General features: G+C 62.3%; 53 protein-coding genes, 1 tRNA gene and 1 pseudogene (1 of these 55 cut by a window edge). 26 read left to right on the forward strand and 29 right to left on the reverse strand.

Annotated features, from left to right (window positions below; all coding sequences use genetic code 11):
- The 3 genes from NLN62_RS30720 to NLN62_RS30730 form a co-directional block, all read left to right on the forward strand.
- On the forward strand, nt 1-345 hold the 3' end of the coding sequence (locus tag NLN62_RS30720) for an ABC transporter substrate-binding protein (protein WP_254111311.1). 660 nt of this gene lie to the left of the window's left edge; the window shows 345 of its 1,005 coding nt (coding positions 661-1,005); the start codon falls outside the window, past its left edge; the stop codon is at nt 343-345.
- 7 nt (nt 346-352) lie between these two features.
- Nucleotides 353-2,158 carry an adenylate/guanylate cyclase domain-containing protein gene (locus NLN62_RS30725; protein ID WP_027524516.1) on the forward strand — a complete coding sequence of 602 codons (1,806 nt, stop codon included), beginning with the start codon at nt 353-355 and terminating at the stop codon, nt 2,156-2,158.
- A gap of 127 nt (nt 2,159-2,285) precedes the next feature.
- Nucleotides 2,286-3,311, forward strand: coding sequence for an aldo/keto reductase (locus NLN62_RS30730; protein ID WP_254111312.1), 1,026 nt, complete (start codon nt 2,286-2,288; stop codon nt 3,309-3,311).
- Nucleotides 3,312-3,326: 15 nt separating this feature from the next.
- Here NLN62_RS30730 and NLN62_RS30735 read toward each other — a convergent pair whose 3' ends face one another.
- The 7 genes from NLN62_RS30735 to NLN62_RS30765 form a co-directional block, all read right to left on the reverse strand.
- A complete protein-coding gene (locus NLN62_RS30735; RefSeq protein ID WP_156944456.1) occupies nt 3,327-4,187 on the reverse strand; it encodes a carbohydrate ABC transporter permease in 861 nt (286 codons plus the stop codon).
- 88 nt (nt 4,188-4,275) lie between these two features.
- Nucleotides 4,276-5,394 (reverse strand): carbohydrate ABC transporter permease, encoded by a 1,119-nt coding sequence (locus NLN62_RS30740; RefSeq protein ID WP_254111313.1) that lies wholly within the window; start codon nt 5,392-5,394, stop codon nt 4,276-4,278.
- 97 nt (nt 5,395-5,491) lie between these two features.
- Complete coding sequence (locus tag NLN62_RS30745; RefSeq protein WP_254111314.1) at nt 5,492-7,150, reverse strand: sugar ABC transporter substrate-binding protein; 1,659 nt, start codon at nt 7,148-7,150, stop codon at nt 5,492-5,494.
- 298 nt (nt 7,151-7,448) lie between these two features.
- Nucleotides 7,449-7,901, reverse strand: coding sequence for an RbsD/FucU family protein (locus NLN62_RS30750; RefSeq protein ID WP_254111315.1), 453 nt, complete (start codon nt 7,899-7,901; stop codon nt 7,449-7,451).
- Between the two features lie 145 nt (nt 7,902-8,046).
- Nucleotides 8,047-9,021 (reverse strand): substrate-binding domain-containing protein, encoded by a 975-nt coding sequence (locus NLN62_RS30755; RefSeq protein WP_027524522.1) that lies wholly within the window; start codon nt 9,019-9,021, stop codon nt 8,047-8,049.
- Nucleotides 9,008-10,345, reverse strand: coding sequence for an ABC transporter permease (locus tag NLN62_RS30760; protein ID WP_027524523.1), 1,338 nt, complete (start codon nt 10,343-10,345; stop codon nt 9,008-9,010). Before NLN62_RS30760 ends, NLN62_RS30755 begins: the two co-directional genes overlap by 14 nt.
- Nucleotides 10,345-11,976 carry a sugar ABC transporter ATP-binding protein gene (locus NLN62_RS30765; RefSeq protein WP_254111316.1) on the reverse strand — a complete coding sequence of 544 codons (1,632 nt, stop codon included), beginning with the start codon at nt 11,974-11,976 and terminating at the stop codon, nt 10,345-10,347. The genes NLN62_RS30760 and NLN62_RS30765 overlap by 1 nt, the downstream gene beginning before the upstream one ends.
- A gap of 172 nt (nt 11,977-12,148) precedes the next feature.
- On the opposite strand from NLN62_RS30765, the gene NLN62_RS30770 reads away from it, so the two are divergent.
- From NLN62_RS30770 to NLN62_RS30800, 7 genes are all read left to right on the forward strand, one after another.
- On the forward strand, nt 12,149-12,862 hold the full coding sequence (locus tag NLN62_RS30770) for a GntR family transcriptional regulator (protein ID WP_254111317.1): 714 nt from the start codon (nt 12,149-12,151) through the stop codon (nt 12,860-12,862).
- Nucleotides 12,863-12,901: 39 nt separating this feature from the next.
- The gene (gene xylB / locus NLN62_RS30775) at nt 12,902-14,347 is read left to right on the forward strand and encodes a xylulokinase (RefSeq protein WP_254111318.1); all 1,446 of its coding nucleotides are present in this window, start codon (nt 12,902-12,904) and stop codon (nt 14,345-14,347) included.
- A 140-nt stretch (nt 14,348-14,487) separates the two neighbouring features.
- Entirely contained in the window at nt 14,488-16,011 is a 1,524-nt protein-coding gene (locus NLN62_RS30780; protein WP_027524526.1) for a sugar ABC transporter ATP-binding protein, read from the forward strand.
- Nucleotides 16,004-17,044 carry a ribose ABC transporter permease gene (locus NLN62_RS30785; protein WP_027524527.1) on the forward strand — a complete coding sequence of 347 codons (1,041 nt, stop codon included), beginning with the start codon at nt 16,004-16,006 and terminating at the stop codon, nt 17,042-17,044. The genes NLN62_RS30780 and NLN62_RS30785 overlap by 8 nt, the downstream gene beginning before the upstream one ends.
- A gap of 98 nt (nt 17,045-17,142) precedes the next feature.
- A complete protein-coding gene (locus NLN62_RS30790) occupies nt 17,143-18,090 on the forward strand; it encodes an ABC transporter substrate-binding protein (RefSeq protein ID WP_027524528.1) in 948 nt (315 codons plus the stop codon).
- Between the two features lie 163 nt (nt 18,091-18,253).
- A complete protein-coding gene (locus NLN62_RS30795) occupies nt 18,254-19,102 on the forward strand; it encodes an SDR family oxidoreductase (protein WP_027524529.1) in 849 nt (282 codons plus the stop codon).
- 79 nt (nt 19,103-19,181) lie between these two features.
- Nucleotides 19,182-20,495, forward strand: a complete 1,314-nt coding sequence (locus NLN62_RS30800) for a solute carrier family 23 protein (protein ID WP_051389845.1) — start codon at nt 19,182-19,184, stop codon at nt 20,493-20,495.
- A gap of 29 nt (nt 20,496-20,524) precedes the next feature.
- Here the strand turns inward: NLN62_RS30800 and NLN62_RS30805 are convergent, their stop codons facing one another.
- Nucleotides 20,525-20,764 carry a hypothetical protein gene (locus NLN62_RS30805; RefSeq protein ID WP_156944454.1) on the reverse strand — a complete coding sequence of 80 codons (240 nt, stop codon included), beginning with the start codon at nt 20,762-20,764 and terminating at the stop codon, nt 20,525-20,527.
- A 21-nt stretch (nt 20,765-20,785) separates the two neighbouring features.
- A complete protein-coding gene (locus NLN62_RS30810; RefSeq protein WP_254111319.1) occupies nt 20,786-20,965 on the reverse strand; it encodes a hypothetical protein in 180 nt (59 codons plus the stop codon).
- Between NLN62_RS30810 and NLN62_RS30815 the strand changes: the two genes are divergently transcribed.
- Complete coding sequence (locus tag NLN62_RS30815; RefSeq protein ID WP_254111320.1) at nt 20,964-22,058, forward strand: hypothetical protein; 1,095 nt, start codon at nt 20,964-20,966, stop codon at nt 22,056-22,058. The two genes, NLN62_RS30810 and NLN62_RS30815, sit on opposite strands and share 2 nt — an antisense overlap.
- A gap of 6 nt (nt 22,059-22,064) precedes the next feature.
- Here NLN62_RS30815 and NLN62_RS30820 read toward each other — a convergent pair whose 3' ends face one another.
- Complete coding sequence (locus NLN62_RS30820; protein ID WP_254111321.1) at nt 22,065-22,736, reverse strand: histidine phosphatase family protein; 672 nt, start codon at nt 22,734-22,736, stop codon at nt 22,065-22,067.
- A gap of 502 nt (nt 22,737-23,238) precedes the next feature.
- On the opposite strand from NLN62_RS30820, the gene NLN62_RS30825 reads away from it, so the two are divergent.
- The 4 genes from NLN62_RS30825 (at nt 23,239) to NLN62_RS30840 (ending at nt 27,058) form a co-directional block, all read left to right on the forward strand.
- Nucleotides 23,239-24,801: a 2-isopropylmalate synthase gene (locus NLN62_RS30825; RefSeq protein WP_027524534.1), complete on the forward strand. Its 1,563-nt coding sequence runs from the start codon at nt 23,239-23,241 to the stop codon at nt 24,799-24,801.
- A 203-nt stretch (nt 24,802-25,004) separates the two neighbouring features.
- Complete coding sequence (locus tag NLN62_RS30830) at nt 25,005-26,006, forward strand: TRAP transporter substrate-binding protein (RefSeq protein ID WP_254111322.1); 1,002 nt, start codon at nt 25,005-25,007, stop codon at nt 26,004-26,006.
- Between the two features lie 231 nt (nt 26,007-26,237).
- Nucleotides 26,238-26,819: a Spy/CpxP family protein refolding chaperone gene (locus tag NLN62_RS30835; protein ID WP_254111323.1), complete on the forward strand. Its 582-nt coding sequence runs from the start codon at nt 26,238-26,240 to the stop codon at nt 26,817-26,819.
- Between the two features lie 163 nt (nt 26,820-26,982).
- A tRNA-Lys gene (locus tag NLN62_RS30840) sits at nt 26,983-27,058 on the forward strand.
- Between the two features lie 57 nt (nt 27,059-27,115).
- On the opposite strand, the gene NLN62_RS30845 is transcribed toward NLN62_RS30840, so the two are convergent.
- Together NLN62_RS30845 and NLN62_RS30850 are read right to left on the reverse strand one after the other, a co-directional pair.
- The gene (locus NLN62_RS30845) at nt 27,116-27,817 is read right to left on the reverse strand and encodes a hypothetical protein (protein WP_254111324.1); all 702 of its coding nucleotides are present in this window, start codon (nt 27,815-27,817) and stop codon (nt 27,116-27,118) included.
- 156 nt (nt 27,818-27,973) lie between these two features.
- Nucleotides 27,974-28,333: a hypothetical protein gene (locus NLN62_RS30850; protein ID WP_051389847.1), complete on the reverse strand. Its 360-nt coding sequence runs from the start codon at nt 28,331-28,333 to the stop codon at nt 27,974-27,976.
- Between the two features lie 262 nt (nt 28,334-28,595).
- On the opposite strand from NLN62_RS30850, the pseudogene NLN62_RS53625 reads away from it, so the two are divergent.
- The 3 genes and pseudogenes from NLN62_RS53625 to NLN62_RS30860 form a co-directional block, all read left to right on the forward strand.
- Nucleotides 28,596-28,745, forward strand: a pseudogene (locus tag NLN62_RS53625) (LuxR C-terminal-related transcriptional regulator); the annotation flags it as partial.
- A gap of 764 nt (nt 28,746-29,509) precedes the next feature.
- Nucleotides 29,510-29,746, forward strand: coding sequence for a hypothetical protein (locus NLN62_RS30855; RefSeq protein ID WP_027524537.1), 237 nt, complete (start codon nt 29,510-29,512; stop codon nt 29,744-29,746).
- A 33-nt stretch (nt 29,747-29,779) separates the two neighbouring features.
- Nucleotides 29,780-33,166, forward strand: a complete 3,387-nt coding sequence (locus tag NLN62_RS30860; RefSeq protein ID WP_254111325.1) for an adenylate/guanylate cyclase domain-containing protein — start codon at nt 29,780-29,782, stop codon at nt 33,164-33,166.
- Between the two features lie 204 nt (nt 33,167-33,370).
- Here NLN62_RS30860 and NLN62_RS30865 read toward each other — a convergent pair whose 3' ends face one another.
- Together NLN62_RS30865 and NLN62_RS30870 are read right to left on the reverse strand one after the other, a co-directional pair.
- The gene (locus NLN62_RS30865; RefSeq protein ID WP_254111326.1) at nt 33,371-35,209 is read right to left on the reverse strand and encodes an enoyl-CoA hydratase-related protein; all 1,839 of its coding nucleotides are present in this window, start codon (nt 35,207-35,209) and stop codon (nt 33,371-33,373) included.
- Nucleotides 35,210-35,499: 290 nt separating this feature from the next.
- Nucleotides 35,500-35,742, reverse strand: coding sequence for an FAD-binding protein (locus tag NLN62_RS30870; RefSeq protein WP_084801953.1), 243 nt, complete (start codon nt 35,740-35,742; stop codon nt 35,500-35,502).
- 434 nt (nt 35,743-36,176) lie between these two features.
- On the opposite strand from NLN62_RS30870, the gene NLN62_RS53630 reads away from it, so the two are divergent.
- Nucleotides 36,177-36,446: a DUF1127 domain-containing protein gene (locus NLN62_RS53630; protein WP_371933140.1), complete on the forward strand. Its 270-nt coding sequence runs from the start codon at nt 36,177-36,179 to the stop codon at nt 36,444-36,446.
- Nucleotides 36,447-36,508: 62 nt separating this feature from the next.
- Here the strand turns inward: NLN62_RS53630 and NLN62_RS30875 are convergent, their stop codons facing one another.
- From NLN62_RS30875 to NLN62_RS30885, 3 genes are all read right to left on the reverse strand, one after another.
- The gene (locus tag NLN62_RS30875; RefSeq protein ID WP_371933042.1) at nt 36,509-36,637 is read right to left on the reverse strand and encodes a recombinase family protein; all 129 of its coding nucleotides are present in this window, start codon (nt 36,635-36,637) and stop codon (nt 36,509-36,511) included.
- A gap of 135 nt (nt 36,638-36,772) precedes the next feature.
- The gene (locus NLN62_RS30880; RefSeq protein WP_035665038.1) at nt 36,773-37,519 is read right to left on the reverse strand and encodes a ceramidase domain-containing protein; all 747 of its coding nucleotides are present in this window, start codon (nt 37,517-37,519) and stop codon (nt 36,773-36,775) included.
- Nucleotides 37,519-37,758, reverse strand: a complete 240-nt coding sequence (locus NLN62_RS30885) for a hypothetical protein (protein ID WP_156944893.1) — start codon at nt 37,756-37,758, stop codon at nt 37,519-37,521. Before NLN62_RS30885 ends, NLN62_RS30880 begins: the two co-directional genes overlap by 1 nt.
- A gap of 100 nt (nt 37,759-37,858) precedes the next feature.
- Here NLN62_RS30885 and NLN62_RS30890 point away from each other — a divergent pair, with 100 nt between their 5' ends.
- A complete protein-coding gene (locus tag NLN62_RS30890) occupies nt 37,859-38,068 on the forward strand; it encodes an aldehyde dehydrogenase family protein (RefSeq protein ID WP_027527873.1) in 210 nt (69 codons plus the stop codon).
- Between the two features lie 600 nt (nt 38,069-38,668).
- Here the strand turns inward: NLN62_RS30890 and poxB are convergent.
- Genes poxB through NLN62_RS30910 form a run of 4 tightly spaced genes read right to left on the reverse strand, consistent with a single transcriptional unit; the run spans nt 38,669 to nt 43,670 of the window.
- Nucleotides 38,669-40,402, reverse strand: a complete 1,734-nt coding sequence (gene poxB, locus NLN62_RS30895; protein ID WP_254111327.1) for a ubiquinone-dependent pyruvate dehydrogenase — start codon at nt 40,400-40,402, stop codon at nt 38,669-38,671.
- Between the two features lie 8 nt (nt 40,403-40,410).
- Entirely contained in the window at nt 40,411-41,730 is a 1,320-nt protein-coding gene (locus NLN62_RS30900) for an acetyl-CoA hydrolase/transferase family protein (RefSeq protein WP_027527871.1), read from the reverse strand.
- Between the two features lie 21 nt (nt 41,731-41,751).
- Complete coding sequence (locus tag NLN62_RS30905) at nt 41,752-42,798, reverse strand: MaoC/PaaZ C-terminal domain-containing protein (protein WP_254111328.1); 1,047 nt, start codon at nt 42,796-42,798, stop codon at nt 41,752-41,754.
- A 26-nt stretch (nt 42,799-42,824) separates the two neighbouring features.
- Nucleotides 42,825-43,670: a CoA ester lyase gene (locus NLN62_RS30910; protein ID WP_254111329.1), complete on the reverse strand. Its 846-nt coding sequence runs from the start codon at nt 43,668-43,670 to the stop codon at nt 42,825-42,827.
- Between the two features lie 108 nt (nt 43,671-43,778).
- Here NLN62_RS30910 and NLN62_RS30915 point away from each other — a divergent pair, with 108 nt between their 5' ends.
- Nucleotides 43,779-44,543: a GntR family transcriptional regulator gene (locus NLN62_RS30915; protein ID WP_254111330.1), complete on the forward strand. Its 765-nt coding sequence runs from the start codon at nt 43,779-43,781 to the stop codon at nt 44,541-44,543.
- Between the two features lie 117 nt (nt 44,544-44,660).
- Here NLN62_RS30915 and NLN62_RS30920 read toward each other — a convergent pair whose 3' ends face one another.
- A complete protein-coding gene (locus tag NLN62_RS30920) occupies nt 44,661-45,533 on the reverse strand; it encodes a tripartite tricarboxylate transporter substrate binding protein (RefSeq protein WP_254111331.1) in 873 nt (290 codons plus the stop codon).
- 1,060 nt (nt 45,534-46,593) lie between these two features.
- Here NLN62_RS30920 and NLN62_RS30925 point away from each other — a divergent pair.
- Entirely contained in the window at nt 46,594-46,746 is a 153-nt protein-coding gene (locus NLN62_RS30925; RefSeq protein WP_156944892.1) for a hypothetical protein, read from the forward strand.
- Nucleotides 46,747-46,805: 59 nt separating this feature from the next.
- On the opposite strand, the gene NLN62_RS30930 is transcribed toward NLN62_RS30925, so the two are convergent.
- The 4 genes from NLN62_RS30930 to NLN62_RS30945 all read right to left on the reverse strand — a co-directional run bounded on the left by NLN62_RS30930 (nt 46,806) and on the right by NLN62_RS30945 (nt 49,777).
- Entirely contained in the window at nt 46,806-47,930 is a 1,125-nt protein-coding gene (locus NLN62_RS30930; protein ID WP_254111332.1) for an FUSC family protein, read from the reverse strand.
- Nucleotides 47,927-48,898 carry an HlyD family secretion protein gene (locus NLN62_RS30935; RefSeq protein ID WP_254113758.1) on the reverse strand — a complete coding sequence of 324 codons (972 nt, stop codon included), beginning with the start codon at nt 48,896-48,898 and terminating at the stop codon, nt 47,927-47,929. Before NLN62_RS30935 ends, NLN62_RS30930 begins: the two co-directional genes overlap by 4 nt.
- A 338-nt stretch (nt 48,899-49,236) precedes the next feature.
- Nucleotides 49,237-49,449 carry a hypothetical protein gene (locus NLN62_RS30940; RefSeq protein ID WP_254111333.1) on the reverse strand — a complete coding sequence of 71 codons (213 nt, stop codon included), beginning with the start codon at nt 49,447-49,449 and terminating at the stop codon, nt 49,237-49,239.
- A 40-nt stretch (nt 49,450-49,489) separates the two neighbouring features.
- The gene (locus tag NLN62_RS30945; RefSeq protein ID WP_027528055.1) at nt 49,490-49,777 is read right to left on the reverse strand and encodes an usg protein; all 288 of its coding nucleotides are present in this window, start codon (nt 49,775-49,777) and stop codon (nt 49,490-49,492) included.
- 334 nt (nt 49,778-50,111) lie between these two features.
- On the opposite strand from NLN62_RS30945, the gene NLN62_RS30950 reads away from it, so the two are divergent.
- The 3 genes from NLN62_RS30950 to NLN62_RS30960 all read left to right on the forward strand — a co-directional run bounded on the left by NLN62_RS30950 (nt 50,112) and on the right by NLN62_RS30960 (nt 52,655).
- Nucleotides 50,112-50,288: a hypothetical protein gene (locus NLN62_RS30950; RefSeq protein ID WP_254111334.1), complete on the forward strand. Its 177-nt coding sequence runs from the start codon at nt 50,112-50,114 to the stop codon at nt 50,286-50,288.
- Nucleotides 50,289-51,324: 1,036 nt separating this feature from the next.
- Nucleotides 51,325-51,765 (forward strand): hypothetical protein, encoded by a 441-nt coding sequence (locus tag NLN62_RS30955; RefSeq protein ID WP_254111335.1) that lies wholly within the window; start codon nt 51,325-51,327, stop codon nt 51,763-51,765.
- Nucleotides 51,766-52,163: 398 nt separating this feature from the next.
- Nucleotides 52,164-52,655, forward strand: coding sequence for a hypothetical protein (locus NLN62_RS30960; RefSeq protein WP_254111336.1), 492 nt, complete (start codon nt 52,164-52,166; stop codon nt 52,653-52,655).
- Here the strand turns inward: NLN62_RS30960 and NLN62_RS53635 are convergent.
- Nucleotides 52,603-52,812 carry a hypothetical protein gene (locus NLN62_RS53635; protein ID WP_371933043.1) on the reverse strand — a complete coding sequence of 70 codons (210 nt, stop codon included), beginning with the start codon at nt 52,810-52,812 and terminating at the stop codon, nt 52,603-52,605. The two genes, NLN62_RS30960 and NLN62_RS53635, sit on opposite strands and share 53 nt — an antisense overlap.
- 114 nt (nt 52,813-52,926) lie before the next feature.
- Nucleotides 52,927-53,283: an Mth938-like domain-containing protein gene (locus tag NLN62_RS30965; RefSeq protein WP_027528059.1), complete on the reverse strand. Its 357-nt coding sequence runs from the start codon at nt 53,281-53,283 to the stop codon at nt 52,927-52,929.
- A 652-nt stretch (nt 53,284-53,935) separates the two neighbouring features.
- On the opposite strand from NLN62_RS30965, the gene NLN62_RS30970 reads away from it, so the two are divergent.
- Entirely contained in the window at nt 53,936-54,229 is a 294-nt protein-coding gene (locus NLN62_RS30970) for a GYD domain-containing protein (RefSeq protein WP_027528060.1), read from the forward strand.
- A gap of 175 nt (nt 54,230-54,404) precedes the next feature.
- Here the strand turns inward: NLN62_RS30970 and NLN62_RS30975 are convergent, their stop codons facing one another.
- A complete protein-coding gene (locus NLN62_RS30975) occupies nt 54,405-54,614 on the reverse strand; it encodes a hypothetical protein (RefSeq protein ID WP_254111337.1) in 210 nt (69 codons plus the stop codon).

The following is a 54,614-nucleotide window of genomic DNA, read 5'->3' on the forward strand; positions in this document are numbered from 1 at the left end:
GACTCGGACGCCGACGCGATGCTCGTGTTTCCCGATGTCGTGACGATGGTCGATCGGACGAAACTCGCGGAGTTCGCGCTGGCGCATCGGCTCCCTTCGATGTTCGGCTGGTCCGAGTACTGCGAGGCCGGCGGACTTTTGAGTTACGGCGCCAACCAGCGCGCGACCTATCGGTGGCTTGCGAACTACGCCGACCGGATCCTGCGCGGCGAAGATCCTGCCGTTCTTCCCGTCATCCGGCCTGAAAAATTCGAACTGGTGATCAATCTGAAGACGGCTCGGCTCCTGGGCGTAGAGCTGGATACATCTTCAATCCTGTTTCGCGCCAACAAGGTGATTTCCTGAGATCGATATGCCAGAATTCGTTGCGCAATCGTCATTGACTGCCCGTGGTGACGCGAAGCGGCCGCGTCGCTCCCTGTTTTTCAAGTACTTTGCGACCCTGTTCGTGGCAGCCGTCGTGCCTCTCATTCTTGGTGCGGTGATCGAAGCATCGTTCGGCTATCGCGATCAGCGCCGCCATATCAGCGAGGTTCTCCAGTCCGAGGCTCGCGGTGCGGCGGGCAGGATAGAGGCCTTCACCGATGAAATAAGCGATCAGCTGGGCTGGGTCGTGCAGTTTCCGTGGGCACAGGGAGACGACGACCGGCACAGGGTCGATGCGTTGCGTCTCCTGCAGCAGGTGCCCGCAATCGTCTCCGTTTCGCTGCTCGACGAGACGGGGACCGAACGCGTTTTCGTGTCCAGGCTACGTCTAAACAGGACCGGCCGCGGCATCGACCTGTCCGCGGATCCCGCAGTGATCGGCGCGCGTGCCAACAAGGTCTGGTATGGTCCCGTTCAATATCAGCACGAGTCCGAGCCATATATGAGGATCGCGGTCACCGGAAACCTTCCGGCCGCCGGGATTGCCATTGCCGAGGTCAACCTGAAGCTGATTTGGGATGTCATAGCAGCAATAAGGATCGGTCAGACCGGCTATGCCATGATCGTCGACGATTCCGGGCAGCTGATCGCCCATCCAGACATCAGCCTGGTCCTGCGCGGCCGTACCGGTTCCATCGATTTTGGCCGGATCAAATATCTTGTCGGCACCACGAGTCGTGGTGCCGTCATCACGGGGGACAAAGGCAATCCTGTCGTCGCGCTCTCGGTGCATGCAGCCGATATCGGCTGGACGGTGATCGCGATGCAGCCGATCGTGGAGGCGTTCGCACCGATCCGCGCGGCATTGTGGCGCTCGTCACTTCTGATTGCGCTCGGCGTGCTGATCGCGATCGCGCTGGCTTACTGGCGAGCGCACCGGATGTCCGGTCCGATCAAGCAATTGGAGGAGGGGGTCGAGCGGATCGGTACCGGACATTTCGATCACCGCATTGGGATTTCCAGCCGCGACGAGTTGGAGCAATTGGCGATCCGCTTCAACGAGATGGCGTCGGAGCTGGCGATCTCGCAGCAGAAAACCGTCCGCATCGACCGGCTAAAGCAATTCCTTGCACCCCAGGTCGCCGAACTCGTCGAACATTCCGCCGAACTGCTCGAAGCGCAGCGGCGTGAAGTCGTCGTGGTTTTCGGTGATTTGCGCGGCTTCACGGCATTCTCCGCGCGCGCCGAACCGGACGCCATCATGGCGGTCCTGCGCGAATACTATGCGGCGGTGGGAGCCGTTACGACCCGCTATGAGGCCACGCTGATCCGCTTTGCCGGAGACGGCGTGATGCTGCTCGTCAACGCGCCGGTTGCCTGCGACAAGCCCGCGAACCACGCCGTTCAGCTCGCGATCGATCTACAGGTCGCAGTGCAGTCGATTGCCGGGAAATGGTGCGCCGCAGGTCACGCGATCGGCTTCGGCGTCGGTATCGCAATGGGAACGGCGACGGTCGGAACCGTTGGCTATGAGGGGCGGCTCGACTACACCGCCCTCGGCAATGTCGTCAACCTGGCGTCCCGGCTGTGTGGCCTGGCAAAGGATGCGCAAATCCTGACCGACAGGGTGGTCGCAGAAAAAGTGAAGGACGCTGTCCCCCTTGTCTCGATCGGGAAGCACGTCATCAAGGGTTACGATCAGCCCTTGGAGATGTTTGCTGTCGCACAGGGCAACTTGCCCCTGACACGCCCGGATTCCGGGCTGCGCCGGCTGGAAATCGAAACTTTGTGAGCTGGGAGTCTGCGGCATGGCGCGCGCTCGTGCGCGTTGACACGCGGCGACAAAGACATACGCTGCGCGCGGATGAAAATGAGACCGCGTGCGAGAGCCGCGCGGAAAAAAGAGAGCAACATTCATCATGGTTTCACAATCACAACTGCCGCGCCGCAAACTAGGCCGGACCGGACTTGAGGTCTCTGTCCTCGGCTTCGGGACCGCCCCGCTCGGCGACCTTTTCCTCAGGCTTGACGACCAGACCGCGATTGCCGCCGCGGAGCGGGCGTTCGAACTCGGCGTCAATCTGCTCGACACCTCGCCGCTCTATGGCTACGGCCTGTCGGAGCACCGCTGCGGCACCGCACTGCGGCGCGTGGCCCGCGAGGACGTCGTCCTCTGCACCAAGGTCGGACGCTGGATGGACGCGTTTCATCGACCAGAGAACCGGTCGGGCTTCGTCGGCGGCCAGCCCCACAGCGCCGTGGTCGACTATTCCTATGACGGCACGATGCGCTCGGTGGAGCAGTCGCTGCTGCGGCTCGGCACCGACCGGATCGACCTATTGCTGATCCACGACGTCGACGTCTGGACGCATGGCGCAGCAGCGATCGAGGACCGGTTTCGTGAGGCGATGTCCGGCGCCTATGTGGCGCTCGACAAGCTTCGCTCGGAGGGCGTGGTCGCAGGCATCGGGGTCGGCGTGAACGAAGCCGACATGTGCGTGCGCTTTGCCAAGGCCGGCACGTTCGACGTGATGCTGCTGGCTGGCCGCTATTCGCTGCTCGAGCAACCGGCGCTGAAGGAATTCTTGCCGCTGGCGCTTGAGCAGGGCATCGCCGTGCTGCTCGGCGGTGTCTTTAATTCGGGCATTCTCGCTACCGGTGCCGTCAAGGGCGCCAAGTACAACTATCAGGACGCGCCACCGGAGATCATGGCGAAGGTCGCCGAGATCCAGCGCGTCTGCGAGGCCCATCGCGTCGCGCTGCCGACGGCCGCCGTGCACTTCGCGCTCGGCCATCCTGCCGTGGCGAGCGTGGTGCTGGGGGCGCATAGTCCAGAGGAGGTCGAGCGCAACGTGGCAGCGCTCACCACCAAGGTGCCGAGCGCGCTCTGGGCCGATCTGAAGGCCGCGCGCCTGCTCGATGCGGATGCGCCCGTGCCCGCGTAAGCGCGTCGATCGGCGCTATTTTCCGGCGCCCGTCGTCAGGCCGCTGACGATGTAGCGCTCGAGGAAGATGCCGACCACGACGAGCGGCGCGATCGCCGCTGTCGACAGCGCCGCCATCGACCACCAGTTGATGCCCTGTGAGCCGGTCTGGCTCGCCACCATCACCGGCAGCGTCTTCGCGTCGGTGCTGGTGAGGAGGGCGGCAAAGAAATATTCGTTCCAGCATAACACCAGCGAGAGGATGAACGCGGCGACCATGCCGGGCACCGCGAGTGGAAGGATGATGCGCAGGAACGCGCCCCAGGTCGACAGGCCGTCCACGAAGGCTGCCTCATCGAGCTCGATCGGAATCGCGTTGAACTGGTCGCGCATGATCCAGATGACGATCGGCAGCACCGTCAGCGTGTAGAGCAGGATCAGGCCAAACGTGGTGTCGAGCAGCGCCAGGGCCTTGTAGAGCACGAGGAAGGGCAGGGCGAGCACGACCGGCGGCAGGATGAGTTGCGACATGAAGAAGAACAGGATGTCGTCATTACGCATCCAGGCGAATTTGTAGCGGAAGCGGCTGAGACCATAGGCCGCGAGCGAGCCGAGGATCAGTGCCAGGATCGACGCGCCGACCGAGGTGATGATGCTGTTGACGAAGCGGTTCATGAATTCGGAACGCGCGGTCGAGGTCCCGAACAGCGTATCTGGCGAGAGGCCGAGCGAGCGCCAGCCTTTCCAGTCCGGCTGGAAATCGACCCAGGGGATCAGGTGCGCCTGAGTCACATCGACCGCCGATTTGAACGACGTCGTGACGGTCCAGTAGATCGGAAACAGGCAGATGAAGGTCCAGAGCAGCAATGCGGCGTAAATCAGCGCGCGGCCCAGCATTCGCCTGGCGCGCGGCGCGGCGGGACGCTTTCGGATGGGATTCGGTGCCACGGTCGAAATAGCCAAGCGATCAAACTCCTTTTCCGACCTATACGACCTTCTGCGTCCAGCGCTTCGAGGCGCGCAACATCAGCGTCAGCAGCACGATGATCAGCAGCAGGTAGACCATGGCGAGCGCCGTGCCGTATCCGACGTTCGAGCGGTCGCGGTAGACGCGGTAGATGAAGCTCGACACCGTGTCGGTGGCGCCGCCCGGGCCGCCGGCCGTCACGTTGATCACGATGTCGGCGAGCTTCAGCTTGAAGATGATACGGATGATCAGGACCGTGATGCTGACCGGCAGCATGATCGGAAAGGTCACGTGCCAGAATGATTGCCAGCCATTCGCGCCGTCGACCTTGGCCGCTTCCTGCACCTCCTTCGGCATCGCTTGCAGGCCTGCGAGCAGGATGATCATGATGAAGGGGATCGAAACCCAGGCGTCCATCGCCTGGATGCTGAAGCGCGCCATCCACGGCGAGGCGAAGAATGCCGGATTGTCCCAGCCGAGATAGCGCGCCAGCGTCGCCGCCGGGCCGAAGCGATATTCCAGCAGCGACTTGCCGATCATCCAGCTCACGGCGACGGGGCTGAGCATCATCGGCAGCAGGAAGACCACCCGGAAGAATTTTCGCGCCCGGATCTCGGCGCTAAGCAGCAGCGCCAGTCCGAACGCGATCGCGTATTCGCCGAGCACCGCGACGGTGTAGAAAACCATGTTGCCGAGCGCGTTCCAGTAATAGGTGTCGTTCAGCATTCCCTTCAGATTATCGAAGCCGGAAAAGCGCGGGCCCTCGATCGAGCTGAGATTCCAGTCGAGCGAGGCGATGTAGAGGCCGAAGATCGTTGGGAAGATCACGACTGCGACGGTGAAGAACACCGCCGGCAGCAAAAATAGCGCACGATGGCCACGCTCGCCGCGGGTCAAAATCTGTCCGGCGCCAAATGCCACGGCCCAGACGAGATAGGCGATGAGGATCGGCCGCCAATCGGAAAATCCGGCGGTCATTGTGCCGGTCGTGTGCAAGACCTGAATGAGGACGACAAGCAGGAAGCCGAGCGAGGCCAGCAGAACAAGCGCGCGGCCGGCGGCCTTCCTGCTGCCAGGGGCGCGCTTCGTCGCCGGCTGGTGGTGCGCATCGTCGCTAACGGGTGCGGAATTCTGCATCGAGATGAGTCGCATTCAGTGCCGGTTCTGTCGCCGGGCAAGTTTTCGGCTGGCGCCGGGGGCGCCAGCCGAGGGTAGATGATCTCGCGTAAGCGCGCTACACGCCGAGCGAGGCCTTATAGAGCCCGATCTGCCGTTCGCGGCCGATCTGGTCGGTCAGCTTCTCCCAGGCGGCGGCGATGTTGTTCGCCCCGGTTTGCGCGTCGACCTTGCCGGCGAAAATCTTCGTCAGCTCGTCCTCCGCGATGCTGTAGTACTGGAAGATGCCGGGGATGCGCGGCTCGACAGCCCGGTTGGGGTGGTTATAGGAGGCGAGCTGCGAGTTCAGGTAGGAGGTGATGTACTTCTTGTCATAACCCGCTGCGACCCACTCATCATACTGGAAGTGGCTGGTGCGGTGAGCCTGGAAGCCCGACGGGTACAGCACCATCCAGAATGAGAGGTCCTTGCCGCCGAGATGCGCGGCCGCGCTCCAGGCGGCCTTGTGCTTCTTCTCGTCGCCATTGACGCGGGCCATCACATAGATGCCCCAGCCGAGATAGGCGCAGTTCGGCGCATGGCTCGGACCGCTCGGCAACTTGTCCCATTGCCCGGTCTTGGAATTATAGACGTCCTCCGAGCCCGGCAGGATGTCGAAGCCGACGACGTCGCCGATGACCGAGGTGTCGCTCGCCTTTGCCACCTGGCCGATGTCGCCCCACCACGGGATCATCGAGCCGATGCCAGCCAGGAACTGCTGGAAGCCCGTGGTGTTGGGATCGGCGTTGAGCTGATCGGCCGGCTCGGACGGTAGCGCGTCGATCACGTCCTGGATGGCGCGCACCCAGGCCGGGTTGTTGATGCGCGGCTTCATAGTGTCGATGTCGAACAGCCAGGCCTTGTCGTCGGGATGCTTGGCATACGCGGAGGCGCGGCTGCCGAGGAAATAGAAGCCGAAGCCGCCCCAGGGCTTTGGCGCATCGAGATAGCCGTAGACGTTCTGGTTCTTGAACTTCTTTCCTTTGAGGAATTTCGTCACCGCCTGGACCTGCTGCCAGGTTTTCGGCACGCCCCATTCGGTCGTGTTGCCGGCATCCTTCCAGGCTTTTGCAAGCGTTGCGTCCGAGAACACGTCGGTGCGGTAGTTGAAGTTGTGGCAATCGCCGTCGATGGTGACGCGATAGGTCTTGCCGTTCCAGGTGCCGACCGGCGGCTTCAAATAGTCGACATAGTCGTCGATATCGATCTGCTTCTTGACCCAGTCCGGCATCTCCGACGCCAGGCCCTTGCCGCAGACGTCGCCTTCGAACGGCGCGCCCATCTCCAGGATGTCGAAATCGACCGTGCCGGTCGCGATCGCCTGTTGGAGCCGCGGGTTGTAGTCGGCCTGGGCGAGATCGATCCAGGAGATTTTTGCGCCCGTATAGGCCTCCCACGGCTTGAGGAAGCCGCGGAACAGGAGGTTATGCAGGTTCTGATTATTCAATCCCATGAAGGAAAGCTCGACGCCCTTGAACTCGCCTTCCTTGATGCTCGCCTTGGTCGGGCCGAGGCAGAGCTCGCCGACCTTCTGCCAGTCGGCGTCGGTCGGCGCGCCCTTGCCCACGCCTGGAATTTGCCCAATCTGCGCGCGAAGATTGTTTTGTGCGAGCGCAATCTCCGAGAACGTGCCGAGCGCTCCACTCGTGCCCAATGCCGCGGCGCTTGCCGCACCCTTCAGCACCGTACGCCGGTTCGGACGGAGTGCGGAAAGCCAATCATAATCTTGCTGTTTCATCGCGATACCCTCCCTTATTGACTTTCTTGATGTGAAGTCTGAGTAGCCGAAGCACATCGAGGACGTGACGTTCGTGCACTTCGGTGTCGTCGTGATGGGTGACTGAGGCCGCTTTCGAGTATGCAACGGCGCCCATCAATGTCAACGAAAGCACGCGGAGTTGAAGCCGCCTGCCGCCGATCAGAAATGGCGAAGAAAATTTTCGCGATGCCGCGCTGCAAGATGAATGTTCGCGCGCGACATCATCTCGACGTCACATTTATGCCGAACGTGCCACGCAGCCCCTGGCCTCGTTAACTCAAGCCTCGGGCGGGATGACGCCTTTCTTGAAGATGAAGCAGCCATAGAAGCGCAGCTCCCCGGTCTGGATCACGCAATAGGATTTCTTCGCAAGCTCATAGAAGGCGAAGCGCTCGACCGAGCCCATTGGGCAGGATCGCCCCTCTGCCGCGTCGATTTCCGCCTGCACCTCGCGTTGCACAGGCGGGATCTCGTTGGGCTGGCCGACGATTTCCATGCGCGAGGCCGGTCTGTCGACAAAGCTGTCGAGTGGCAGCACCGACAGGATCGCGCGCGCGGCGCGGGCAGCGGTGACATTGTCGATGCGAATGAGCTTGCCCAGCACGGTCTGGCGCGCCACGGCATCGGCCGGAAAATTGGTATCGCAGAGCACGAGGTCGTCGCCGTGCCCCATGGACCTCAGCGCGTAAAGAACATCGGCATTCAGAAGCGGGTCGATCGATTTCAGCATGCAACGCCTCCCGGGACGCGGATCAGTTTCTTAGGCTGACGACTATCCAACGTCACGGCGCCGCCGTCCATATCGACGTCAAAGTCCGCAGTCCGGTTCAATTCGGCTTGAACCGGACTCGGTTGGTTCGCTTAAGGCCCGCCGGTCAGAGCAGCCCGTTTTTCTTCAGGATCTCCGGAGCATTCTCCTTGGTGATCAGCATGGTCGGCAACGTGATGACCGGTTGCAGCTTCTCGCCCTTGAGCAGCTTGACCGCCTGCCGCAGACCCTCGGCACCGGGCGTCGCATAGAGGAACGTCGCCGTGAGCTGACCTTTGGAGACCCAGGTGACGCCTTCGTCAGGTAGCCCGTCGATGCCTATGATGAACTTGATGTCCTTGTCGCGGCCGGCGTCCTTCGCGGCGAGATAGGCGCCATAGGCCATCGGATCGTTGTGGCCATAGACCAGGTCGATCTTTTCGTTGTTGCGCAGGGCGGTCGTCATGATGTTGTAGGCCTTGTCCTGCTTCCAGTCGCCCGACTGGTTGTTGAGCAGGTACTTGATGCCCGGCTCCTTGTCGGTGTGGGCATGGAAGCCGTCGTGCCGGTCATGCGCCGGCTGGGTGCCCATGCCGCCCCAGATTTCGACGACGTTGCCGGCCGCCTTGCCGGGACCGCCGAGCAGCTTGACCGCATGCTCGCCGGCCGCCTTGCCGATCGCGACATTATCGCCGCCGATGAACTGGGTGATGCGCTTGGTGTCGACGTTGCGGTCGAGCACGATCACCGGAATCTTGGCGTCGATCGCCTTCTCGACGACGCCGGTCAGTCCCGCCGACTCCTTGGGCGAGATCAGGAGCACGTTGACCTGCTGCACGATGAGGTTTTCGCAGTCGGCGACCTGCTTCTCGGTCTTGTCCTGGCCGTCGGTGATGACGAGGTCGACGTCCGGCTGGTTCTTCGCTTCGGCCTGGATGTCCTTGTTGAACTGCACGCGCCACGGCTCGAGCGTGGTGCACTGGCTGAAGCCGACCTTCCACTTGCCTGCGGCCTTGGCCGGGCTCCAGCCGGCCGGCAGATACACGGTCATGGCCGCGCCGGCCACGGTGGTCGACAGTTTCAAGAAATCACGACGCTTCATCGAGGTCCTCCCTTTGTTTTGATTGCGCCTTGGCGGCGTTTGGCAGCCGGTAGGCTTCGGCTGTTTTCGGATCGGCGTTGGCTTCCCGCGACCGGTTGAACCGCCATCGCGAGATGAGCTGACCGAGATTCTGCTCCTGCACCAGCACGGTGCAGACGATGATCAGGCCCTTCATCAGGAGCTGGACGTTGGAGTCGATGTTCTGAAGCTGAAGAATGTCCGACAGCAGCCCGAAGATCAGGACGCCGACGAAGGTGCCGGCGAGGCCGCCGCGCCCGCCCATCAGGCTGGTGCCACCGATCACCACCGCCGCGATCGCATCGAGCTCGAGGCCGGCGCCGGCATCGGGCTTGCCTTGTCGATATTGTGCGACGAACAGCACGCCGGCGATCCCCGCCAAAAGTCCGGAAAGAAGATAAGCCGTGAGCTGGACCTGGGCGACCTTGATGCCCGAGAGCTTGGCAGCCTCGACGTTGCCGCCGATCGCATAAGCATAGCGGCCGAACGTCGTGAAACGCAGGATCGCGCCGAACAGGACGATCGCCGCCAGGAAGAAGACGCTCGGCACCGGCAGCACGCCCCAGAGCATGGAGCGCAGCAGCTCGAAGGCCTCGGTGGCATTGGTGCCGGTATAGACCGGCACAACGGCGTTGTCCGACCCGGCCGTCAACCGCGCGATGCCCAGTGCGCTGACCATCATCGCGAGCGTCACGATGAAGGGCTGCATCCGGCCGGTGACGATCAGGAGCCCGTTGATGGCCCCGAGCAGAAGCGCGAGGCAGGGCGCTACCAGAAGCACGCCGAGCACGCCGAACTTGACCGGCACCTGGCTCGCCGTCCACCACCCAATTGCAATGGCGACGATGAAGCCGAGCAGCGCGGGAATGCCGACGCTGCGCCAGCGCGACAGCGCGATGTCACGGCGCCGCCCGGCGCCGACATCGCGGCCGCGCGCAAGCCCTGCGAAGATGAAGCGTGCGGCCAGCGCCGCGGCCACACCACAGACCAGCACCGCCGCCGGCACGCCCAGCGCCGAGGCAGCCGTCCAGCCGGGCTTGGTGAGCAGCATCGCGCAGATCACGGTCGAGAAGCCCATGACGGAGCCGACCGACAGGTCGATGCCGCCAAGCAGGATGACCATGGTCATGCCGGTCGCGACCAGCCCCGTGATCGAGACCTGACGGAGCACGTCAGTCAGGTTGCCGTAGGACAGGAAGATGTTGTTGCCGGACGAAGTGTGCGGTGAGGTGAGGGCGCCGATCAGGCAGATCAGCAGCAATCCCCAATAGAGTTTGGTTTGCGAGAGGAGTCTAAGTGCCTTCATCATGCTTCTTCCTGCGACCACGTCGCCATGCCGGGTGCGGCAAGACGCATCACCGCCTCCTGCGTTGCGCTCTCGCGCGTCAAGAGGCCGGTCTGCCGTCCCTCGCACATCACGAGAATCCGATCGGACAGCAGCAGGAGCTCCGGCATTTCCGACGTCACCACGATGATGCCGAGACCCTTTGCGGCGAGATCGAAGATCAGGCGATAGATCTCCTGCTTGGCGCCGATGTCGATGCCGCGGGTCGGCTCGTCGAGCAGGAGAATGCGCGGCTCGGTGGCAAGCCACTTGCCGATCACGACCTTCTGCTGGTTGCCGCCCGACAGCGCTGCGGCCGCTTGTCCGATGCCGGTGCAGCGGACCGAGAGCCGACCGACCATCTCGCGGGCCAATGCACGCTCGCGCGCGAAAGCGCGCAGGCCGAATTGCGAGAGCGCCCCGATGGACGGCAGCGCGATGTTGTCGCAGATCGAGGCGGCGAGATGCAGGCCGCGCTCCTTGCGGTCTTCGCTGACGAGCGCGAGGCCAAGGCGATAGGCATCGGCCGGCGCGTTGATGTCGGCTATCTCACCGTCGATCGCAATGGTGCCGCCGCGCCAGCCACGGGCGACGCCGAAGATCGATTCCAGGATCTCGGTCCGCCCGGAGCCGAGCAGGCCGCCGATACCCAAAATCTCTCCGCGCCTGAGCTCGAAGCTGACGCCGTGCAACATCCGGCGCCATCCGTGCGGACTGAGCGTGTCGAGCGTCAGGTCTTTAACGGACAGGATGACCGTGCCATCCGCCGCTGCCGCACCGCGGTCGCTTGCGGCCATGTCGCGGCCGACCATCGCCGCGATGATCGCGCCGCGTGACAATTCGCCGATCGGCGCCGTAACCACCCGTCTGCCGTCGCGCAGCACGGTGACGCGGTCGGCGAGTTCGAGCACCTCCTCGATGCGGTGCGAGGTGTAGACGATCGCGACGCCTTCGGCTGCGAGCTGTCGCACGATCTTGAACAGCGTTTCGCATTCCGACGACGACAGCGCCGAGGTGGGCTCGTCCATGATGAGGATACGGGCATCGAGCGACAGCGCCTTGGCAATTTCCACCAGCTGCTGCTCGCCGACGCGCAAGTCGGCAACGCGACTCTCCGCGTCGAGCCTCACGCCCAGCCGCGCCAGCAGGCGCCCGGCCGCCTTGACCATGCGGCGACGATCGATCAGCAGGCCCGCGATCAGCGGCTCGCGACCAAGAAAGATGTTGTCGGCCACGCTCAGCTCGGGAACGAGATTGAGCTCCTGGTGGATGATCGCGACGCCGGCTTCCTCGGCGGCGCGCACGCCGGCGAACAACACCGCCTGGCCTTCGACCTGAATGACACCGTCATAGCTCGTGTGCACGCCGGCGAGGATCTTCATCAAGGTGCTCTTGCCGGCGCCGTTCTCGCCCATCAGTGCGTGCACTTCGCCGGGGCATAGATCGAAGTCGACGTTGTGGAGAGCCTTTACGCCGGCGAAGGATTTTGAGACCTGTTCGGCGGAGAGAGCGACGTGACCGCTCGGCGCACTTGCACGGGCGCCAAGCTCGATCACGCGGGAGGACGCGCGTGATTCATCCTGCGCTCCGAGAGCACCGACGCGTGCTTCCATTGCTGCTCCTCCCAGCCCCGGCTCTTCAGTCTCTGACGGACATCGAGCCGCAGGGTGATGCTTGTTATTTTGCTGATATGCTAGTTATATCAGATGCGCCTCGTCAAGCCTTCGTCCGCGCTATTGGACTTCGCCAACCGAAAAAGTGAAAATCAGCCGGGGGATTCACAGGATGCATTCAATCGGCGGGTTCAGGGGCGGAACCGTTGCAGCGCGAGGGCACAGGGCAGGCGGGTCGAAAGTCGACCAGGCCTATCTCGCACTGAAACGAGCCATCGTGTCGGGACAGCTCGCGCCGGAAACGCCGATCGACAAGACCGAGTGGTGCGCCACCTTCGAGGTGTCGCGGCTCTCGATCACCACCGCAATCAACCGGCTCGCCTTTGAAGGTCTCGTCGTGGTCGAGCCGCAGCGCGGCTCCTATGTCGCGCGGATTCACCTCGAGGATGTGCGGCAATGGATGCTGATGCGACGCGCGTTGGAGGTGGAAGTCGTCGGGGTCTGTGCCGCCGACATGTCGGGCGAGGCGATCGCGGTGCTTGGTCAGAATCTCGCCTATCAAAAAGCCGCCATCGCCAGTGGAGATCTTGAAGGCTTCCATGAGCTCGATACCAGGTTTCACCGCCAGATGACGGAAACCCTCAACCTTGCGCGCGTCGGCGAGGTGCTTGATCCGATCCGCACTCATCTCGAGCGGGTGCGGCGGACCCTGCTGCCCGAACCTGGGCGGCCCGAGGGGACGTTCCGCGAGCACGAAGCCATCTATCACGCGATTGCCACCCGTAAGCCGGACCAGGCCAGGCGCGAAATGGCAGATCATCTTGACCGCGTCTCGCGCGAGTTGCAGTCCTTTGTCGCCAAGCACCCCGGCTTCTTCGACGAGTAGAGGCCTTCATCGGCCGTCATCGCTTCAGGCGAAAGCATCATGTATCTCGGCATCGATCTCGGCACCTCCGCGGTCAAGACCGTCCTCGTCGACGACACCCAGCACGTGATCGCGAGCGCGAGCAGGTCGCTTGCGACTGCCTCGCCACGTCCCGGTTTTTCCGAGCAGGATCCGCGGCAATGGATCGAGGCGGCGTTTACAACCCTGGACGAGCTGAAAGCGGATCATCCGCGCGAGCTGGCCGGGGTCGAGGGCATCGGACTGTCCGGCCAGATGCACGGCGCGACGCTGCTGGACGCTGAGCTCAAGCCGCTCCACCCCTGCATTCTCTGGAATGATGGCCGCTCTGCGGCCGAGTGCCGCCTGCTCGAAGAGCGCTGGCCGGCCTTGCGCACCACGACCGGCAACAAGGCGATGCCCGGCTTCACTGCGCCGAAGCTTTTGTGGATCGCGGCGCACGAGCCCGAGATCTTTGCCGCGACCAAACTCGTGCTGCTACCGAAGGCCTATTTGCGGCTGATCCTGACGGGCGAGGCGATCGAGGATGTCTCAGACGCCTCGGGATCGCTATGGCTCGACGTCGCGCGGCGCGACTGGTCGGATGAGGGCCTTGCCGCGACCGGCCTGACGCGCGCGCACATGCCGCGGCTGGTCGAAGGCTGTGCGCCGTCGGCGCGGCTGACGCGCGAACTCGGCGAGCGCTGGGGCATGGTGAAACGGCCGATGATTGCGGGTGGCGCCGGCGACAACCCGGCCGGTGCCGTCGGCATCGGAGCGATCCGCCCGGGAACCGCGTTCATCTCGCTGGGGACATCAGGCGCGCTGTTGACGCCCACGGACAGGATTGCCGCGAACCCGGATCGCGTCGTGCACACCTTCGCACATGCGATCCCGGCAATGTGGATTCAAGCCGGCGCGATCCTGTCGGCCGCGTCCTGCCTCGCCTGGTTCGCGCGGCTGCTTGGCGCCCCGGAAGCCGAATTGCTGGCGCCGCTCGGTGCGCGCCCGCAAGCGCCTTCGCCTGTCAGCTTCCTGCCTTATCTTGCCGGTGAGCGGACGCCGCATGACGACCCGAATGTGCGCGGCATGCTCGATGGTCTGAGCCACGGCACCGATCGCAAGGCGATCGTGCAGGCCGTGCTCGAAGGCGTCGCGTTTGCGCTGGCCGATTGCCGCGACGCACTCGCGGCCGCCGGCCTTGCCGTCGCGGAGGCCGATGCGATCGGCGGCGGGTCGCGGTCCACCTTCTGGCTCGCGGTGCTGGCGAACGTGCTGAACATGCCGATCCACCGCTTTGCAGCAGGCGAGACCGGCGCCGCGTTCGGTGCGGCGAGATTGGGGCGCCTTGCTGTCACCGGCGAGGCGGTCGCGGCCGTCTGTACGCCGCCGCAGCGCGTCGAGACTTTTGAACCCGAGCGGGCGCTCGCCCATGCCTACGCCGAACGCCTGCCCGCATGGCGCGAACTGTACCGGCCGCGCCATTAGCGTCGTGCGTTCCGCATGTGCAGCTCTTCGATATTGTCGGTTCGGTATTGCCCTGCGCCGCCGCCTTTTGTTTAATGGTCGAACCGCGCTGACAACGAAAGAGACGCGGGTGGGAAACGCATTGTGCGCCGGGAGGCACGATGAACGATCCGATCCTCGAGATGCGCGGGGTCTCCAAATCCTTCTTCGGCATCAAGGCGCTGCGCGCCGTTGACCTCACCGTCTATGCCGGCGAGGTCCACGCGCTGATGGGCGAGAACGGCGCCGGTAAGTCGACCCTGATGAAAATTTTATCGGGCGCCTACCGGCCCGATCCCGGTGGCGAAATCCGCATCGAGGGCAAGCCGGTACGGATCGAAGGTCCGCTCGGCGGCCGCGCCGCCGGCATCTCGATCATCTATCAGGAACTATCTTTAGCCCCCAACTTGAGCGTCGCGGAGAATATTTATCTCGGCCGCGAGGTCTCGCGTTCGGGATTCCTCGCGCGCGGCGACATGCGCGTCGGTGTCGGCCCGATCCTGGAGCGGCTGGGCGCCGACTTCACCCCGTCGACGCTGGTGGCACATCTTTCCATGGGCCAGCGCCAGCTGGTCGAGATCGCCCGTGCGCTGCACGCGCGTTCCAAAATCCTGATCATGGATGAGCCGACCACCGCGCTGTCGGCCGGCGAGAGCGAGCGGCTGTTCGCATTGGTCCGGCAACTGCGCGCCGAAGGGCTTGCCATCATCTATATCTCGCATCGTATGGACGAGGTTTACGCGCTCGGCGATCGCGTCACGGTGCTGCGTGATGGACGCCTAGTCGGCTCGCTCGACAAGTCCGACATCCGCGCCGACAGCATCGTCCGCATGATGGTCGGGCGCGACGTCTCGTCGTTCTACAAGAAGGACCACGATCCCGAGGCTGGAAAGGGGCATCCGGTGCTCACCGCAACCGATATGTCCGACGGGCAGCGCGTAAAGGGCTGCTCGCTGACCGTGCATGCGGGCGAGGTCGTGGGACTGGCCGGCCTGATCGGCGCAGGCCGCACCGAACTTGCACATCTGATCATCGGCGCTGCGCCGAAGATTTCCGGCCGTGTCGAGCTCGAAGGCTGCCCAATCGACATCCGCACGCCCGGCGAGGCGCTCGAGGTCGGCATCGCCTATCTCACCGAGGACCGCAAGGCGCTCGGCCTGTTCCTGGACATGTCGTGCCAGGATAACATCAACCTTGCCGTGCTTGGGCGCGATGCGAAGCTCGGCTGGTTCCTCGATCGCGACAAGGCGCGTGAGCGCGCCGACAGGGCTTTCGCAGGGTTAAGCATCCGTGCCGCCAACGCCGGCGTCCCCGCAGGCGGACTGTCCGGCGGTAACCAGCAGAAGGTGCTGCTCTCGCGGCTGCTTGCAATCGGACCGAAAGTCCTGATCCTTGACGAGCCGACGCGCGGCGTCGACGTCGGGGCCAAGTCCGAAATCTATTCGATCATCGACAATCTCGCCAAGGCTGGCACGGCGATCCTCATCATCTCGTCCGATCTGCCCGAGATTATCGGCATCTGCGACCGCGTCATCGTGATGCGCCTGGGGCACGTCGAGGGCGAGATCAGGCGAACCGCGACACAGCCGCTGACCGAGGAGGATATCATGGCACTTGCCACGGGGATGGAGCACCTCGATGCCTGATCAGGGATCTTCACCAGCAAAGGCGGCCACGGCAAACGGGCTTGCCGCTGCCCAGGAGACGAAACGCCAGCGGGTCAGGCTCCTGATCCAGGCGGCCGGCATGCTGCCGGTGCTGCTGCTCCTGTGCGCCGGCTTTCATTACCTGTCGGACGGCCGTTTCTTTACCGGCCAGAATCTCGGCATCGTTCTGCAGCAGGCTGCCGTCAACACCGTGCTCGCGGCGGGCATGACCTTCGTCATCCTCACCGGCGGCATCGACCTGTCGGTCGGCTCGATCCTGGCGGCGTCCGCGATGGCCGGATTGACGCTGTCAAAGCTGCCCGAGCTCGGGGCGCTGTGGCTGCCGGCTGCCGTCCTCACCGGCCTCGGTTTCGGTGTCGTCAATGGCGCGCTGATCGCGCTGCTGCGGCTGCCGCCCTTCATCGTCACGCTCGGCTCGCTCACCGCCGTGCGCGGCCTGGCGCGCCTGCTCGGCGCCGACACCACCGTGTTCAACCCTTCCATTCCCTATGCCTTCATCGGCAACGGCTCACTCACCCTCATTCCTGGCGTGATCTCGATTCCCTGGCTGTCGGTGATTGCGCTGCTCGTGATCCTCGTTTCCTGGCTGGTGCTGCGCCGGACCGTGCTCGGCGTGCACATCTACGCGGTCGGCGGCAATGAAAGCGCAGCGCGGCTCGCCGGCATCAAGGTCTGGGCGGTGCTGATCTTCGTCTATGGCGTGTCAGGACTGTTTGCAGGCCTCGGCGGCGCGATGCAGGCGGCGCGACTCTACGCGGCAAACGGATTGCAGCTCGGACAAAGCTACGAGCTCGATGCGATCACCGCAGTGATCCTCGGCGGCACGTCCTTCGTCGGCGGTATCGGCTCGATCTGGGGAACACTGGTCGGCGCGCTGATCATTGCTGTGCTGTCGAACGGCCTGATCCTGGTCGGCGTATCCGACATCTGGCAATACGTCATCAAGGGGCTGGTGATCATCGGCGCGGTCGCGCTCGATCGTTACCGCCTGCAAGGCTCGGCGCGCACCTGACGATCGGTGCGCGAAGGTACAGCCACTCGCGCTGTGGCACTCCGTTGCGGCAACTGGTCAGCCGCGCGGGACATCAAGTCAGACCAGGGAGGAAGCCAATGTTGAAGACGATCTCGCTTACCAGCGCCGCCGTGGCGCTTGCCCTGAGCTCCGCGCCGCTGCAGGCGAAGGAGCTCAAATCCATCGGCGTCTCGCTCGGTTCACTCGGCAACCCGTTCTTCGTCGCGCTGTCGAAGGGCGCCGAGTTCGAGGCCAAGAAAACCAATCCCAACGTGAAGGTCACGACCGTCGGCTTCGAATACGATCTCGGCAAGCAGGTGACCCAGATCGACAACTTCATCGCCGCCGGCGTCGACCTGATCCTCCTGAATCCCGGCGATCCCAAGGCTATCGGCCCTGCGATCAAGAAGGCGCAGGCCGCGGGCATCATCGTCGTCGCGGTCGACACCGCCGCCGAGGGCGCCGATGCCACGGTGACCACGAACAACGTCCAGGCCGGCGAGATCTCCTGCCAGTACATCGTCGACAAGCTCGGCGGCAAAGGCGAGGTGATCATCGAGAACGGCCCGCAGGTCTCCGCGGTGATCGATCGCGTGAACGGCTGCAAGAGCGTGTTCGGCAAGAACCCCGGTATCAAGGTCCTGTCCAGCGACCAGGACGGCAAGGGCTCGCGCGAAGGTGGCCTCACGGTGGCGCAGGGCTACCTGACCCGCTTCCCGAAGATCGATGCCATCTTCGCCATCAACGATCCGCAGGCGATCGGCACTGATCTGGCCGCGCGCCAGCAGAGCCGCTCCGGCATCGTCATCACCGCCGTCGACGGCGCCCCCGACATCGAGGCCGCGCTGAAAGACCCGCAGTCGCCGCAGATTCAGGCCTCGGCCTCGCAGGATCCGTTCTTCATGGCGCGCCGCGCCGTGCAGGTCGGCGTCGGCATCCTGGGCGGGCAGAAGCCCGCCTCGACCGTCGAGTTGCTGCCGTCGAAGCTCGTGACGCGCGACAACGTCGCCGACTACAAGGGCTGGACGTCGGATCGCACACAGTAGCGGTGGCGGCCGCCATCTGAGCATGATCCGGAAGATCATGCTCAACAACAACCAATGTCTCCAGCGCCGCCTCTTGCAGGCGGCGCTGGAACGCTGCATGACGGTCGGCGTTTGTGATCGACGGCCTTGCGCCGCTCGGTGAACTTTTCTGGATGCGCCGCCCATGACTCAAACTGAGACTCAAACTGATCGTTCGCCTCACTTCGCATCCCGCCTCGTCGGGAGATACGCGCTCGTGACCGGAGCGTCGCAAGGCATCGGGCGCGCGATCGCCGTCCGTTTCGCGCAGGAAGGGGCAACCGTCGCCATCAACTATCTGGAGCACCGTGCGGATGCGGAGAACACGCTTGCGCAGGCGCAGGCGGCCTCGCGCGAGCGCGGCCATGGCGAGCGGGATCATGTTGTCGTTCAGGCCAATGTCGCCGTCGAGGCGGACATCGCGCGGATGTTCGACACGCTGCTGTCGCGCTGGCCGCGGCTCGATTGCCTCGTCAACAATGCCGGCTTCCAGAAGCAATCGCCGAGCGAAGCACTCGATATCGAGGCCTATCGGCGCATCATCGACGTCAATCTCAACGGCGCGGTGCTCTGCGCGCAGAAGGCGCTGGCGCATTTCCTCGCGCGCGGCGGCGGTGGCACCATCGTCAATTGCTCGAGCGTACACCAGATTGTACCGAAGCCGGGCTATCTCGCTTATTCGATCAGCAAGGGCGGCATGGCGAACCTGACGCGCACGCTGGCGCTCGAATTCGCCGGCCGCGGCATTCGCGTCAACGCGGTAGGGCCGGGCGCGATCGACACGCCGATCAACGCGGCCTGGACCGGCGACGCAAAAAAGCGCGCCGCGGTAGAGGATCACATTCCGCTCGGGCGTGTCGGAACGGTCGAAGAGATCGCCGCGGTGTTCGCCTTTCTCGCCTCCGACGAGTCGAGCTATATCACCGGCCAGACCATCTACGCCTGCGGCGGCATCACGCTGTTCGGCGAATTCCGCGACAACTGGGCGAGCTAGAGCTTCCGACGTCTGCTACACTCCGCCTCAATGCGAAACGCGCGCACGCACGTGACAAGCGGCAAACGGGAGGGGGAACATGTCAGCGACCATGGGCTCCGATGAGCAAGGAAGGGGCTATTTTCCACCCTGGAAGCTGAAGACCTCGGGCGTCATCCTGCCCGAGGAGCGGCTGCCGTGGGGCCAGACCATCATTGCCAGCCTCCAGCATGGCGTCGCGATGTCGGGGGCAACCATCATCGCGCCGCTGCTGATGGGGTTCGATCCCAATCTCGCGCTGTTCTTTTCCGGCGTCGGCACGCTGATCTTCTTTACGGTCGTTGCCGGACGCGTGCCGAGCTATCTCGGCTCCAGCTTCGCCTTCATCGCCGTCGTCATTGCGGCGACCGGCTATTCCGGGCAGGGGCCGAATCCCAATATCGAGGTCGCGCTCGGCGGCATCGTCGGCGCCGGCGTGCTCTACGGCATCATCGCGCTGATCGTGATGTGGGCCGGCGTCGGCTGGGTCGAGCGGTTGATGCCGCCGGTCGTCACCGGTGCCGTCGTTGCCGCGATCGGCCTCAATCTCGCGCCGGTGGCCGTGAAGGCCGTGAGCGCGAGCGCATTCGACACCTGGGTCGGACTGTTGACCGTTCTGATCATCGGCCTGACCGCGGTGGCGGCTCCGGGATTGTGGCGCCGGCTGCCGATCATCGTCGGCGCCATCGGCGGCTATCTCCTTTATCTCCTGCTCGCCAATGGCTTCGGTCTGGGCAAGCCGATCGATTTCACCCAGCTTTCGGCCGCGCCATGGATCGGGCTGCCAAAATTCACCACGCCGACCTTCCATGGCGACGCGATCTTCCTGATCGCGCCGGTCGCGATCATTCTTGTTGCCGAGAATCTCGGCCACATCAAAGCCATCGGCGTGATGACTGGGCGAAGTCTGGACGGCTATCTCGGCCGCGCGTTCCTCGGCGACAGCCTTGCAACGATCGTCTCGGCCTGCGGCGGCGGCACCGGCGTCACCACCTATGCGGAGAACATCGGCGTCATGGCGGCGACGAAGGTCTATTCGACGCTGCTGTTCGCGGTGACATCCGTGGTGTCGATCCTGCTCGGCTTCTCGCCCAAATTCGGTGCGCTGATCCTGTCGATCCCGGGTCCCGTGATCGGCGGCCTGTCGATCGTGCTGTTCGGCCTGATCGCGGCGATGGCCGGGCGAATTTGGGTCGAGAACAAGGTCGACTTCTCCAGCCCGCGCAACCTGATCACGGTCGCGGTTGCGCTCACAGCCGGCGCCGGCGATCTCACACTGAAGTTCGGCGCTTTCACGATCGGCGGCATCGGCACCGCGACGTTCGGCGCGATCATCCTCTATCAGATTTTGGCCACGAAGGACGCGGGTAACTGATCAGCGGAAGCCGAGATGCGCCGATTCCGTCAGGCCGTCGGCAGCTCGAGCGCGATCACGCCGTCGCCGCCGTCTGCGGCCCTGACGCTATCGCGCGCCACCGATTCGATGGCGGGCCACCGCTCGCGGAACAGCGCCGATGCGTCGTGGAAGTTCGGGGCGTCGACCCTGACACAGCAGGCCCGCCGTTTGCCGCCATCCGCTATCTGAAATGAGAAGGTGAAGCCGACCCGCTCCGCATCGCCGTCGATCGCCCGCAGTTTTTGCATCAGTGTCCCCTGATGTTGCATTCACCGGCGCACCTTGCGTTTTCGATTTGGAAATTCCTGCGGCGCGATTGTGGCGCCGATCAAATAGGTTTGCAGTGTTGCAAACATCTGACACTTGTCGTGAGGTGGCGCCGCCAGGCCTTGTTCCCAATGACTACGATTGAGGCAGCCGGCCGAACGCATGAGCTCGAAGACGGACATGGGAGCGAGACTCCATATCATCGCAAGCGTGACGCTTGCCGTTGCAACCGCCTTGAGTGGGGCAGTGAATGTCGGCTCATCGGCGCGCGCCCAGCCGGCGGCGCTTACCGCGAAGCAATCCACGGCGCTCGAGGCCTACAATCGGGCCTTGAGTGACTTCAAGGCGATCCTCAGCCAACGACGCCGCCAGATCGACGCGCACGAGCCGCTTCCGAACCTGCCGGGGCAAGCCCTCTACCTTGCGCGCGTCGATGTCATGAGCACCTACAAGGATCTCACGGATGCGCTTCCGTCGCGGCTCGGACGACCCAACAAGTACGAGGTTCCGCCGGCCTATTTCGACGCCGACATCGAACCGCTGATCGACGAGTACCGCGCGCTCTTCGACGTCATGGAGGCGCCGCCTCCGAACGCGCAGGCCTCAGTGACTCCGTTCAAGGACGTCGTCGATCTCGGCACCGCGATCGCACGCGCAAAGGGGTTGGATGCGAAGGGCGCGGATGCGGCTGGCCGCATCAGCCTGGGGCTGTTCTTTGCGGAAACCAACGGCAAGCAGAATGTCGGAAACGGGCGTTCCAACACCTATATCGGCAGCTTTCAGACCGGCCCGTCCGAAGACCGCAATGGCCGCAAGCGATGGCAAGCGATCAAGCCGTCCATCGCCGCCCTCGATCCGAAGCTGATCGCGCGTGACGACAGGGAGGAGGCCCGTATCGGCAGCCTCGACCATCGGCTCAACCACTGGACCGCAGTGCGTGACGGCCTCATGAACGCGCACGCCGATCTGTTCGCGCAGATCCCCGATATCGCCAGGACGCTGCCGGACCCGATCGACCAGATGAAATTCTTCGAACTGATCCAGATCATCCCGACCGCGACGCGAGCCGCGCTGAAGTCGGGTAATTTACTTCAGAGCAGGGTCTCCGACCCGACCGTGATGAAATATCTGCGCAACAACAGCATCTTTGCCTACGGACGCACCGACCGGGCAAGAACGTCGGCGAGTTTCCGCGAAATCCTCGACGCAATGTGGCTGTTCAATCAGAAATTCACGCGGGTGCAGGCTGAGTTTGAACGCGTGCGGACGCGGTGAGGGCATTCACCTCATCGCATCCGCCAGCTTGCTCCATTCGCCTGCACCGATGCGAACGATCAGCTTCGATCCGCCGGCGCCATCGGGCTTGAACACCGAAGCCTCGCCCTCGCGCACGTCGAACCAGTCCTTGCCGAAGGCGTCCATGAGGTTCGGCTTATGCGAGATGATGACGAGATTGCCGCCCGCGGGCGGCGGCGTGGCCGCGAGCTTGCGCAGCGCCTGGGCGCGGCGGTTGTTCTCATCGGGCGACACCACGAGACCGCCCTCGGTGACGTCTGCGGATGCCGTGACAGTGCCGAAGCCAAGCAGCGTGCCGGTGTCGACCGCGCGCTGGAACGTGCTGGTGATGACCGTGCTGACGGGAATGCCGAGCCTGTGCATCGCAGCTCCGACCGCCGTGGCCTGCCCACGCCCTTCCTCGGTGAGCTGCCGCTGGGCCGCGACGTTTTTCATGTTGAGCGGATCGGTGTCGGCCTGGTTCGCATAGGTCGGACCGTGGCGGAATACGATGACGTAGCCGCCCTGACGGACCCCCTCCAGCCATTCGGGCTGCGCTGCCGTCACCGGATTGGCGGCGAGACCAAGCCACAAGATGAGCCACGCAAGGGCAATACGGATGCCAAGCATGATGTCGCCTCCCATCGGCCGGTCGCACGCCTGGCGCGGCTCGGCCATGCCGCACCCGACATAGCGCAAATGCGCGACGCAGGCTTTGCCGTCTTCATGAGGTTTTCGTGACGGGCGCTTTGCGTCTCATGGAGGAGGCGCCGGGGAAGGCCGGGTTGTACCCCTGATGCGAGCCTTAAATCAGGTCAGTTACCCTGACCATCTTTTGGCGTTGCAGTTTTAGCCATTTCTCGTCTAGAAACGCCTCACCGAGCCTCCCGGCAACGAACCGTCAACGGTTTTGGCCGAGGATTTTGTGGCTCAAAGGGTCTGGCAATGCTGATTCGCGGCCAAAACGACGGGATTTCGGGGGAGGCGGCTCTGGCCGTCTGCACCGCCGCGTCCCGGCCCGCGATCCTGCCCACCCTCCTTCTTGGCGAGCTCCTTCTTATCTGCCCCTGAGGGCCGGCTGGGCGACTGCGCCTGGGCACTCAGGGGTTGTACGAGATCACCGGACACCTCAAGCGCTCGAGCCAACCGAAGGGCGCACCAGCTTAAAGGAAATTTCAAAATGGCCCCCGTGAACAAGTCCGAGAAGGACCGCGTCATCATTTTCGACACCACCCTGCGCGACGGCGAGCAGTGCCCAGGCGCGACCATGACGTTCGAGGAGAAGCTCGAGGTTGCCGAACTGCTCGACGATATGGGCGTCGACGTGATCGAAGCCGGCTTCCCCATCACCTCCGAAGGCGACTTCCAGGCGGTCAGCGAGATCGCCCGCCGCTCCAAGAATTCGGTGATCGCCGGCCTGTCGCGCGCGCATCCGGCTGACATCGACCGTTGCGCCGAGGCGGTCAAGTTCGCCAAGCGCGGCCGCGTCCACACCGTGATCGCGACCTCGCCGCTGCACATGCGGGTGAAGTTGAACAAGACCCCGGAGCAGGTGATCGAGACCTCGGTTGCCATGGTCGCGCGTGCCCGCAATCTGATCGACGACGTCGAATGGTCGGCTGAGGACGGCACCCGCAGCGAGATGGACTTTCTCTGCCGCATCGTCGAGGCCGTCATCAAGGCTGGCGCAACCACGGTGAACATCCCCGACACCGTCGGCTACACTACGCCCGACGAGTACACTCACTTCATGAAGACGCTCATCGAGCGCGTGCCGAACTCGGACAAGGCGGTGTTCTCTGTGCATTGCCATAACGACCTCGGCATGGCCGTTGCGAATTCGCTGGCCGGCATCGTCGGCGGCGCGCGCCAGGTCGAGTGCACGATCAATGGCATCGGAGAGCGGGCGGGCAATGCCGCGCTCGAAGAGATCGTGATGGCGATCAACGTGCGCAACGACAAATTCCCGTACTGGAACAAGATCGACACCACGCAGCTCACCCGCGCTTCAAAGGTGGTGTCTGCGGCGACCTCGTTCCCGGTGCAGTACAACAAGGCGATCGTCGGCCGGAACGCCTTCGCGCATGAGAGCGGCATCCACCAGGACGGCGTGCTGAAGGACGCCTCGACCTACGAGATCATGCGGCCGGAGATGGTCGGCCTGAAGCAGTCCTCGCTGGTGCTGGGCAAGCATTCCGGCCGCCACGCCTTCGTGCACAAGCTGGAGGAGATGGGCTACAAGCTCGGCCCGAACCAGCTGGAGGATGCATTCGCGCGGATGAAGGCGCTGGCCGACCGCAAGAAGGACATCTACGACGAGGACATCGAGGCGCTGGTCGACGAGGAAATGGCGGCCTCGCACGACCGCATCAAGCTGACCTCGTTGACCGTGATCGCCGGCACGCATGGTCCGCAGCGTGCGACCATGAAGCTCGATGTCGACGGCCAGACCAGGATTGAGGAAGCCGAGGGCAACGGTCCGGTCGATGCCGTCTTCAACTGCATCAAGGCGCTGGTGCCGCACGAGGCCAAGCTCGAGCTGTACCAGGTCCACGCGGTCACCGAAGGCACCGACGCGCAGGCCGAGGTGTCGGTCCGTCTGTCCCATGACGGCCGTTCGATGACGGCGCGCGCGGCTGATCCGGACACGCTGGTTGCATCGGCCAAGGCCTATCTCGGCGCGCTCAACAAGATCGTCATGAAGCGCCAGCGCGATACGGTGACGACGGCGGCGGCGAGCTGACAAGCGAAGCTTGTCATTCCGGGTTCGATGCTCCGGGCCGCGCTCGCGCGGTCCCGTCGCATCGCCCCGGAATGGCCGTGATAAGAGATAGCAGCCCTGCTAACGACCAATAGCAGCGCGGCGCGCCGGCCTGTATTGATGCAGCCGGCTCGAGGAAGGCCGCCCGCGCGCCGGGCGGCCCAAACAATAACAAGGGAGAGATCATGCGCACCTTCGCGATCGCGGCATCCGTCGCGGCTTTGGTTCTGGGGCTTGGCGGTCCGGCAGCAGCCGACCCAATCGTCATCAAGTTCAGCCACGTGGTTGCGACCGATACGCCGAAGGGCAAGGCGGCCGAGAAGTTCAAGGAGCTTGCCGAGAAGTACACCGGCGGCAAAGTCAAGGTCGAGGTCTATCCGAACTCGACGCTCTACAAGGACAAGGAAGAGCTCGAGGCGCTCCAGCTCGGCAGCGTGCAGATGCTGGCGCCGTCCAACTCCAAGTTCGGTCCGCTCGGCATCCGCGAGTTCGAGGTGTTCGATCTGCCTTACATCCTTCCCGACCTGAAGACGCTGCGGAAGGTGACGGAGGGACCGCTAGGGGCAAAGCTGCTCAAGCTGCTGGACTCCAAGGGCATCATCGGCCTTGCCTATTGGGACAATGGCTTCAAGCAGATGAGCGCCAACAAGAAGCTCATCACTCCGGCCGACTATCAGGGTGTGAAATTCCGTATCCAGTCCTCGCGCGTGCTCCAGGCGCAGTTCAAGGCGCTGGGGTCGCTGCCGCAGGTGATGGCGTTCTCCGAGGTCTATCAGGCGCTCCAGACCGGCGTCGTCGACGGGCAGGAGAACACCTGGTCCAACATCTACACCCAGAAAATGCACGAGGTGCAGAAGTACATCACCCAGACCAATCACGGCTACATCGGCTACGTCGTGATCGTGAACAAGAAGTTCTGGGACGATCTGCCGGCCGACATCCGAGACCAGCTTGCGAAGGCCATGAAGGAAGCGACCGACTTCAACAACGCGCAGTCGCAGAAGGAGAACGACGACGCGCTCGCCGAGATCAAGAAGAGTGGCAAGAGCGAGATCATCTCGCTGACGTCCGAGCAGGACGAGGCAATGCGCAAGGCGATGGAGCCGGTCTACAAGGATGCCGCGAGCCGCGTCGGCCAGCCGTTGATCGACGAATTCCAGAAGGAAGCGAAGAGCGCGACGAATTGAGATTGCTGGCGATCGCAGAAGGGCTTCCGTGTGGACTGCGGAAGCCCTTCATTCGTTTTAGCGGTCATTGTTGCGAATGATTTCAAACTGCGACAACGGAGACGACGGAAGAGGTGTTTGGATGTGTCTCCGGATTACATCTTGGTAAGACTGGCGTCTCTATCGAAGTTGTAAGTTGAACACGGTGCAAATGGCGCCCATCTTCGGGGAACCTTGGAAGAGGAGGTTCGTATGAGAAAGTTCGCCATCGCCGCTATCGCCGCGCTCAGCATCGCCGGCTCCGGCGCCGTCTACGCGCAATATCACCGCTTCTCCGATCACATGCGCCACATGCGCATGAATCCGGAAGACCGCGCCGCCTTGGTCGACGCGCGGATCGCGGCCGTGCATGCCGGGTTGAAGCTGAATGCCGACCAGGAGAAGCTGTGGCCGCCGGTCGAGGCCGCTGTGCGCGATTTTGCCAAGCTGCGGATCGATCGCGCCAATGCGCGGATGAATGCTGGCCCCGGCGATGCCGACACGCCGGATGATCCGGTCGCCCGCCTGCGCCAGCGCGCTGACGACATGGGCGCCACGTCCGCGGCGCTGAAGAAGATCGCCGATGCCGCCGATCCCCTCTACAAGACCCTGGATGAGGGCCAGAAGCGGCGCCTGGCCGTCCTGACCCGTCACCAGGGCCCGTTCGGCGGTGAGGAGGGCTGGCGCCACCGCTTCATGGAGCACCGCATGGACCGCATGATGGACCGCGGCATGGACCACTTCCACGGCGGCGACCGGGATGGCGGGCCGGACCGGGACGGCGGGCGCCTGTAAGGCCCGCAATTCTCCGGGCATAGCGAGCGAAGCCGCTGGAATCCGGCGGCTTTTCTCTTTTTGGGACCCGGCCATGAAGACTTGGAAAACCTCGTCCACATCGCTTGCCTTCCCCGGATCGCTTTGCTAAACGACCGGCCTCGCAAGGCGTTAGCCGCCTTTCGGGCGCATAGCTCAGTTGGTAGAGCAGCTGACTCTTAATCAGCGGGTCCCAGGTTCGAGCCCTGGTGCGCCCACCAAGCTTTTCAATAGCTTAGGGGTTTCTCGCGGTCGTCATTCCGACAGACGGCCGACTGCTATTCCGACAAACCGGCTGCTTTTGTTCTTTCCTCTCGCCGCTTCTTCGTGCCCGAAATTAGCTGTTTCCGTGTGCGTTTCGCATAGGTCGGCAGCTGCCGGGATGACCGGTGGCGGCCTGCGGCTCTGAGCTCAGCGTCCGTTAGATCGCTGTCGGCGCCCTCGGTGAAGCCGCCGTGGCGGAACGAGGTGAATGACAGTTCTTCCCGCAGGCCGGCTGCACGAACGATCTTTTTCACGACCTCCCGGAGGTAGCGAAGATCCTGCCTGGCTGTGATCCATGGCAGCGGGGTAGGCGACCTCCGGTGCTTATGGTCACGCCGAAAGACGAGCCCGGTGACGATGGTCTGCCTGATGTCGTCGAGTTCTGCCATCAGCTCGGGAAACAAGGTCTCGCCAGTCTCGTCGAAAAGCGGCCACCAGGCTTCCTCGCCATTCTTGGGATGGACGATGCGCACACTGTTCGGGCGTTCTTTCGGTCGATAGTGGCTGATCTCGAAAGCTCCGAACACGTGTTCTTCTCGCTGGAGGCATTCCCATGCGACAAGTGCCGCTGTCGCGATTGATCGATAGCCAAGTTCGTTCGCCTTGGCGCGAAATGCCACCAACTCGTCCCAGGTCGCAGTCGGCGTCTCGCGCACCGGCTGTCCCGGTGCGCGCGCTTTCAGACCCATTTTTGAGAATGGATTGACGGTGGGCACTCTCTTTTCTTCTGCACGTTGACCGACGAACCAGGCACGGCGGCACGCCGTCATCGCGGCATTGGCAAAGCGGCGCCGTTCGCGTCGTACCACGTTTCCGTCGGCGTCCTTCTCTTCAACAATCAGCAGCTTGGCATAAACGGCGTCGACGAAGCCTTACGTAAAGTCGACGATCTGCTTCGACCCAGCGCGCGTGCCGTCCTTTAACAAGTGACCGGCGAATAGTGCCAAGCCCTGCTCATAGAGACGCTGCATCTTGTGGTCGATTTCCTTCCACTTCTGATGGGCCTTGAACACGTTGACAAGCCAATCAAAGAACCCTGGAATGATTCCAATCGGAACCATGTCGGTCATTCCGCGAGAGCGCCAACTGTCGAAGGCCGGCAGCAGAACGTACTCGGCGCGCTCAACCGCAGTGCTGTAATCTTCGCCAAGGGCCTCCGCCTTGACGTGACACCCTTGCGCACGCGCCCACGTCGGAGGCTCGAAGAAGTAGGCCCAACGGCCACTCTTCAACGGCTTTCGCCTGCAATACCGGGGCAATCTTAGAGCGGTCTTGGGAGGCTTCATACCAGCGCTGCCAGATCGGTTAACGGCCGATTCTGCCGGATAGCGAAGGCTCGCGCAACATACTCGTCTACGACCACCTTAGACCAAATTGGCTCTCGCGACCGGCCTCGGACTCGACAGTTCGTCGGCGATGGTGCACGCCCTTTGGAAATGGCGAGTATGAGTTCGTGCACGCTCCGGAAATCGAGATAGGCAGCGAGGGAAGACCTCGGACGACATCGCCCTGATCCTCGGCTTGTCCTGCGAGACGGTACGCTCGCACATGAAGCGTGCGATCCTGCACCTCAACGCATCGAACAGGCCGCACGCGATAGCGAAGGCGATCCAGCTTCGGCTCATCGACATGCCGTTCGCCTAGAACGACTTGTTCAACCTACGGCGCACTCCACGCGCAAGAGTGCAGTCGCCGCTCGCGCGCGCTGCTGGCAATGTCTTGCCATGGAGCAAGGCGAAGGCTGGACGCGAACCCGGCCGGTGACGCTGCTCGGCACAATGAGGCGGGACGCTTCTGGTGCGATGGCCAACTGCCTGTGAAATGAAAATCCGCTAAGTGCTTGATTTGCTGGTGGGCCCGGCAGGACTCGAACCTGCAACCAGACCGTTATGAGCGGTGGGAAAAGGGATGCGCCCGTTGATCCTTCTGCATTTTTTGTGATGTTTGGCGACGTTCGTCGCTCCTTGCGAGGTCGTTTCTGGTGCGAAACTGGTGGGTTAGCCAGCCTTCAATCCATCGCCTCAATGGCCTGGCTCGTGTCTTATTCGAGTTCTAGCACCGCACACCTCTACTGAAGGTTGGTTGGACTTCCACTCGTTCCGCCATATGCAGCTGAAATAATTGATATATTTTCGAAATTGCGAACATGACCCCCGGCATGACCCCCGTTCCGGCGCGCGTTTGAGCTGCCGTTAAGGGAATAGCCAACTGAAAACTCGCCTTAGGCGCCGCCCGACGGCCACCAAGCATGCAGGTGCAGCCCGGCTGACAGATAACTGGGCCTAGCGCCCAAAACCCTCTGCTTAGCCCCCTGCATTGCCTCGCTCCGGCACATCGCATGAACCAATAAATGAAATTCGGGCTGAGGAAATACGAGATGACTCACCCGCGCGATAGAATCGGCAGACATGAACCAACGGAGCTTCATCGCGCATTGCGGTATCGCCGCGCGCGACATGTTGATGTCCTACTTCGAGGTCCTCATCGTGCTGTCCACCGTGCTTCGCATCGAGCGCACGCGGCGGAGCGAAAATAATATGCTCGACCTGAGTCTTACCGGCTTTGACCTGACCGGACATGCGACACTGTCCTTTGGGCGCTACAATAAGTCGGCGTGCGTGGTAGACTTTCTGTCCTGTTGGTGAGGACGGACAGCGTTAAGTCCGAAGGGGGCCGCGATGCAGCAAATTGCTGACTGGCTCGAAAGGCTCGGCATGGCCAAGTACGCGGAGAGGTTTGCCGAGAACGACATTGATATGGCCGTTCTCCCCGACTTGACCGATCAACATCTCAAAGACCTTGGCGTTTCGCTCGGCCACCGGTTGAAAATGCGGCGTGCGATCCGCGATCTCAGGAACGTCTCGGCTGCTGTAACGGCACGTTCTGCACTCGTGGATATCGAGCCTACTCGGCGAGAGGACGCCGAGCGTCGCCAACTGACGGTGATGTTCACCGACCTCGTTGGCTCGACCGCGCTCTCGACCACGCTCGACCCAGAGGATCTGCGTTCGGTAATCGGCGCCTATCATAAGTGCGTCGCGGAGACGGTCGCCCGGTTCGACGGCTTCGTGGCCAGGTACATGGGCGATGGGGTGCTCATCTATTTCGGCTATCCCCACGCCCACGAGGATGATGCCGAGCGTGCCGTCCGGGCGGGACTGGCGATCATCGAGGCGATCGGCAAGCTGGGTATCCAGGAGCCGCTCCGGGTGCGTATCGGGGTCGCGACTGGCTTGGTCGTGGTCGGCGATCTCGTTGGTGTCGGCGAGGCCCAGGAACGCGGGGTGGTGGGCGAGACGCCGAACCTGGCGGCTCGTCTGCAGGGGATCGCCGAGCCGAACTCGGTTGTCATCGCCGAAGGCACTCGAAGGCTCCTCGGCAACCTCTTCGAGCTGCGGGACCTGGGGCCAGGGGAGCTCAAGGGGTTCGCCGGGCCAGTGAAAGCTTTCGGCGTGCTGCAGGCAAGTTCTATCGAGAGCCGCTTTGAGGCGATGCACCCCGGCGGGCTGACTGCACTGGTGGGACGAGAAGAAGAACTTGGACTGCTGTTGAGGTGCTGGTCGCAAGCAAAAAGGGGCAAAGGTCAGGTGGTGCTGCTATCCGGCGAGGCCGGGATAGGCAAATCCAGGCTCTCAACCGCGCTAATGGAGGGGATCGCAGCCGAACCTCACACGCGGTTACGTTACTTCTGCTCGCCGCAACACACCGACAGCGCATTTTATCCAATCATTGGGCAGTTGGAACTTGCCGCCGGATTTGCAGTCGGGGACACACCGCAAACAAAGCTCGAAAAGCTCGGTGCCCTGCTGGCACGGACAAGGACGTCCCCGCAAGACGCGGCGCTTTTGGCTGAGATGCTGTCGCTTCCCAACGACGGACGCTACCCCGCTCTGGAGCTTGCTCCCGGACAGCGGCGTCAGAAAATGCTGGAAGCACTCGGCATTCAATTGGAAACCCTGGCGCGCTCCGGCCCCGTGCTGATGATCGTCGAGGATGCGCACTGGGGCGATCCTACGAGCCTGGAAGGCTTCGGTCGCACGCTAGACCTGATCGCAACGGTTCCCGTTCTCATGGTTGTGACATTCCGCCCGGAATTCGATCCGCCCTGGATCGGGCGGCCGCACGTGACCGCCATGACGATCAATCGGCTGACGAAACGCCAGGTCGGCGCCATGATCGACGGCGTAGTCGGCAACAAGCTGCTGCCGGCGGGCATCAGGCAGGACATCATCGAACGTACCGATGGCATCCCCCTGTTCGTGGAGGAGATGACGAAGGCAGTGCTGGAGGCGGAGGGCCAGAGCGCGGTCGAACGCACGATTGCCGTCGTTCCGTCCCCGGCCTTGGCGGTCCCCGCAAGTTTGCACGCCTCGTTGATGGCGCGGCTCGACCGGCTCGGCCCTGCCAAGGAAGTGGCACAGATTGGCGCGGCGATCGGCCGGGAGTTTTCGCATGCTCTCCTGGCGGCGGTGGTGCGCATGCCAGAGGCGGAACTGGGATCAGCGCTAGACCGTCTCATACAGACTGGTTTGCTTTTCAGGTTGGGCTTGCCGCCGAATGCGACTTACCTATTCAAGCATGCCTTGGTGCGGGACGCGTCCTATGGCACGTTGCTGCGCGAACCCCGCCGCGCGCTTCATGCACGCATTGCCGAAGCAGTTGAAAGCCAATTCGCCGAGACAGCCGAGAGCCAGCCGGAGTTGCTGGCACATCACTGCACTGAGGCCGGGCTAATCGAGAAGGCAGCGGCCTTGTGGGGCAAGGCGGGACAGCGGTCGCTAGCGCGTTCAGCGTTAGTAGAGGCGACGGTTCAGCTAATCCGCGCTCTTTCACAGATTGCGACGCTGCCGGGCACACCAGCGCTGCGTGGCGACCAGATCAAACTGCAGGTCGCGCTTGTGAATGCTTTGATGCACACCAAGGGCCACGCAGCCCCTGAGACTATCGCATCTCTCGATCGAGCCCGCGCCTTCATCGAGCAAGCGGAGTCACTCGGAGAGTCCCCTGAAGACCCGTTGCTCCTGTTTTCGGTCCTCTATGGGTTCTGGGTCGCGAACTATATCGGGTTCAACAGCGACGCTCTCCTCGACTTTGCGACAGAGTGTTTGGCGCTTGCCGAGAAGCGGGGAACAATGGTTCCACTCATGCTTGGGCATCGTCTAATGGGTACGTCTTTGATGTGTACGGGGGCCCTTGCGGAAAGTCGAGCACATTACGATCAGGCGATCGCGATCTACGAACCCGCTGAGCATCGTGCGCTGGCGACTCGATTTGGCCAGGACATGAGGGTCGCAGCCCTATCCTATCGCTCCTGGGCTCTGTGGCTACTTGGCTTCCCCGAGGCTGCAGGCAGAGACGCTGAACAGGCGCTCAAGGAAGCGCGCGAGATCGGTCAAGCGGCCACGTTGATGTATGCCCTGTTCCATACATCCTTTACCCATATCTGCTGCGGAAACTATGCGGCAGCAAGCGCCGAAGCTAATGAACTTGTCCCCCTGGCAGACGAAAGAGGTTCCTTGTTTTGGGGGGCACTCGGAATGCTGGCCCAAGGTTGCGTCTTGGCCCTCACTGGGAAGGTCTCAGACGCCGTCCATGTGATCACCTCGGGTATCATCGCACGTCGCTCAACGGCGGCAACAGCGCTAGAGCCATTCTGCTTATCGTACCTGGCAGGCGCTCATGCTGAACTCGACAACTTCGATGATGCACTGCACTGCATTGGCGAAGCGATGACCAAGGCAGAAACAACTAAGGAAAGTTGGTTTGAGGCCGAAATCAAGCGCATGGCAGGCGAAATCGCGCTATTGTTGCCCGACCCAGACGCAACGAAAGCGGAAGAATATTTCGAACATGCGCTGGCGGTCGCTCGTCAGCAGCAGGCAAAGTCCTGGGAACTGCGTGCGGCTGTGAGCATGGCGCGGTTGTGGTACGATCAGGGCAAACGACAGCAGGCCCACGATCTTCTCGCCCCGGTCTATGGTTGGTTCACCGAGGGTTTCGACACCCGCGACCTGAAGGAGGCGAAGGCCCTGCTGGAGGAGCTCGGGCAGCGAGAGCGCTTGTAGCGGCAAAGGAGCAAGTAGAGGTCGGCTCTTGGCCCTCGCGTCTTTCGGGTGCGCGCAACAATTAGGTCGCTTTCGGGGAAAAGCAGACATCGAGCGGCAGGCGCGCTGCTGCTGGGGCATGACCAATTCTCCAACGAGACTGCGCAAGCCCGGCTGTACGATTTCGTCCATGGGCCACGAGGAATTCGCTTCGGCCCATTTCGACTAAGCTTGAAGCAAGGCCCCCACGCGGACTGTGTGCCCGAAAAGAACTGAAACTCGCTCTCTCGTCGTCGCTGCAGTCGGAACAGGCGCAGCCTTCGGCGGATTCCCCTTGAAGACGAAGCGGCGCCGGGCTTCGTGATATGAGGGATTGGCTCCGAAGAAATTGACCTTCATGCGCTCCAACTCTTCTGCACGATAGTTCGCCAGCGGCTTGATGCTTTCGTCTTCCATACGCCCCTCATGCTTTTTTCGGAGGAGAGCGCGAAATTCCGGGTTTGCGGCGAGGAGCCTGGCGCGGTCTCTTATCTCGGCTTCAAAGCTTCGCGCGTCTTCGCCGAATACCTCGTCGAGGAAACCGATATCGCGCGCTGCCCGCGCTCCGATTGGTTGACAAGCTTGCGTCAGCTTCAGAGCCCGCGCTTGCCCCACTCTCTTTGGCAGCAAGTATGTCCAATATTCCGATCCATAAAGCTCGCCCATACCTCTGTAATGCGGGTTGAGGACGACTCCGAAGGCCGAATAGATGCGATCCGCCGCTAGCGCCAGCATAGCGCCACCAGCACCAGCATTGCCGCGCAATCCGGCGATGACGAGATGGGACATGGTATTGAGAATCTCGAGGACCAGATCGTCGATCGCGTTTATGTTGCGCCAGGATTCCTTGGCCGGGTCATTGCTCGCCTCAATGACGTTGAGATGGATGCCGTTCGACCAGAAATCGGCGCCGCCGAGCAATACGATGACTTTCGTCGGCCGCGAACGCGCGAAGAGAAACGCGTCGCGTAATCTATAGCACTGGGCAGTGCTCATCGCGCCATTGTAGAAGTCAAAGTAGAGGTAGCCCACATCACCCTCTTCTTCATACACGATCTCGCGGAATGTGTGGTGGTCGGTGGGCAGGTTGATCGCAAGTGGAGCTTCGGGCACCCCACGCAACAGCGAGCCCAACACCTGCGTCGCTGGCAACTTAATCCCAGATGGGGAACAAGGAGGCGAATTACATGATCGACGCTCGAAATTCGAATGTACAGCACGGCACTCTGCATTCTGGGGCGCGACTTCACCCTTCGCTTTGAGATGTGAAATCCATACGGCGCCGTCGATCGTGCCGATGCAGATTGCTCCGTCGCGTCGCGCGATAATCTTGCCCGTCGGGCCTTTGAGACGATCTTCAACATGAGCGCCATAAAGAAAGCACGTTTTTCCAAGCAGCGTATCGAGCACCCCGGGGGTGCTGTCCGCGGCGCTTATTTTTGCGAAAATCTCCATAGTCGAATTCCGGCTCCAGTCAATCGCGCGATCACTTTGGCGCATCGTCGGCCGCCAGCAACCGATTACATCTGCGCTACTGTAGTCAAGCGGTTCGGGCCTGAACTGTCGCAACTGGAATTTTTCAACAGCCTCCAGGACTGCCCGCACGGCCGCTTTGGTGACCTGCCGGCGGTACACGCTGCTTTTGGCAATCGAGGAGCCGGAGAGCGCAAAGTTGCGCGAAGCCCAAATCGCGCCTGCGTCCATTTCCGCCGTCGCCTGCAGGACTGTCACTCCCCACATCGTCTGTCCCGTCATGATTGCCCAATCCAGTGAGGACGCGCCGCGGTCGCCTTTCACGCCAGGATGCACGATCAAACAGACGTGTTTAGACCAAATGGCCTCGGGAATCTTTCGTTTCAGCATAGGCGCGATGATGAGGTCCGGCGCGTGTTGCCCGACGGCGTCAAGCATCGCCGATTCGCTGATGGCTAGTGCGACATCGACAATATGTCCGAGCTCAGTCAATTCGATAGATAGTCTCTGGCTGAGACTGTTATGCGCGGTGGTGAGAAAAAGTATTTTCATCAGTCCAGCTTAGGCGTCGAGCCGTCTCCTGTTCGCCAATTAGTGCCGAAAGTGACCCGGCCCTCTTTGGCTACTTCACAACAAATGCTTCGTGTGCAATGTGAGGAAGTTCACAGTCCCGAATGTTCCAGCTTGATCAGCTGTGGGAAAATCGTGCGCAGCCTCGGACGCATCCCGGTCGGGCGCCTCCGAGTGGCGGCCGATCAACGGCCCATGGCCACCGCCCAACGTGAGTCCTGCCCATGGCGCCCGCGCTGCATGAACCTGTCACGGCCGCCAGACCAAGCGGATCAGTCGCCGCAAGGACGTCCGAGGCCACGAGCCCCTCCCGAGATTCGTGCGCTGCGTCGGTCTGGGCTGACGACCACGTTCCTCAAGCCGCTGAGATCGAGCACTAGCCCGTCGCACAGGGCGTGACCGGCCCAATCGTGCCCACCGCCACGAACTGACAGCGAAAGGTCGGCAGAACGAGCGGCTGCGATTGCCAATTGAATGTCCTGCAATGTACGGCAATGAACCACAGTGCGCGGCATGCAGCCGACCGGCTTCGCCCAGATCGCCGTTGCAACCGCGTATCGAGCATCGCCCGGCCCTGGAACGCGGCCGTCAAGCTGTCCGGTGAGTCCTCGCAATGCGCTTTCGATCAGATCATTGGCAGCGGTACTCCGTGCCCGGCTTCATCGCCGGCAGGGTCAAAGAAGAAACTCAAGTTGAATCTTGTTTCCGCCAGTGTGATTCCGTTTCCCAACGGCGTGCACCGCGGTCTGCGAAGCGTTCCATTAGGGCCCTTGCCGTCGCGATCGCCGACCGTGAGCTATTCACGATATCTGCACGTTCAATTGATTGCTCTCAGGCCAATCTAAAGGAAAGCTCATTCCTATCTAAAAGCCTTGGAGGCGTGCCGGTTGCATGATGCGAGCGGAGAAAAGGGGGACCTAACCTCTTCGAGTGATGGGTCACCATGAGCATGCTAAGCAATACTACCGATCTATCCGCGACCCCGTTTATAGTTCGGAGGTCAATAAGACTTCTCACGCGCGGCATTTTTCGGATCGTCAATAACTTTGGCGCTGTCATTATCGCGCAGCGCGAACGCCAAGCAGCCCTGACCATTCTGCGGAGTCTTTCGGACCGAGAGCTGAGGGATATGGGGCTCTCTCGCTCTCAGATCGCCGGTGGTTTGGCCGAGGCCGCAAAGGATCGAGCGCGGCTTCAAAAGCTAGCTAGACGGACATGACTCAGAACCGGCTTTGAGTCGGCGCAGAATGACCCCGGCGCCCTCAGAGGCGGCGGTGGTTTTCAGGCCGCGAGCTTTCGTGCGGATCCTGAACATCGCTGCTTGGCTTTGGCCTTCGCCAACCCGCTGCGCACCCGCTCAACGATCATCGCGCGCTCGAACTCGGCGAACACACCGCACATCTGAAACATCCCCGGCCCGCTAGCGTCGCGGTGTCGATGGCCTGCTGAAACAGAAACAGATCGACGCCTGCCGCATGGATCTCCTGCAGGAAAGTGACCAGACTCTGTAGGCTGCGGCGCACGATCAATTTATCAGTGCACGGCCTAGCTGCTGGCTACCCCTTCCAGCGGTCGGCGAACTTGGAATAGCATCAGAATTGCGAAGCAAGCGGCTGCTGCCGAAAGGTGCTTCAGCGTATGCCCGCTTAGAATTCGACCAAACGAATAGACCTCGTGGTCATAATATTCCAGCAGCTTGGCGAGCGCGTAAAGCCCAGCGGCGCCGACCCAGAAGGGAGTGCCGGTGTATTTCGCCGGAAAGAGGCTGAGGATTAATAGCAAAGCGAGAAACGGAAAAAATTGTGCCCACGCGTAGAGCCGCAAATCGTCGGTCCAGCGCCACAACAAAAGACTGAAAATGCCGATTGCAAGCAGCGGCCGTAACAACATTGCGCCCGCCTTGGCATCCACGCGCTCTTCAACGACAGCGGCAAGTATCGCGGCAAAGCAGAGAGTCATCGGCAATCGATCCCAGAACAACGTGTCGTCGTTCGGATCAAGATGGTAATACGATGAGCCAAAGCCGGTTAAGAAAATCCCGGCGAAGAGCACGAAAGTTGTTGCATCGCGACGAATTTGCGCGAGACCAAACGCGCCTACCGCGATGAAGGGCAGGTTCGAGGCGACATTCCAGAAGTTCGGCACGCCGAACAATTCGCGCTGGTCGGCGAACTGATGATAACTCTGGTCCTGCAACAGGGGCGGAAGCGGCAGCAATGCGACAAGCGTAACAATCATCAAGCCATACAGAACCGGTATCGGCCGATCTCGGACTATGTTGCCAATTGCCATCAACGACGCTCCTTTGAGAATCGTGTCGGATCGTCCACAAAGTTGCGTAGTCGAAGCTGCCCACGGTGGTGCATTGGCTGACCTTGCCGCTGGATCACGCCTTCGGCTTCGAGACAGCCGATGTAGGTCCGGCTGCAACCGAGGTGGAGCGCCAGTGCCGACGCGCTGACGGTCGCGGGCTTTCTGGATCGCAGCCGAGACGCGACGGGCGAGTGATCGTTGCTGACGGACTCAGTCATCGTGTCCGCTCCTGTTGCGTCGGAGTAGGATAGCTAACTTCCTCTTCCGACGGCATAGCGGACCATGCCCGGATTTGCCACTGGCCCAATCGGGTCGCGAATGATGATTCCCCGTACGGCCTTGCCGGCGGCGTTTGGTGCCGCGATGCCGATCATGCCCAAGCGATTGCAAGTCGGGCGCATCCGAATCAACGGCGCCCCTCTGGACAAGCGAGGAACGCATGGCGGGTTCAAGCTGTCGGGTATCGGCCGGGAGTGGGGGCGCGTCGGGATCGAAGAGTTTCTAGAGTACAAATCCGTCATCGGTTGACGCGGGGCGGGCAGGGTCACTTGTTCGACTTGGCTATGGAGGCCGCCCAGCACGATTGCTCTGCCGTTTAGCTGCTGAAACATGAAAGCTTACCTTGAGTGCAGCCTCATGTAGCACGCACTTATGGCTTCACTGACCGTGAACTTGCTCGACGCATCGGCCGCAGGAGTGTCGAATGACGCCGCTATCAGCTCGCTCAATCCTCAGGCATTCCGATATGCCCCGCCGCTATCCGGTCCAAGAAAAAACTTCGCCGGTCGTCAACCGTGCTCGAAGGTGCCCCGGTTGTGCCCCAGTTTTTCTGGGGCACGCTTCTAGGGAAGCAATTCGTTAAGTCGTTGATAGTCAGGGCTTAATGGTGGGCGCACAAGGGATCGAACCTTGGACCTCTCCCGTGTGAAGGTTAGAGCCTGACCCAAATAGGTCACCCGGACGGGGTTCTTGCGTGTTTGCTCCATTACCAGGGGAGCAAAGGGGTAGCGACACTCCGTCCGATCAGTTTCCCGAGCGCGGACGTTAGAAGATTGGAACGACAACCGTGAAGGCGAACTGGCTGCGCAAGAGCAGCAGAGCGCTGGTGTCCACCGACGAGACTGCTCGTTAGCGTAAAAGCGGGACGTTGGTGCGGGCGAGGTCGATCAACTCGCTAGCGCGGCCGTCGAGCACGGCTTTCATGACCCACAGGCTGAAGCCTTCCGCCTGACCAAGCTCCAGCTCGGGAGGCATCGCGAGCTCCTGGCGCGCGGTGACGACGTCTAGGAGCGCCGGGCCGTCATGCGCGAACACCTGCTTCATGGCGGCCAGAAGGTTCGCCGGGTCCTCGACGCGAATGGCGAAAACGCCGGCGGCTGTTGCCATTGCGGCAAAATCGGGATTTGTCAGCGCCACTGCGGTATCGAGGAAGCCGGACGCCTTCATTTCCAGCTCGACGAAGCCGAGCGTGCTGTTGTTGAAGACGATGACCTTGACCGGCAGCTTGCGCTGCAGCAGCGTCACGAAGTCGCCCATCAGCATGGTGAAACCGCCGTCTCCAGACATCGAGATCACCTGCCGTCCGGGAAACGCGGCCTGCGCGCCGATCGCCTGCGGCATCGCATTCGCCATCGAGCCGTGCACGAGTGAGCCGATCAGGCGGCGCTTGCCGTTCATTTTCAAATACCGCGAGGCCCAGACGGTCGTGGTCCCGACATCGAATGTGAACACCGCGTCGTCGGCCGCGAGCTCGCTGATCGTCTTGGCGACGAACTGCGGGTGGATAGGTTTGTGGCCGCGACGGCCCACGGCGAGGTCGTCGAGCCCCTGGCGCGCGCGGTGGTAGTTCGCAAGACTGTCGTCAAGATGCGCGCGATCCGATTTCGGCCTCAGGCGCGGAAGCAGCGCTTCGATCGCGTCGGCGACATCACCGACCAGTCCGAGATCGATGCGGCAACGCCGGCCGAGATTCGCTCCGCGAAGATCGATCTGCGCGATCTTCGAGTCGACCGGATAGAATTGACGGTACGGGAAGTCCGTCCCGAGCATCAAAAGCGTGTCGCAGTCCATCATGGCGTGATAGCCGGAACTGAAGCCGATCAGCCCGGTCATGCCGACGTCGTAGGGATTGTCGTACTCGACGGCCTCCTTGCCGCCCAGCGCGTGGACGATCGGCGACTTGAGCGTCTCCGCAAGCTGCATCAGCTTGTCATGCGCACCGAGACACCCGCGCCCGCAGAGCAGCGTGACCCGCGACGCCTCGTTCAGCATCTTCGCGAGCGCGTCGAGCTCCGAATCGCGCGGCCGCAGCAGCGGGCGTGCCGGGAGCAGCGCATGTGAAAGACGGGCAGCCGGCGGAGCCTCCTTCAGGGCCACATCGCCCGGCAGCACGATGACGGAGACGCCCCGCTCCGCGACCGCGACGCGGATCGCGGTCTCGAAGACGCCAGGGAGCTGTGCGGGATTGGTGACCAGCTCGCAGTAGTGGCTGCACTCGCGAAACAGGTCCTGCGGGTGCGTTTCCTGGAAGTAGTTGCGGCCGACCTCGCTGCTCGGAATCTGCGCCGCGATCGCCAGCACCGGCACGCGCGAGCGATGGCAATCGAAGAGCCCGTTGATCAGATGCAGGTTGCCCGGCCCGCAACTGCCGGCGCATACCGCGAGCGAGCCGGTCAGGTGCGCTTCGGCACCTGCCGCGAAGGCGGCGGTCTCCTCATGCCGCGTGTGGACCCAGTCGATCGTTCCCCCCGAGCGCAATGCGTCGGTGATGCCGTTCAGCGAGTCTCCGGCGACGCCGTAGACGCGCCGAACTCCGGCTGCATTCAGGATATCGACAAGCAGATGGGCGATCGTGCGCGACATGGGACACCTCAGATCAGATGCATTTCGCGTGCAGCCGCAGTCAGCTCGTCACGGAACGAGGGCTGGGCGAGCCCGATCAGGGCGTAGGCGCGCTCGTCCGAGCTCATGCCGCGCAAGTTGCAGATGCCGTGTTCGGTGACGATGTATTGCGTGTCGATCCGCGCATCCGTTGCCGGACCTTGCAGCTTCGGCACGATCCGTGACGCCTTGCCGTGAGCGGCAGTCGAGGACCCGACGATGAACGACAGGCCGCCGCGCGAGTATGACGCGCCCTTGACGAAGTCGAGCTGGCCGCCGGCGCCTCCGTACTCATGCGTCGCCAGGAACTCGGCATTGACCTGACCGGTGAGATCGACCTCGATCATCGCGTTGACGGAGACCACGTTGTCGTTCTCTCCGATGACGCGCGGATCGTTGACGTAATCGGCCATCCGACATTCGATCGACGGATTGTCGTCAATTAGGTCGTAGGTCGCGGCAGTACCCATCGCAACGTTGAACACGCTCTTGCCGCGATCGGTGGTCTTGTGCCGATTGGTGACAGCGCCGGAGGCGATGAGGCTCGCGAGCCCATCGCTCAGGAGCTCCGTGTGCACGCCGAGATTCTTCCGGTCGGTCAGCGCGCCAGCAATGATATTCGGCACGCCACCGACGCCGAACTGCACGCAAGCCCCGTCCTGGATCATTGGCATGACATGCGCCGCGATCTGGCGGTCGGTGTCGGTCGTCGCCTTGCTCGCGTAGGCACTGATCTCGCTCGTGTTCTCGACGATCGCCGATACCTGGGAGACGTGCACCTGACCTGTGCCGTGGCTGCGCGGCATGTTGCGATTGACCTCGACGATGATTCGCTTCGACCGCTCGATGCCGGCGAGGGAGTAGGCGCCGCTCGGACCGAAGCTGAACCAGCCGGCCCGGTCCATCGGCGCGACCTGCAGCAGGAAGACGTCGAAGGGCGGCCGCTCGCGGACGATGCCGGGGATTTCGCTGAACGAATTCGGCACGAAATGGACGATCTTGCGGCTGCGCTCGTTGAGCTGCCTGGCCAGCCCACGCTCGCCCGCGCCGAGGAAGAACGGATACAGCTTGATCACGTCCATAAGGTCGAGACGCATCAGCGCCTCGATCGTCGCCGGAGTCGCGTGCATGTAGTAGACGAGCGCTTCGTTGAGATCGCCCGCCTTCGCGCGATCCGCGAACGCGCGGACGAGCGCCGGGGGCTGGGCGGCGAAGATGCCGAGGAGGACGCTGCAACGCTTCGGTAGGTCGCACAGGGCAAGTTCGGGAGACGTCAGCCGACGACGATACAGATCTTCATGCTTGGTCATTGTTGCCTCCGTTGCGTTCATTCAGTAGCCAGCCGCGGCGTAAGGGCCCATGCCGCGGCGATAGACCAGCAGGGCGCGCTGATAGCGGCACACAAGGTCGCCGCCCTCCACGAAGGCGCGGGTCTCGACTTTTGCGATGCCCTGGCCGGGCCGCGAGTGCGATGCGCGGACCGGGCCGATCGTCGACTCGGCGTAGATTGTCTCGCCGGGCTTCACGGGGCGCGGCAGCTCGATGCCGGTCCAGCCCAGATTGGCGACGACGCGGCCGAGCGTGCGTGTCGTCAGCGCGGTGACGAACCCGACGACGAGCGGCTCGAAGACCGCCGGCGCGATCGCCTGATGCTTCTTCAGATAAGCGGCATCATGCCAGCGTGGATTGATCTCGAGGGATCGCAGCGCGTGGAGGCGGCTTTCCTCGAACGCGATGGTCCGGCCCGGCCAATGGACGAATGTCTCGCCTTCCTTCATATCCTCGAAGGCAAGCCCGGTCTGCTCGACGAGCGCGCCTTGCGCGTCGACGTAATGCGAGCGGAAGCGCTCCTCCTCGGCGGGCGGCTCGTCCGGGCGGTCCTCGGGATGCTGTCCCCGCCGGTACATTTCCAGCCGGGCGCTGATTTTTGAGACAGTCACGTTGTCCTGATTGAGCCCGTCGATCGTGAGCGTGACGATTCCGACCTCCGGGTCGGCGCCTGCCTCCAGCCCGGTCACGGTCGACTCGGCGTAGAGCGTGTTGCCGCCGAAGACCGGATGCGTCATCGCGATGCTGTCGATGCCGAGAATCGCTCGGCGCCGGTACCAGCTGCGCGAGATCATGCCGAGCAGCCGCTGCACCGTCATGGTGCTCACGCCGAGCGGCTTCTTCCACTCGGTCTGCGCCGCGTAGTGACTGTCGAAGTGAAGCTGCGCGTTGTTGACGAGATCGACCGCGTCTTCGCGGTTGTCCTGCTGCGAGACGTCGATGCCGGGACGATGGCGGATGCGCATGCCCTCATGCAGATCCTCGAAGCTCAGGCCGAAGCGCTCGCGGTAGCGGTTCTTGCCGACGCGGACGTAAGCGTAGAGACTCATGGGGTAATCTCCTGCGTTTTGGGGTTTCAGGCTGCTTGAGCGGCGAGCGCGACGGTTCGGCGCGCCGCCTTGACGACCGGGGCGTCGATCATCTTTCCGTCGACCTGACAGGCGCCGCCATGCGCCGCCGCGAACGCGGAGACGACGCGCTGGGCGCGCGCGAGCTCGTTCGCTGACGGCGTGAAGACGGCGTTGATGGGCGCGATCTGAGCGGGATGAATGGCGAGCTTGCAGACGTAGCCGAGCGTCTTGGCGGCGCTGGTCTCGCGCTTGAGACCGTCGGGGTCGTGAATGTCGAGGAACGGCACGTCCCACGCGGCGATCGCGGCGCTCGCCGCCGCCTGCACGATGCGGCTGCGCGCGAAGAGCATCGGCTCCCAGGCGAGCGCCGCGTGCAGATCGGCGGCGAGATCCGCGCCGCCGAACGCAAGTGCCGCGACCGCCGGATGCCTGGCGATCTCGTCGGCCGCGGCAAGGCCGCGCCCGCTTTCGATCAGCGCGACGATGCTTGGAGTCGCTTTGCCGGCGCCGAGGTGAGCCAGCGCGATCTCGACCTCGGTGACCGACTCGGTCTTGGGCAGAACGACGACCGCCGGCTTGCGCGCGGCCCGAAGGGCCATGAGGTCCTCGAGCCCCGCATCCGTGGTGACGTGGTTGAGCCGCAGCGCCCAGACGAAGCCGGCCGGTGCGGCAGCAGAATCGGCGAAGAACGCCAACGCGGCATTGCGAGCGGCCGCCTTTGCGGGGAGGCCGACGCCATCCTCCAGATCGAGGATGACGCCGTCTGCGCCGGACGAAGGTCCGTGAGCAAAGCGGTCCGGACGATCGGCTGGCGTGAAGAGGAGGCTACGAATCAGGGAAAGGTCTGACATCGGTTGGTCCCTTCTCTAATTTGACCGGTTGTCCGGACAAATATCCTTCGCAAAGGCATCCGTCAAGAAATATTTGCACGGACATCCGGACAAGCGTATCTTGCTTGCATGGTTCACGATTCCATCACTACCGGGGGACCGTTATTTCGCCGGATCGCCGATTCACTCGCCGATGCCATCGTGCGCGGCGACTACCCCGCCGGCAGCCGCTTACCATCCGAGTTCGCGTTGATGCGCATGTTCGGCGCGAGCCGGTTCACCATTCGCGAGGCGCTGGTCGACCTCCGCGCGCGCGGACTGGTGGCCAGTCGACGCGGCTCGGGCACAACGGTGTTGCGTCAAACGCCCCAAACGCCGAAGTTCACCGCAATCTCTCGATCAATCGATGAGTTCCTCGCGACCACGATCCCGCTCCAGCCGTTGGAGGTCCGCGACGTCATAGCCGATGAGGCCCTGGCGGCAGAGCTTCGCTGCGAATTCGGCCGCCAGTTCCTCTTGTTCCAAGGCGTTCGCAAATCACCAGGAGGGCCGGATGAGCCATTGCTTACCCTGACCGATGCCTACATCGCCGCGAGCTTCTCGGCGATCCGGCCTTATCTCTTCGAACTGACGGGGTCGATTGCCGGAACCGCTGAACGGGTGTTCGGAATTCGGGTGCGCAAGATCGTCGAAGAGATGGAGCCAATTGTTCATGACGACGAGATGGCCGCGGTCTTCGATGCTCCGGAGGGCAGTCCTGCGATGCTGGTCCGACGATGGTACTATCTCGACGGAGAGACTATCCTGTTGATCAGCCGCTCGATCTATCCGAAGGGGCGAGTGCTGTTCCGAAACGAGCTGCGCCGAAGTGAAATCGGAGTCTCCGACTCGTAAGTCGGGTCCAGATTCCAAACATCATTACGAGGATTGCGCCTGGTCCCGCCAAAAGCGGCGACAATTCACGTGGACGAAGAGCGAAAGACTGACATTAAGCGCTAGCGTACGGCGCGCTCACTCCACCTTAATGTTGTTCGCTCGGATTACTTTGCCCCACTTCTCGGTGTCTTCGGCAATGAACCTGCCAAAGTCAGCTGGTGTCATCGACTTTGGAACGACGCCAACACCGGCCAGTCGTGCTCCTATCTTGTGATCGGCGAGGGCGGCATCGATTTCTTTGTAGAGGTTGTCAACAATCTCGGTCGGCGTGTTCTTCGGCGCGACTAGGCCATTCCATACGCTTGCCTCATAGCCCGGCACAAACTCGCTGATGGTCGGGACGTCTGGCAGCGCAACCAAAGGTGTCCCGCTGGTCACCGCAAGGGCGCGCAACTTGCCCGCCCTAACCTGCTCGATCACCGTGGGTAGCGGACTGAATACCAGTTGCACGTGTCCAGCAAGCATATCGGAGAGGTAGATGGTGCGGGAGTAGTGCACTGGGATCAACAGAACTCCGGTCATCGTCATGAACAGCTCGCCGGCAAGATGAGACGGACTTCCAATGCCGGCTGTCGCCATATTGATCTTGCCCGGAGCGGCCCGGGCATAGGCGATGAACTCGGGAACGGCCTTGGCAGGAAATGACGGATTGACCACCATAATAAGCGGCGTGCGGGTGATGCTAGCGACCGGTGTGGTGTCGCGTAGGAAATTGAATTTAAGATTCTTGTAGAGCGTCGCATTGATAGCATTCGTCGACGTGGCCATCAGTAACGTGTAGCCGTCCGGAAGTGCCCTTATGACCCTTTCAGTGGCGAGATTTGAGCCGGCACCAGGCTGATCTTCGACGATGAATTCCTGCTTGAGCCGCTCGGACAGCCATGCACCTAACAGGCGCGTCAAGGTGTCGGTAAACCCGCCGGCGGCGAAGCCTACGATCAAACGCACCGGTCGCGTCGGGTAGGTGTCAGACGATGCGCTCCGCGAGAGGGCTGGGAGTGCGGCAGCACCCGCTGCCAAGCGCAAAAGCCGACGCCGAGGAAGTCTCATGGCATTAGCCCCCACGAGTTTCGGGTGGACCTCCGCAAATCGACTCCCAGCTTTTTGAAAGTTATCACGTTAGAGCGGCAATGTCTGCTTTGGGACGTGGGATAACGAGAGGCTTCAAGGAAAAAGCCGGGATGCTGACCCGGGAGAAGGCCTATGGCGGCCTTCCGACCGCCACCCGAAAGCTTCTGAAAGCACGTGCGCGGGCAGAGGCGGCTCTCTGAAGAATCGCAGCCGCCCGACGCCTTGGTCGCGTCTGTTCGGAGGTCTCCCTTTAGGAGTACGCCTGAGCAATCCGGGTGAACATGGGTGAGGAGGACCGTAGCTGACGAGCCTGACGTCCAGATCAAATGCGTATGCAAGCTGGAGGGCGCGAGTCAAGGCGGCCGCGATCCAGCTCTCGTCGTTTCCGAATGCTCCCCCACCGAGGCTTGTTAGCAGGAGACATCTGGAGCCGCCGCGCTGCGCATTCAGGACGGTCGCCCAGAGTGTCGTCTCGTGAGCGGCTTCGAGAACCTGCTTTGCAAAGGCAACCCAATGCAGGGGACCTCGCCGTACGCGACGGGTAGAGCGAACAAAAAACTTGCGAGACGACCGGAAGGGGATGAGCGGCATCAGTGACCTCCACGTCGCGATGCTGACCGATGCGCAACTTGCCGCGGAGCGCACACTGCGTTCGAGGTGGCTGGGGCTGGAAACGTGGCATGGTCGAGACGCTGTGACACTCGCAGACGAAAGAGCGAGACAAGAGAACACGAATTTCGACCTAAACCGGCGCCTGTCTCCGACCCTACCGTGAGAACCTGGCCGGCGATGCCAAGGGAAAAGACACCCAGCGGCTACAACCGCTCACCCTGTAAGCCCTGTCAAGGTCCCGGCAAGTCTCCCGGCAAGACGGATTTCAGGCGCGTCGTGTGGGAGCGCGAGAAGTAAAGTCAGAGCGCAAGGGCCGCTAATGGGAATGATCGAGACCCTGTTCGGTCGAGCAAAAGCCAGGCCCGAGCCGGCTGGAAAAAAGCGCTCGACCTTGCCCTCGCCGGGAAGCGGCGGACACCTGCCGCCGCTGGCGAAACAGAACTTCTTAGGTAGCGGGCTCATGTTCAAGGCAGCTTGAGGGTCATCAGCAACTCGACATGGGCGCAATCGCTTCCTGCAGAGAAAAAGCTGACCTCCTCAAGCACCCCGTTGAGCTGAATGCGAACTGTCCCTCGGTGATGACGCCGTGAGGAGCGAAACCGCCAGCACTAGCAGCGTTCCACCGGTGACGCCGGCAAAACGGTCGACTCCAGCCATGATACTCGTTGGAGGGCCGCTACCCTGCACTAACGTCATGATAAAAACGACGGCACCCTGCGTGCCCACATAGCTGATGCCGCGCGTGCTGTTCTGGACGTGCGCGCCGATCCAAACTCCCGCGCTCAACGCCGCGAGCCATGGCAGGAAACTCTCGAACGACACCGTCAACAGTGCGAGACCGGCGACGCCCCCAATGAAGCACCCAAGGATGCGGTGCGTAGCTCGTATCGCGACCTTTTGAAGATTCGCTGCTTCGTTTTCGGAGGTTGTCTGCATCGCCATAACGGCAGCGATAGTAATCGCCGCCTGCGATAGACTTGGCAATTCGAGCCAATTCCAAACCCAGGGTACCAGCATCACTCCAAGCCCGGCGCTCAGCGCGTGCTGCATGGACGGCCACCCCGCGCCGAATAGGTCCGACCAGCCGGGTGCTGCCGGGCCCACTTTCAAATTTTCCCCCTGCGGCGACAGAACAAGCGACACCAGGATCGCGGTAATCGTTCCGATTGTCACTTCCCCGGTACGGTTGCAGGCAATGTTCAGCGCGGACGCCGGATCGTCGAGTGCTGCCAACAGCACCAAACTAGCTGTAGCGGCTCCCAGCAGCCAGGCGTAGCCGTGTCCGCTGAGCTGCAGGCCAAGCACGCCGGTCACAGTGAGCGCAAACAACACAAGACTTAGTGCAATTTGATCCTCGATCAGCCAGGGGCCCAGGAAGAAGCCAACCGCTGCGCCAATTGTCGTGCCGCCGATGCGCAAGACGCCGCGCGCGATGGAGGAAGGTGCGGTGACCTGCATGGACACGAAAGCGCTGATAGCTGCCCACCAGGGTGCATCTACCTGCAACACCAAGGCTGCGATGACGGCAAGGGCAACCGCAAGTGTAATCCTCGTGCAATGCTGGCCTCGCGCGTTGCCGAATCGGATCTCCGCTAGCTCTTGGTACAGTCGAGCTATCGTGTCGCGCAGCAGCGATTTCGCCTCGGTTTGACTATCCTTCATGGTAGAACCACCACTCGCGCATCGGCGCCCATATAGAGCTTCAAGTTCGGTGGCGCATCGACCAGTTTCAGCGTTACAGGGAAGCGGCGCTGCAGGCGTATCCAGTCGGTGGTTGGCGCAACATAGTTTAGCAGACGATTGGGCACCGGGTCGCGGCTGATGCCGCGAGCGATACCGACGACCCTCGCACGATGAAGGTGCCACGGGCTAGAGTCTAACGATATCCAGCCAGTGCTACCGATCGCGAACCCACGGATGTAACTCTCTTTGTAATTGGCAACGATGCGCCACGCATTAGCATCGACGATGCCAATCAGAGGTACATTGGCTTGCGCGGTGTCTCCGACACGCAGAGTTAACGAGGTGACGGTCCCGCTGGTCGGCGCCACCAGTTTGGTGCGTGCCAACTGCCATTCCGCCATAGCTAGTGCGGCCGTTGCCCGCGTTTCCGCCGCCTCGTGCATCGACACGGTGGATTGCGCCAACGCAACGGCCTCTTTTGCCACATCGCGCGCAGCGTTGGCGCGCCGCAGTGCATCGTTCGCCTGGTCGAGTTCGGCAAGCGCAATATCCTGCGAAGTTGCAAGGGTCATCATTCGCGTTTGCGTCTCGCGAGCGTAGTTGGCTGCCGAGCTGGCAGCGACGAGCGCGTCCTGCGCCGACGCGATCCTGTGCTGGTCGGATGCGATCTGAGCACGCGCTTCGGCGGCCTCAGCACGTCCCTGGTCGACCATCAACTGGAATGGGACAGGGTCGATGGTTGCCAGCAAATCGCCCCGAACAACGTCCTGATTGTCGGTTACATGCACGTCGATGATACGACCGGTGACCTGAGGCGCGACCGACACCAGATCGGACTCAACATAGGCATCACCGGTATAGGCGAGGAACGATGTCATTATTTCGTAGGCCGCAAAGACAGCAAGCACGATAGCTGCAGCAATGCCAACCCGTCGCCCGCGCGTCATGTTCACGAAACTCTGCCAATGTAAGCGCTAAGCACTTATGCGAAACGAGGGTCATTTTACCTAGGCCGCTATGTTGCGGAAAGGCCGGTCATAGCACTTCCTATCGGCCGAAGCGCGGCCACTTAGGCCGGGGCCGCCGGTCGTATGGCCGACTGATCTTGGGGGAAGCCGCGATCACCGACATTAAAGATCAGCAAGCGACTACCCGTAGGCCAGTTCCGACGGCGAGTGCTTGACACCGAGCTGGCACCCGATCGGTTCAAGGACTTCTGGCGCTGATGCGCAAATTGCGCGAACCCAATTACTAGCGGTCAGCCGGGGCGAACTCACATCGCGCTCTACTTTTTCTCCCTCGGGAATTCCAGCGACCGATCCTCAAAATCCTCGATCGGGATATCGGTGCCCCTGGCGCCATAGCCTTGCGAAGTCGATGTCGCCATGCCCGTGGTTCCGACCCGACTGTCGATCAGGAGCGCGTGCGAACGGAACAGGCCGGTCCCAGCAGCGAGCAGAGCGATGAACACGAGTGCAGAAATCATCAGACGCTTCATATCAAACTCCAGTTTGCGCGCGCCTTTGGCCACCATTTGCTCAATGCAACCTGAACACGCCATCGACGGCGCGCAGTTCAGCCGGCTTGATCAGCCTGGAATGCGCCACGGTGACCGAGAACAAGGGGCCGTCGAGCTTCTCCCGCCAGAAGGCGAGGAAATCCTGCAGCGCCGGGAATTTCGGAAACAGATCGTAATTCTGCCAGACATAGGTCTGCAGCAGCGAGCGATGATCCGGCATCCGATAGAGGATCCGTGCCGTCGTCAGCCCGTATCCCATCACTTGTTTCCGAAAATCCTCGGAAGCAATCCCAACCCGAGAAGCCATGCCAATCTCCATTCCCTCCACGCTGGTCCGTCCCAGCAGATCATCTTCGCCGTCGCGGCCTGACACCCCCTTATCGCTCCCGAAGCGCCCGCCATCAGTGATGGCCATCACTGTGATGCGACGGGGCTTTTGAAGTCGGTGAGGGCGCTTCAACCCGAAGAAGCGGCGTAAGCGCCCGAAGCGGCCCAAGTAACAACCCAACTGCCCACACCGAGCCCGCCCTGCCAGCCGGGGGTTGCTTGTGTGACAACAAGCACAGTAACTCATTAGGGACAGTCCTAGCCTTGTCAGTCCGGCGGGAAGGATCCCATCCTGAAGCAAGCAGGGAAATCCCATGACCGATGATCTGAATAGCAAAAATCGCGAACTGAAAAATCGCGAACTGAGAAGCGAGGAATTGAGGATCGATGAGCTGGACTCAGTAAGTGGCGGACGAATGAAAATCCCAACTTGGTGGGATTTTCAGCTTAAGGCACTTGCCCCGGTCCGACCAAGTAATCCCGGATTCTGAAACAGGACCTGTGCTTGGTCACTTGAGGCCGCCTCAGCTGGCGGCCTCTCCGTTTGGACACCGCAACGAGCCGTTCCTGCCCCGCCCACGAGCCGGCGGGGCTTTTGCTTCGCCGTGCGCTGGCGGCCCTCGCCTGCGCGTCATTCCGAAAATCGTGATCGCCCGTGACCGTCTATCGCCTTCTTTTGGGCACCTATGAGGAGAAGGCTGTTAGGACGACGCCCAGCGCAGGGGGGCCGGAATGACCGATCAATCCCAGCCGGTAGTGGATCAAGATTTACGTAACCTCACTCGGGTCATCTCCGCGTGCACCTTGGGCCTCTGCGCTTTTGCGATCGGTTTGCTGATCGGGGTCTTTCTGTTTTCGTGATCCTTCGGCAGGCGCCTGCAATTCCGGGCTTCTCCAGTCACATGTGCGTGCGAGGCGGGCGGGTTGATCCGATGTGTGTCGACGGGTCGCTCCGGCGATCCGTTTTGGCCACCCGAGTGGCAAGCGCCGCGAAGGCGCCGAGCCCGTTTCGGCAGCAACCTCGGGAAGTGCAGGGGGTGCGAAGCTGCGCCGGCCCATCAACTGAGCGGGCCTCGCAAATCACGCAACGGCAAGGTCGGTGCTCGATCAGTCTCGAAGCGTTGATCCAACGCAGCGAACCGGCTCCGCGACCCTTCGCCCCGTCATCGACAGTGGGCGACGCAGTGTTGCGGCATCGTCCAGATACAAGGAGTTTCGGATCATGAGGATGAACAATGCCGACACACCGCGAGCCGCACGCGACGCGGGAAGACCCGTCGCTCGCGATCTGGAAAGTTGGCGTCGGTGGTGGATGGAGAACCTCACCACCGACGCCGAGCGCGACCGCGTGCCCGCTGAAAAGCACGCCGAGGTTGGTCGCGGGTTGCAATCACGGGACGTGCGTGGTGCCGCCGCTCACCACAATCTGCCAACCGGCCCCGAGCAGAACGGGGACGAACATGGAGGACACCAGGATCTGCCCCGCTGGCGCTCGGTGTCACCGTCGACCCATCTGGCAGGTGTACGATGGTCGGCACAGCGGTGCCCGTCGGCGGCTGCATGGCGCTTCAAGAGAGCAAGCCGGAGACCGATTCCGCTGCTGCATCGATCGTTGACGAGATTGAGCAGGAAGATCTAGAGGCCGAATGCAAGGCCGAGGAGGCCGCGTCGATACGTGAGTCGGAGGATGAAGCCGCGGAGGCTGAGGCTATCCTGGATGGCCCTCCGCCAGACCTGCCGCTAACTCTAACGCCACCAGAACCGCAAAGGTTGGAAGCTGGCACGGAATGGGCGGGGACCGGGGCGTTTTTCAATTCCGTTACCAACTTATTTGAACTGCGCACGAAGCCGGCCGCGAGATTTGTAGGCCAGTGCTCAGCAGCTGAGTTGCGTTCAGTCAGCGACTTCCTGCTGACCGTGGCAGCGGCCGAGAGGGACGTCGACGTCGTGAGGGCGGAGACGGTCTAATCCATGTCCCGCGCCCGCCAGCACTTCCGCCAATCAGACCTGGTCAAGGCCCTCAAGGCTGGCCAAGGTGGGGGTGTCGGGGCGGGTCGAGATTGCGCCCGATGGGCGTATGGTGGTCATTGCAGGTAAACTGGGGCAGGGGCAGGATGTCGACCATTCGGCTAACGAATGGGACTCAGTTCGATGAAGCGTCGCAACCCGCCTTTCGTGCATGAGTACCAGACCCAGCGCTGCACCACTGCGTATTATCTCCGTCGATGGATGCCCCAAGATTAGACTCCGTATTCCGGACGACGTGCTGCCGTGGTCGCCATCGTTCATGGCGATCCATGAGGCAGCGATGACCGAGGTACCAGGCAAAACCCGAACTCGGCGCGGGCCGCACGATCCCTGGCACCGTGAATGCGGCGCTGGTCAGCTACTATCAGTCGACCGCCTTCACGAAGGGCCTCGCGAAATCGACACAGAGTAACCGGCGCGCCATCCTCGAAAACTTCCGCAACGATCACGGCGACAAGCGCATCGCCATGATGCACACCCAGGCGCTGCAGAATATCCTGAACGGCAAGGGCCCGATCGTGCAGCGTAATTGGTGCAAGGCGCTTCGCGGCTTTGTCGATCATTGCTTGTCCATCGGCATGATGAAGGTCGACCCGTTGGCCGGCGTGAAGCTGGCGAAGCTGAAGAAGTCGACGCGCTTCCACCCTTGGAGTGAAGACGAGATCACGAAGTACCGGGGGCGGCACGCGCCTGGTACCAGGGCGAGGCTGGCACTCGAGCTGATCCTACAGACCGGACACGCTCGCGCCGATGCCGTCAGAATGGGCCGCCAGCACGTCAAGAGCGGCAAGCTGCCGATGCGTCGCCAGGCGCTAGCCCAAGCGATCTAGCTATGACCACAACTTCGGCGTCACAAAGGAGGACGAAGCTAGCGGTCATTTCAGGTGCGGCCTGCCAGTCCAACGGTGGGGAGAGGTCTTCTGCATCGCAGTTGAAACGGCGCGGGATCGCTGAGCCGCCAGAAATGGCATTTGAGCTGAGCTGCATTGGTTGCCTCCTGGTTGCCGGGATGTCGGCGCCCGCCGCCCGGTCCTCGCGGGGTATTGGACGTCTCGTCGAGGATTCCGGCCGCCGCGTAGTGGCAGCTGGCGCCTGCCCGATTCAGCACGTCACGTGGAAAAGCCCTATCTTTTTCGCATGCGACCTGTTGAACGTACGGATCGCCTCAGGGGTCGGCTGCAACAGCACCTTGCAGCCCTTTTTCACGAAATACGCCTCAGCTTGCGGCGATAGATGCACATTGCCCAACTGGCCCGAGCCGAGAATGAGCTGCTCGCATCCGTTCTCAAAGACGAACTTCGCCTCGTCCTTCGAGAGGACATGAGAGGTGCCGTAGTACTTCTTCGATAGCTTCTTCTTTCGCTTCACCACCTCGCCGGATAGACGAATGATCACGTCGTGCTCATAGGTTTTTCCGTCAATCGTGATGGTGCCGAACGTGGTGCGATCGATCTCCATGGCCTGTTTCCAATCTCCGCACGAGGCCGTGACTTCGCCTCGGCAGACGCGCGCCATATCGGTGCTCTTCCGACGACGTTGCTCCCGGTCAATCGCCGGATCCTGGACTGCTTCACGCCAGGTCGGCCAGCTTCGATGGAGGCACCGCGCCGTTAGCCCCGCGTCCGATCTTTTTTTCTCCTCAGCCTCTCAGGATGGCCCCTCGGCGGAAACCTATGGCGCAGCCTGCTATCGGGCAAGCGCTGGGTCGGGTTGAAGTGTCGCAGGTCGCCCGGATGGGGTTTCGGGAGAGTTCGAGAGAGCCTCTTCAGGATGAACTCGCTCCGGCACGGTCCCGCCCCGTCCCGGGGGACCAAAAAGCGCTCCAGCCCACCCGGCACGAAGCTGAGCAGCAGGGTCGCCTGGTCGCCGACCACCTCGATCGTATGCGGCACACCGCCGGGAAGAGCCGCGTAGGCGCCCGGCCCCACCTCGACGCGGCATCGCCGACCCGCGCGATTAGCTGCCCCTGCACCGCGTAGACCAGTTCGTCCTCGCGCGAGTGGGTGTGCAGCGGCGGGGATCTTGGTGGTTGGGCGGGGTCAGGCAGTATGACATAATCCACGACGTGGACCCGTTAAGTCCATTGCTTCTTTGTCAAAGGAGAATCGACATGTCCACGTACATGCTTCTCTGCAATTTCACCGAGCAAGGTGTTCGGACCATCAAGGAAATGCCGCAGCGTCGAGCGGCCGCCAGGGAGTTGGGCAAAAAGTTTGGCGTTGACATCAAGGCCGGCTATCTCGCCATGGGAACATATGACCTCATCATCCACGCCGAGGCCACCGACGATGAGGCCATGGCCAAGTTTCTCTTGTCGCTGGCCGCCATCGGGAACGTACGGACGACTTCGGTCAAGGTGTTCCCGGAAGCGGACGTTGACAAGATCATCGCGGGACTTGCGTAAGCTAACGCAAATCAAAACGAAGGTCAGTTGTTGGCACATAACGTCGGCCAGCGCAGCGACATGTCTGCGACAAGGTGCGTGGTTTGCTCCCTAAGTCGCGCGGGCCGTTCGCCACATCGGGTCAAGCTGAAGAACCCGGTGTCGCCTTCGAAGGATGTGCAGAGGACTCAGTCGTTCAGAGATGAGCACGCGGCAATAGCCATCCCATGATCTTCTGATACGGATCGCGATGACTGCGGACGAATGCGTTCTCGTTCTGCTGAGCGGCGGTCCTGGCGAATTCAGAAATCCCCTCCATAGACTGCCGTTTATCCTTCGGAAGCTTCGCCCATTGGCGAATGATCTTCCGGCGGGCTTCGCGTTGCTTTTCCCTTACGTCAGGCAT

The organism is Bradyrhizobium sp. CCGUVB23 (assembly GCF_024199885.1).
Taxonomy (GTDB): Bacteria; Pseudomonadota; Alphaproteobacteria; order Rhizobiales; family Xanthobacteraceae; genus Bradyrhizobium.

What these genes read in the sequence shown, in the direction of transcription:
- NLN62_RS30725 (WP_027524516.1), top strand. Translation starts at nt 353, where the DNA reads ATGCCAGAATTCGTTGCGCAATCGTCATTGACTGCCCGTGGTGACGCG.
- NLN62_RS30730 (WP_254111312.1), top strand. Translation starts at nt 2,286, where the DNA reads ATGGTTTCACAATCACAACTGCCGCGCCGCAAACTAGGCCGGACCGGA.
- NLN62_RS30735 (WP_156944456.1), bottom strand. Translation starts at nt 4,187, where the DNA reads ATGCTGGGCCGCGCGCTGATTTACGCCGCATTGCTGCTCTGGACCTTC.
- NLN62_RS30740 (WP_254111313.1), bottom strand. Translation starts at nt 5,394, where the DNA reads ATGCAGAATTCCGCACCCGTTAGCGACGATGCGCACCACCAGCCGGCG.
- NLN62_RS30745 (WP_254111314.1), bottom strand. Translation starts at nt 7,150, where the DNA reads ATGAAACAGCAAGATTATGATTGGCTTTCCGCACTCCGTCCGAACCGG.
- NLN62_RS30750 (WP_254111315.1), bottom strand. Translation starts at nt 7,901, where the DNA reads ATGCTGAAATCGATCGACCCGCTTCTGAATGCCGATGTTCTTTACGCG.
- NLN62_RS30755 (WP_027524522.1), bottom strand. Translation starts at nt 9,021, where the DNA reads ATGAAGCGTCGTGATTTCTTGAAACTGTCGACCACCGTGGCCGGCGCG.
- NLN62_RS30760 (WP_027524523.1), bottom strand. Translation starts at nt 10,345, where the DNA reads ATGAAGGCACTTAGACTCCTCTCGCAAACCAAACTCTATTGGGGATTG.
- NLN62_RS30765 (WP_254111316.1), bottom strand. Translation starts at nt 11,976, where the DNA reads ATGGAAGCACGCGTCGGTGCTCTCGGAGCGCAGGATGAATCACGCGCG.
- NLN62_RS30770 (WP_254111317.1), top strand. Translation starts at nt 12,149, where the DNA reads ATGCATTCAATCGGCGGGTTCAGGGGCGGAACCGTTGCAGCGCGAGGG.
- xylB (WP_254111318.1), top strand. Translation starts at nt 12,902, where the DNA reads ATGTATCTCGGCATCGATCTCGGCACCTCCGCGGTCAAGACCGTCCTC.
- NLN62_RS30780 (WP_027524526.1), top strand. Translation starts at nt 14,488, where the DNA reads ATGAACGATCCGATCCTCGAGATGCGCGGGGTCTCCAAATCCTTCTTC.
- NLN62_RS30785 (WP_027524527.1), top strand. Translation starts at nt 16,004, where the DNA reads ATGCCTGATCAGGGATCTTCACCAGCAAAGGCGGCCACGGCAAACGGG.
- NLN62_RS30790 (WP_027524528.1), top strand. Translation starts at nt 17,143, where the DNA reads ATGTTGAAGACGATCTCGCTTACCAGCGCCGCCGTGGCGCTTGCCCTG.
- NLN62_RS30795 (WP_027524529.1), top strand. Translation starts at nt 18,254, where the DNA reads ATGACTCAAACTGAGACTCAAACTGATCGTTCGCCTCACTTCGCATCC.
- NLN62_RS30800 (WP_051389845.1), top strand. Translation starts at nt 19,182, where the DNA reads ATGTCAGCGACCATGGGCTCCGATGAGCAAGGAAGGGGCTATTTTCCA.
- NLN62_RS30805 (WP_156944454.1), bottom strand. Translation starts at nt 20,764, where the DNA reads ATGCAAAAACTGCGGGCGATCGACGGCGATGCGGAGCGGGTCGGCTTC.
- NLN62_RS30815 (WP_254111320.1), top strand. Translation starts at nt 20,964, where the DNA reads ATGGGAGCGAGACTCCATATCATCGCAAGCGTGACGCTTGCCGTTGCA.
- NLN62_RS30810 (WP_254111319.1), bottom strand. Translation starts at nt 20,965, where the DNA reads ATGTCCGTCTTCGAGCTCATGCGTTCGGCCGGCTGCCTCAATCGTAGT.
- NLN62_RS30820 (WP_254111321.1), bottom strand. Translation starts at nt 22,736, where the DNA reads ATGGCCGAGCCGCGCCAGGCGTGCGACCGGCCGATGGGAGGCGACATC.
- NLN62_RS30825 (WP_027524534.1), top strand. Translation starts at nt 23,239, where the DNA reads ATGGCCCCCGTGAACAAGTCCGAGAAGGACCGCGTCATCATTTTCGAC.
- NLN62_RS30830 (WP_254111322.1), top strand. Translation starts at nt 25,005, where the DNA reads ATGCGCACCTTCGCGATCGCGGCATCCGTCGCGGCTTTGGTTCTGGGG.
- NLN62_RS30835 (WP_254111323.1), top strand. Translation starts at nt 26,238, where the DNA reads ATGAGAAAGTTCGCCATCGCCGCTATCGCCGCGCTCAGCATCGCCGGC.
- NLN62_RS30855 (WP_027524537.1), top strand. Translation starts at nt 29,510, where the DNA reads ATGAACCAACGGAGCTTCATCGCGCATTGCGGTATCGCCGCGCGCGAC.
- NLN62_RS30860 (WP_254111325.1), top strand. Translation starts at nt 29,780, where the DNA reads ATGCAGCAAATTGCTGACTGGCTCGAAAGGCTCGGCATGGCCAAGTAC.
- NLN62_RS30865 (WP_254111326.1), bottom strand. Translation starts at nt 35,209, where the DNA reads ATGAAAATACTTTTTCTCACCACCGCGCATAACAGTCTCAGCCAGAGA.
- NLN62_RS30870 (WP_084801953.1), bottom strand. Translation starts at nt 35,742, where the DNA reads ATGCCGCGCACTGTGGTTCATTGCCGTACATTGCAGGACATTCAATTG.
- NLN62_RS53630 (WP_371933140.1), top strand. Translation starts at nt 36,177, where the DNA reads ATGCTAAGCAATACTACCGATCTATCCGCGACCCCGTTTATAGTTCGG.
- NLN62_RS30875 (WP_371933042.1), bottom strand. Translation starts at nt 36,637, where the DNA reads ATGTTTCAGATGTGCGGTGTGTTCGCCGAGTTCGAGCGCGCGATGATC.
- NLN62_RS30880 (WP_035665038.1), bottom strand. Translation starts at nt 37,519, where the DNA reads ATGGCAATTGGCAACATAGTCCGAGATCGGCCGATACCGGTTCTGTAT.
- NLN62_RS30885 (WP_156944893.1), bottom strand. Translation starts at nt 37,758, where the DNA reads ATGACTGAGTCCGTCAGCAACGATCACTCGCCCGTCGCGTCTCGGCTG.
- NLN62_RS30890 (WP_027527873.1), top strand. Translation starts at nt 37,859, where the DNA reads ATGATGATTCCCCGTACGGCCTTGCCGGCGGCGTTTGGTGCCGCGATG.
- poxB (WP_254111327.1), bottom strand. Translation starts at nt 40,402, where the DNA reads ATGTCGCGCACGATCGCCCATCTGCTTGTCGATATCCTGAATGCAGCC.
- NLN62_RS30900 (WP_027527871.1), bottom strand. Translation starts at nt 41,730, where the DNA reads ATGACCAAGCATGAAGATCTGTATCGTCGTCGGCTGACGTCTCCCGAA.
- NLN62_RS30905 (WP_254111328.1), bottom strand. Translation starts at nt 42,798, where the DNA reads ATGAGTCTCTACGCTTACGTCCGCGTCGGCAAGAACCGCTACCGCGAG.
- NLN62_RS30910 (WP_254111329.1), bottom strand. Translation starts at nt 43,670, where the DNA reads ATGTCAGACCTTTCCCTGATTCGTAGCCTCCTCTTCACGCCAGCCGAT.
- NLN62_RS30915 (WP_254111330.1), top strand. Translation starts at nt 43,779, where the DNA reads ATGGTTCACGATTCCATCACTACCGGGGGACCGTTATTTCGCCGGATC.
- NLN62_RS30925 (WP_156944892.1), top strand. Translation starts at nt 46,594, where the DNA reads ATGATCGAGACCCTGTTCGGTCGAGCAAAAGCCAGGCCCGAGCCGGCT.
- NLN62_RS30930 (WP_254111332.1), bottom strand. Translation starts at nt 47,930, where the DNA reads ATGAAGGATAGTCAAACCGAGGCGAAATCGCTGCTGCGCGACACGATA.
- NLN62_RS30935 (WP_254113758.1), bottom strand. Translation starts at nt 48,898, where the DNA reads ATGACGCGCGGGCGACGGGTTGGCATTGCTGCAGCTATCGTGCTTGCT.
- NLN62_RS30940 (WP_254111333.1), bottom strand. Translation starts at nt 49,449, where the DNA reads ATGAAGCGTCTGATGATTTCTGCACTCGTGTTCATCGCTCTGCTCGCT.
- NLN62_RS30945 (WP_027528055.1), bottom strand. Translation starts at nt 49,777, where the DNA reads ATGGCTTCTCGGGTTGGGATTGCTTCCGAGGATTTTCGGAAACAAGTG.
- NLN62_RS30950 (WP_254111334.1), top strand. Translation starts at nt 50,112, where the DNA reads ATGACCGATGATCTGAATAGCAAAAATCGCGAACTGAAAAATCGCGAA.
- NLN62_RS30955 (WP_254111335.1), top strand. Translation starts at nt 51,325, where the DNA reads ATGGTCGGCACAGCGGTGCCCGTCGGCGGCTGCATGGCGCTTCAAGAG.
- NLN62_RS53635 (WP_371933043.1), bottom strand. Translation starts at nt 52,812, where the DNA reads ATGCAGCTCAGCTCAAATGCCATTTCTGGCGGCTCAGCGATCCCGCGC.
- NLN62_RS30965 (WP_027528059.1), bottom strand. Translation starts at nt 53,283, where the DNA reads ATGGAGATCGATCGCACCACGTTCGGCACCATCACGATTGACGGAAAA.
- NLN62_RS30970 (WP_027528060.1), top strand. Translation starts at nt 53,936, where the DNA reads ATGTCCACGTACATGCTTCTCTGCAATTTCACCGAGCAAGGTGTTCGG.
- NLN62_RS30975 (WP_254111337.1), bottom strand. Translation starts at nt 54,614, where the DNA reads ATGCCTGACGTAAGGGAAAAGCAACGCGAAGCCCGCCGGAAGATCATT.